The sequence below is a fragment of the Vibrio sp. D431a genome (assembly GCF_030248655.1).
GTDB lineage: Bacteria > Pseudomonadota > Gammaproteobacteria > Enterobacterales > Vibrionaceae > Vibrio > Vibrio alginolyticus.
On the sequence record NZ_JAHGAP010000025.1, the window covers coordinates 1 to 53,854 of the forward strand.

Genomic DNA, 53,854 nt, shown 5'->3' on the forward strand with positions numbered 1-53,854 from the left:
CTGACGGCTAACCACCGTGATTAGCGGAGCTTCTATTGAGGCTCCGCTTTTTTTCGTTTAGGAATGGCAATTGAAAAATAATCTAATCACTGAGAACTTTAAAGATGAACTGGCTCTCGCGATAAATTCGAACATAGAAAAGTCCGGACTAAGCCTAAGAGAACTTTCAAATTCCATCAAAAACACAACTCCATCCTTATTGAGCCGAGTGAGAAATTACAAGTTAGATGGAATCTCGACAGATCGACTATTAAAACTCTTCAATCAAACCGAGACAGTAGCTGGCAGGCAGATTGGCGAGATTGAGGTCATAATTATCGACGAAGATCGACAACAAGTTGTGAACCTTTAAGGTCTTCACCAAATTGCTCCTTCACCTTGCTTGCTAAAGCGCACACCGCCAATTCATAAGTTGGCGCATACACGTCCAATTCAACATTATGATAACTGTCTAATTCGCCATCCTCATTGAGAAAAACTTCTCCACATTCCAGTGCAATCACAGGCGTAATCCCATCGACATCTTCCATAACCACAACGGAAAGCACTTTGTCTGGAAAATGACTGACGCGTGAACTTAAGAAATCAACACCTAAACCTTTAGTTTTTAAGCATTCTTGGAGTAATTGGGATTTTGGAATTTCAGTCTTAAACTGAACATTGAAAATTTTATGGCTACTCAAAAAGTGCCAAGCGTCTAGGAATTTCAATTATCAACACCTCATTTGAACATTTGTGTCAAAACAATAGATCATTTTCATGAGTGTTATCAGATTTTGTATAAATTCAGAGAAATAAACTTATGTTGGCATTGCAACGCCAGTCGATGATGGTAATATGCACCAATACGAACGAAAGGTGGTCTTTCGTTTGGGTTTGACACAGGAAAAGGTTGCATTATGACTAAAGTACGCATGGAAATTTATGGTAAACACCTGACAGGGTTATTTTATGCCACTGGGATGATTATTACTGGACACTTTCATTCGTTAGAGGCGATCGGTTTATTTCTTTTGTGTGCATTATTTGGAGCGGTCATGCTCCACGAATACAACGCACACGAATACAACGCGCTAATGAAAAAAATTAGAGGCATGTATGGGTTCTGTATTGCTGGTTTATCAGCAGCAGCATTTGCATATTTTTATTTGAATGACCTTGTGAGCGCTGTCGGCATCGCAACATCCTTCACTATCCCGAGCATGATCCAAACCGTAATTTTGAATCAACCAACTCCTCAAGACAGTGACATTGCTTGAATATAAAAATAAGGAGCTTCGGCTCCTTTCCCACTTAAAACCATCTCTTGTGATAAACTTTCGACAAATTTCCGGTTAAATTACCGTATTCAAAATCAAGGAAAAAATGAAAGTTATCAAATTATCGCCGTTCAGTAAGTTCAGAGCTTTACCAGTTTATCCTCGACCAACAGATTCATTGAGTGACATGCTTGAAAGAAATGAAGTCGATATTCGCTCACTTGAGTCCTACCCAATAGTACACCTCGAAGGTGTTCACGAGACTCCTTTCTGCTCTAGCCTAATCAGGTTCTTAAAGAAAGGCGGCATTCAGCCAACAATCCTATTCTACGGCATGGCATATGATCTCACATTAGCTGAGCTCAAAAAGGGATTTCCAACAATTCTCAAGTATTCAAAAGCTAAACTAATATTTGATCTGCGATTTAAGCTCAATTGGGATGGTATTGAAATCTTCAATGCAGAGTGCGACACACTTGACTCAGTGCCAGAAAACCTAATTGATGAGGTTCTTAGTGTCGTTAAAGACAAAAACCCTGAGATTGAACCAGAGGAGCTTATGGCGAAGATTACGGTCAAGCTAAAGGTATTCTTGCCGATGAACTCAATTAGCTTTCAGGATAATAAGAAGGTTCGTAAAGGTGAACAACCTCTGGGCGATATACTCTTAGGATACGAGTTAGATTTTTAATTTGGTGTTGCAATGCCAAGTTGTTGTGTTAATATATCCCTCGTAGCCAAAAAGGTGGTCTTTATGGCAAATCATGAACACAGGTTAACGAACAATGACTATTCTAAATCAACACGCAGAAGATCTTACTAATGGTTGGATTGAAACAGATCCAGATTCACAGCAACGCATTCTTCCCCCAAGTGATGATGACGGTCATTGGACGATTCGACAAAAGAGCACGTTATACCCCCTTTATGCAATCGAAGCTGTAGTATGGATTTCCGATCTGTCTGAGGGAGATATTGATGAGCTGCTTGAAATGTACGGTTATGAAGACTCAATCCGAAAAGATGAAAGGTTTAATCAGATTCTTGTTGAAATGGAGTTTGAAACGACGTTAATTAATCAAAAAGAACAAGAGCTACATGAAAAGCTTCAACTAAATACCTCTATTTAACAATATCATTTCAGTGGTGTCACGAGTGGCACCTCTCATATCGAAAGAGCGCAAATCATGACAGTGACATCAACTCAGTTAGCTAATATTGCCCGTAAGTTTCCAGATTTTATTTTAGTTTCGGCTATTAACATCCGCCTTCCGTACAACAACGGAACCTATAAGCGTCGGTTAATGAGCGCAGGCATTGTCGACTTGTTTCCAGATCAGAAAATCACTGATAACGAAACTACTAACGCAAAAGAAATTACTTTCTGCTTTGATGAGCATAACGGCGCATACGATGATGTATACCCACGCATTCAAGCCTTAGAGAACTCCATGCATGAGTTCTTAGAATTGGCTGACAAGAATGGTTCAGTAAAGGACGAAGAGATTGAGTTAGCGAATAGCTTGCTCACAGCCCACCTTCCACACGAGATTGAGTGCGCGTTCTCTCCGTTATGTGAAGAACCACTGGTTAAACATGCAGATTTCCTGTCTATTTGCGAACTTGAACTTTCCGCATCCGTCGACGTTTCTCCGATGGACAGCTACGACTCATTGCGAGTATACGGGTATTCAGCCGCCTCATACTCTGTTGATGAAGAGGCAAAAACAATCACATTGGAGCACGAAACAACCACTGACAGCGGCGAGTGCTTCTCTAGACTTGTTGCTTTGGAAACACAGTTCCGCAAGCTGATTGATTCAGCCAAAAAAAGTGCGAAAAACAAACCGAATGCGACTCAAACCAAAACAGCTCGTAAACTCTTAGAGAACAAAGAGCGCCTTTTTTAACCTTAAGCTGGTGGTACTCTAAGGTGCCACCTTTAATTGCCAGATTTGTAACAATAGACATTATTGGTATTGCAATGCCAAGTGGTTGTGGTATTATAACTTCTCCTCGGGTGGTTCCCGTATCTCAAAAAAAACAGGTTAATATGATGGGCGTAAACGCATTTATTCCAAGAATGTCTGGAAAAGCATCTGTAGAAATGATTCGTGGCAGTGTTGAAGATAAAGAATTTTACCCAACAACCGATGAAATAATCGAGGTTGTTAAGAACGATATTCACTCAAAATCTAGTTATAAGGCTATCTCATTACTTGATATTGGTGCTGGTGATGGTCGTGTTCTTACTGGTGTCATGGGTGATGACATCGATGATTGTGATAGCCGAATGAAGTACGATTTGAACCACCAGAGAGGCGTTAACACGCTTTATGGTATCGAACAGTCTTCGCAGTTAACGTCCCTTTGGCATCAGAATATCATTCCTGCTGGAACTGATTTCTTTGATACAGATCTTATGTTGATTGATGCACGTTTCACATTTACAAACCCACCATTCAGCCTTATTGAACCTTGGATCTACAAAGTTATAACTGAATCTAATAGTGAGTTCTGCTACATCGTTTCTCCTTTGAGATGGCGCGAGAGCGAAACCATTAAGGATGCAATTAATAAAAGAAATGCCGAGATTGAATCTCTTGGAATTTTCTCATTCAAAAATGGTGACCGTCCCGTCAAGGAAGGAAATGACTTAGCTGAATTATTCATCGTAAAACTAGGTCATTCTGATTCTAAAAGCTTTGTTGCACCTCTTAAACTAATGCTTGAAGAAATGCTAGGTGAGGATCGACAGGAAATTCCAGATCACAAAAAGTATCCGGTTAAAACCCGTCTGCAAAAGTCAATTAAAGAGACCTCTAATCAAGATCATTCGCTAGTGAAAGCTGGCGATTATGTTGAAGCAATGGTTGAGCTCTATGAAAAAGAAAAAGCCAAAATCTATGAAGCAATTTCAAAACTCCAATCCATTGACCCAAGTGTTTTAAGCGGAATTGGTGTAAACATTTACGATGCCACACTAAATATGCGGAGAGAGCTTAATAACCTTCGAGTCAGTTACTGGAAAGAGTTGTTTCAGAATACTCGTGATTTAGGTGAGATCATTGACACTGATACTACCTACACTTTCAGCAAGCTTTTTGAGGATCAAACAAAACTAGAATTCAACAAAGCTAACATCCGTACAGTAATGCTATGGTGCCTACGAAATGTAAGGGCTTATTGTAAAATACAAACTCAGAAAAACATTGAAACCCTTTTCACAAGTGTAAACATCCGTGCTTACAAGTCGAACCAATCTCGCTTTATTGATGGGGATTGGGATTATGCTGGGCACGCACCTAGAGGCGTATCTCATTTTTGTCTTAACACCACTAAGCGACTTATTATCTCGTGGTATGTCCGTAGAGTTAGTGATGGGGCGATTAGTAGTGGAAAGCTGCACTACAACATTAGCAACGAGCTTAAAAATCTATGCGTGATTGCCAATAACATTGGGTTCCCTGTAAACAATATAAACGAAATCTCTGATCAAAACTGGGAATCAGGAAAGGTTCGTGAAATTTTCTATACAGATAAGGAAACTGGTAAGACAAAAACTCTTTTTAAAGCCAAAGTGTTCAAACAAGGCACAATTCACTTAAACATGGACAAGGATTTTATCAATTTCCTAAATGTAGAGTTTGGCCGAATGAAAGGTTGGGTTACTACACCTAAGGAAGCAGCAGAAGAAATGTACATGAGTGAAGGTGAGGCTGAACGAGCTTTTGCAGCACTAGAGAACAAAGCGAACCAAAGCATTGCACAGAATTTGTTCCAATTTGAAAAAAACGCACTACTTCTTAACTAATCAAATCAGAGCTACCTCATTCCGGTAGCTCTGGAAATTTCATGCTCAAGACAAAGGCTGAAATTACACCTATGTTAAATAAACATCTGATGCGATTGCATTTTGTGAGCTAATGCAATCGAGAACGCTTAACAAACTATTTGACCTGATCCAAGCTTTTTGACACGAGGTTGATTAGGTCATCTAAGCTAATCGTCGATTTCGGTGCTTCGCCGCAACTCCTCAACATCACGCCTTCATTGCTTTCGAAAAACACGTCCACACCATTGGTAGTTTTCCATTGAGTGCCATGAGAGTGACTAATTCCACTTATCGAAGAGTCCTTCGTTATGATAGCGCTGACGATTGTGGCTACTGCCATCTGTTTGTTGTATTGCATACTGCGATGTCTCTCTGATTCTGTACATTCACACCTACCAATCAATCTCTAATTGGTAGTTATAGTGCTACAAATTATCACAAGACATTCCGTAAGATCTACTTTTCAACCGCATATCTTTAACATGTTCGGTTATATAATTGTATTGTTGTTGCAATGCCAAGTTGTTGTGTTACAATCTTTTTTATAGTTTTTCCAATTTGGCGTTAAACAATGAGTAACCTAAAATTTTTTCTAAAAAAGAAAATCTCAATAAAAACAAACAATGATGCCGAGCTAATCGAAGCTCAAGAAATATTGTTTGATCTCGGGTTTTATTGGCTTGATGGAACCCAGAACCAAAACGCATCACCATGTATTGACGCGATTGGACTAACCATCGGCGTCACCAAGCGCATTTCTGGATTCACACTCAAAGGTGATATAGAGGATTTGGACTTACTGGAAGTCAAGTTATCGGAAGTGCGTTCTGAGGTCACTAATCTAAAAAACATTTTCGATAAAAAGTTCACTAAACCAAGTACCCCAAAGCACGAGGTATCAAAGGTGCTTTTAGATGAGTTAATGTCATCCGATTTGAGGTTGCTCAGTGAGTCTCAACACTTAGCTATAAAGGAATTGCATAAGCAGGTTTTTGGTTAATAATTATTTTGTTTTTATTAAATTAGGTTCGGTTTTAAATATGAAAAAAGATACTACCCCATGCGATAATAATCCCAAACTTGTAATAGATATGAATCGAACAAACGGGCTTTACTTCACTGAGAAAAACGTTGAATTTACGAATAAATTACTTGATTCACTTTATAGTAATGACTGGAAAGGGCATGTCCTATCAGCTAGTGCATATGAAAGTCCGACCATCTGTTTGCAAAAGAACAACTCGACCATTTTTATTTCATCTTTCTGTCAGTTTGGAAAAGGCGATTACTTTAAGAACGGAAGCATCTTAATCAACCTAGAGCTTGAGCGCTTACAAACCGGATTTGGTTGTAGTCTAACTATTTCTGACAACATTACAGCTCAAGTAGAGCGGATCAGTCAAAAAATAACTGATGTGATTAATAACCCTTTATCCCAGCCAGAATTCCAAGGTCTTGGGCTTTATTCAAAAGTTCATATTGGCGGCGAAGATCTATATGTCTCAACCGCTCTTTTTAATGATGGTCAAGTTCTACTATCAACACCTAGAGATTTCAATTCATTCAAAATTGAGCTTGATGGTGCTGTGTGCCACGGCTATAAAGATGGAAAACATCAATACCTAGGACAAGACAAATTACGAATCATGAGCATCAAGGAGCTAGAGGAGCTTACTGGGCGCATTTGGGGTAAGAAGTCTTATACAATGAAAGGTGCAGCCATAAAGTCTCTTCAAAAGTACAGAAGATGTGTTCTTGTTGAGAGCTGCCACAAGTATTTTGTCACCCCTGCTTCTCACATTGTTTCCAACAATCTTAACAGAAACTCGATCATTGCTATTGGCGAGGATGTACCTTATTAGATCGAAGACTTATCAACGCTTGAGTCTCAAATAGTATCAGAGGTGAAGTAATCACCTCTGAACACCGAAATACCATCTATCATGCCCATTTAAAAGGTTTGTACAGATAACGACTCTTGAAAGTCGTAGTGCTCGATCTTTGATGTATGCTCTTAAAAAAAGCTCTATTTCTTCAGGAGTTCTTTCTGAGAAAGACTGACCCTCATTACCCCAAACTTGTCTACAACTATCATTATAAAGGTCTGGATTTTGTTCGAACATCCTATCACTCCAATAACCATCGGTTTCTTCCATACCTGCACTGTAAATTTCGAATGGCTCGGACTTTTCCCCTAATCCAATCTTCTCCATGGTAAACGCATTGACCATTAATTTTGGATTTTCATAAGCCCTTAGTTTTGCTTGAAATTTCAGAGTCGAAAGCACTGTTGTTTTCATGTTATGTAAAGCCCTGATGCTACAAAATGATGAAGAATCATATAGAAGTCGCCCTTATGTGTCCAGACCACATTACTGATGAAAAAATTCATCTAATAATTCATTGTTGCCATTGCAATGCCAAGTGATTGTGGTATTATATATCTCGTGGTCAGGGAGGTGGTTCTCCTTGAAAAATAGCTAGTTGGTAACTAGCGTCAAGTTACAGGTTAAGGGTTCAATTCATGTCAAACATTCAGAAACCACTTCTAATTATTGGATGCTCAGATGCAAAACTAGATAAAGCGGCTAAGGCTTTTGATTTATACCAAGGCGGCATTTTTAAAATGCTACGCTCTAACCTAGAAAATCCCCTTGAGCACTTCTCAGTGCTTATTCTGAGCGCAGAACATGGTCTAATTGATGCAGATACAGTTATCGAACCTTACAACACTCGCATGTGTTCACGTAAGAAAACTAATGAAGTAGCAAAGTTCGCTGAGGAACACGGTAAAGCAGCACTGAAGAAAATTCGTTCATTTTCTGGAGCTCGCAAACTATTTGTTGCCTTGACTAACGACTACCTTGAAGCGTTCAACACAATCCTTGGTACTCGTAAAGAAACTATCCTGAACTCTTTCCAGTCAACCTACATCAGTGAAGGACATCAAGGTATCGGTGATCTAAGAGGACGTTTAGCTCGAATCATTAAAAACGTTGTTGCAGAAACTGAGTTTAACCCAGTTCTATTCCGCTCTGGCGTAGCAAACTTCTCTGAACTTGGTTATGTTGCTGCTGGCTGTGATATTGGCACATCTTTGGCACACGTTAACTCTCAGAAGGCTACAGACCTATTCTCTGTTATCCTAGATTCAGCAAAAACAAACAAAGTTTTCATTGATAACGGTATTATTACTGCTGCCAAAAACGGAAAGGATATTGACACTGATTGGGTTATGGCTGAGTTTGAGAGAATTGTTTTCTCTGTAAAGCCAAATGTTGCAAAGAACATCTCTGTTGTAATTCCTGATGATGTGTTCTGTAATGACCGCGCCGTGGCGATCGTTAAGCAGTACAAAAAACAAATCAAGAAATTAGCTCGCCGTTGCGATGTAATCTTACCCATTCACCGCTCAGAAGATATTAGAGCTCATGCACTTCGCATGATGAAGGAATTGAACTACGATTCGAATATTCGTCTTGGCGTTCCTTGTTTAAAACAAAAAGATTTAGACTTTATTCTACCGCTTAAGGATATTGACGCGATCCTATCTCTTAAGAAGCCCAAAACAGCGAAAGAAGAAGAGATGAAAATTGCTGATCAGCCATTATTTAGCAAAATTCACTTTTTCGGTCTAAGCGATGCTACTGCAAAGAAAAAGCTTGCTCCTCGCCTTCTTCTAGCAGAGTTGCATGGCGTGGATACAATGTTGGATTGCTGTCGCACTCCTGCCCTGTTTGGTAAAAATAAAAATGGGTTACGAAAGGGTTCAGAGAGAGCTGAGCAAATCAAGGATGAGTTCCTAAAGCCAAAGGTTTGCAGCCACGAAGATTACATTAATCATGACTACAAAGAGGAGCATTTAGTTCCAGATAACTCACCAGTCTTTACAACTGACATTTACGACCTAGTGAATGAAGAAGGAATCTTTGATTTCATCGCAGTGTACAACGAGATTATGTCAGGTGACTTCGCTCTTTCTATGCCACAGTTTGAGAAAGGTGAAGAATCTGAAGCGGTGGAAGTTGCTTGGAATTTGATTTCACAACCACTAGTCCGCAACAAAATCTTTGAAGGCGCAAAAGCCATTAACTGGAATAAGTTTCAAAGCGTGATTGATAAGTGTGATCATATGGAAGGCTCAGAAGCACGATTCAATGCAATTCGAGACATCTTCTTAGAGTTGAAATCTGAGACAAAAGCACAACCAGTTCAAATGCCACTTCGTTTGGCAGCATGAAATTAAATACTTATGAAAGAGGCTTCGAGCCTCTTTTTTTTTGTTCGTTTTAAAATCAAACTGTTTAAATTACAATCCAGCTTGGCATTGCAATGCAAATTTGTGGCATTATTACTTTGATTTACGAATAATATCCGTATAATAAGCCTCACATTACAGCATAAATTACAAAGAGATTTACAATGGCTACTATCATGCATTACCCGACTAAAGAAGAACCTATGGGATGGCGCGTTCAAGACAAAGTTCTTAAGGAGCAAAAGTACTTCCCTATATCTAGATTTGGATCTTTGGATAATGCTGAAGCTGAAGCCCTTAAATTCACTGAATCTCTAAACACACGACGTAAATTCAGAAAACTTAGACTTGAGCTACCATTTAACCTTCTCTTTGATGATTTGGGGCTCGTACGCGGTTTGACGCACATTACCAGAACGATAAAAGGTGTTAAACAAAACCATCTTAAAATACAGATCACAGCTAACGGCAAACAAACATCCAACACCCGACTTATGGATGGACGTAACTTTTCAACTATATATATTGAATTATTGAGTTGGGCTGCTAGCAAACACGGTTTCCACTTCAGCCCAGAGCTCGTTATTCACGCTAAAAAAGTTATGAATCTTCATCGTATGCACTAATAATTAAATTGGTGTTGCAATGCCAAGTTATTGTGGTACTATGTCTCTTGTGTTCAGGGGGGTGGTTTTCCTTGAATTGATTCTAAATATCAACAGCATAGGTTAAGATGAATTATGTCTGCAATTTTAAACACAGTTAATTTTAAAGAATATATTACAATCCCTTTTACTCTTAGCTCTTCAAAGCTCAGTGATGAAGCTCAAAATGTTTTTACAACAGATTTTGTTTATCCTGTTGCGGTCAACGAAGATTTCGTAATCCTTAGTGCTGATACTGCAATTGAGTTTCCTACCAAAGCCAACCTAAATAAGTTACTTGGTACTATCTACGCTAATGATAAAGGCGGTTATTCTTTCAATATCAACGGCGAGTACTACGTAGATATTAACCTTATTGATGATCGAATCATCTGTGAATTGCGAGACAGCAAGCAGCTAAAGATTAAAACAATCGATAGTGACTTTATCTACCTAAATGAAATCGTAAAATTGGGTAGTTACGATAAGCTTGAACAAGGAAAATCTTTAAGTATTAAAACACTTGCCTCAGAGTTCTTGGAGAGCAGCAAGTATTATGACCCACAGTATGAATTCAATACTATTTTATCTGTAGCATCGGTTGATTTTGACATTGTTATGGATGCGTCATCTATGATGATGCTAGTTGGTGGTAACGAGCGCATCTTCGGGCACGATAAGATCATCGAGCGATTAAATCGTGAAGGACTAAGCGTACTTGACGCCCTAGATTACTCTCTTAACGAGACCGTAAATAATGAGGCAGTTAAGGATTTTAATTTTGACCCTGCGCCTGAGTTCAATTTGGTCGTCCATAACAATGACATGGGTGAAGTTTTTGAGCCTTTAGATTCATCTAATCTCAACATCAATCTAGATGAGCTCTTGCAGTCTGCTTTTAAAGTTATTTCGACAGAATTGTATACAAGATAAGGACGAGTAATGATTAATAACTTACGAACTGTTACATGGACATGTCCTGATTGTGCTACAGAAAACGAAGCTAAAATTAACACTAACAACCCTAATCAAACAGAAGTAACGTGCACCACGTGCGAGCTGTATGTGAAATATCCCGATATTATTCATGTTTCAGACGATCTTGAGACTTATATGAATATGGTTGATGAACACTGCAAGAATCTTGTAGGGAAAGTTGCTTTAGACCTTCATTCGGACAAGGACAAGTGCATTGAAATTATCACTCAAGGTTTTGATGATTGCATTGAAGTTTCTGCTGTTTGTAATACTGTTTGTAACTTGATTCTAGAAAGCAAGTGCCAGCTCACCAATGTAAGCCTCGAATTGGAGCTTTATGAGATCGCGACTGGTGATTCCGTTACAAAGGAACGTTACAACGAACTTGCCTCCCTCGGACTGTTGGAACGCACTCACGAGACTCCAAAGCTCACGCCAAAAGCAGATAAACTAATCCGTCAGAAACTTGGATAATCGATCATGAATTGATGCGAGGTGAACCTAGCCGTCATCTCGCATGTTGATTTTGTATTTCTGGGTTTATGTAATAATGCCACTGATTAATGATTTTTGGGTTTAATCTCAAATAAATTACATTTGGTGTTGCAACACCAAGTGATTATGGTATTATACATTCATCGACAGGCAAGACACTTTCTTGCGAACATAATTATAAATCAGGCTAGGTTAATATGAACTCCGAAAAACAATTAAATTCAGGCATTAATCCAGAACTATACAGAAAACTTGAAGCTCGCAAAGCCAAGAAAGCTCAGGACGATCTTCAGCGACAAGAGAAAGCAGCTCTTGAACATGAGAGAAGCATCAAGAGTAGCAAAGCTTACCGTATTGAAGTAAATAAACGAAAAACAAGCACAAAGCTAATTGCCAAATATCGAGTTGTTGTCCAGTTCGCACTATGGATGGTCGGATTCTTTTTCGGGGAAGGCTTGTTGCAGATTCTATTTCAAACTGCTGACTTTAGCATGTTCAAGACGCTGTTTTTCCTATACTCATTATCTTATGCTACAGCCTCAAAAATCGCTGGAAATGATATTTGTAATATCGCTGGAAAGAAACACTCTGTAAGCTGGCGTAACATCGCACAGGTTGTGGCTTTCCTGACGATTCTTGCGTTTTGCACCACGTACTACCACACATATAACGAAAGAAATGCCGCTGATATGTTTGAAGCATTTGTTGTTGCACTAGTTGTAGGTTGTGTTTCTCCATTTATCGTAGGTCGAATCCTAGCTAAAATTGATTACTCACTTCGTACAGACCATGACGATGAAACTCAAGAATCTAAAGCAACTGGCACATTTATGTCTCTTCTGTCTGGTTATTACTTTTGGGTGCTAATTACTGAATTTGCTAGCTTACAAGCGTTCTTCAAGCCTTTCGAAAGCCTATACCACTTTATCTGGCGACCATTTGGCTACCCTAATGAAGCTAGCATTATCATGGAATCCATTATGAAATTAACTCCATCTGCATAAAAAGTAGCCTGAAAACAAACCCACCAACACGGTGGGTTTTTTTAATTCCACCATTATAATAATGTTGTTGCAATGCCAAGTGATACTGGTACAATATATGGCTTCTGGAGCTTGTTTCTCTGGATAATGGTCAATACAGCGAGGCAGCCAGAATGCGCATATCAATATCTAAGCTCCCTATTGTTAACGAGTACACACATGAGCCTTCGGAATCAAAAGTATCTCTAATAAATAACGGACAGTCTATCTCACTCGTTCTTCAATCCACTTATCAGGATTCAGTATTAATCGAGTTAGTGAACAAAGAGGCAGACAACCCCCTTCTTGACCTTCTATCCGACATTCAACAGATTCTAAATGGCGGGATAAACGAGTTCACTTACGAGAATTTCACACTTGCCATCACTCGTACAAACTATGGTTCACCTGTCCCTTACCACGAAGCTGCACACTTCGATGTTATTCGTAAGGACAAACATGGCGAGCCTCAAGAATACTTCTCAGCGGCTCTTCACGAAAATGACTTCTATTCATTCTCTAAGAACATTAAAATAGCCATAAACAAACACCAATCCAAATAAGGTGAGTCATGCAATTTAACCATATATTCGAACAGTTGGATCGCGACCTTAAGCCCCTAGTTGACGAAGCAAACCGAATTAATAGAGAGATACACTCGCTAAGGTCGAAAGCAAACCAAGATTTGATCAATGCATACAAACAATCTCCTCACACACACTTTGATGTAAAATCAATCGTCGAACTAACTGATGAAGATACTTGCATCTCTGCTTTGATTGAAGTCGTCAAATCACGACCTCTAAAGTGTGAAGAAGTCACCGCCGAACTCTTAGGTGTATTTACAGATACCGACACTTCACAAGAACTACTAGAAGATGGCTTAACACCTACTGACTTCGTATTTGCATCACTGAAGGACGACAAAGACAAATTCGCATTCTGCCTACATCACGGATACTCACATGGATTTATGCAGAACTCTAAGCTCGCAAGAGAGTTTATTGAAAAAGAGTTGGTCACGTTTTCCGACATTTCAGCGCCTTCTCGTTTCTCTTACCGCGAGGGGTGTTTTGATGCCAAATCAATGCAAATTGCATTTGTAATTCAGTTAACGAAATCTGATTACACGAACCTAGAGGATATTGCTCTGTCAATCCTCAAACTTGTGAACAATGGATACAAGAGCGATAGAATCGGTATAATGGAATACACCTTGGCCGCCAGTGGCACGGTCACCCTTGAGCTTAGTGAGGCTAAAAATGGTGTGTTCACTGTATCTAAAGGTCGTTTCAGCTCTAAAAAGTTTAGTTCTGGCACCGCGTATGAAAATGCACTATCAGCACTAAAGCATATTGCAGATAATTACCCGTACAACCTAGATTAGAGACTCTCATAACATACATAAAGGATTTCAATGAGCGAACACAGAATTAAACGCAGTAAGCCTTTGTCCATGTACAATGTTGCAGAGATGCGAGTGCTTTTCGAAGAAGCCAAATTAAAAGACAATGTCATGAAGCTTGTCGAAGGTCATTGGAAAACAGGCAAGTGGGAGCCTTTTGTTATTGATGCAGATATGGACTTCAAAGCCTTTTTTGACCAGCTTGTGGCACTCGTTGAGGCTCATGATCCACACTTCAAACTTAACTAAAACCCACCAGCAGAAAATCCCGTTTTATCGGGGTTTTTTCATATTTATCATCAATTTATTTTTCATTTGGTGTTGCAATGCCAAGTGGGTATGGTATTATATCTCTCGTGGTCAGAGAGGTGGTTCTCTCCGACAAAATCAAGTTAGCAACCCAATACAGGTTAAGGGAACTAGACGATGGCAAATTTATCAAAAGCTCAAGAAAAACTGCTAAACAGAATCAAAGAAGTTACTTCGAAAGAGAAGCTTAACTCAGAGGCTCGCGGTGAAGATTTTGATGGTTGGATCTCTAGCGCTGACTTAAGCTCAAAGGAGTTCGGATGGAATCGAATTAACATCCGAACTGTCATTGCTCTTGGTAAATCAGGTCTTGTGTCTGTTCGAATTTTTCGCGAAAAATCTGAATACAATGGAAAGCTATGTATTGAGATTAGCTACGAATTTAAGGTTATGGAAAACGGAACGATTGAACATTGGTCTGACATGTATTCCGCCGCAAGAAACACATCTTCCGTAAACTATATCCGAAGTGAAATTTGCTTCGGCAAACGATTCTCAGTTTATCGACACTCAATCTAATTTCAGAGAGTTACCTTGCCATTTACGGCAAGTAACGCTCACTACTTCACTTAATGGCTAGAACTAACTAGCCAGAATTGGGTTGGTAACCCATCAAACACAGGTTAAGGAATCTCTGATGCCAGCACTTAAGCTTCTTAAAAAAGGCGACACAATTTTATTAACACAAGAGCACACGGTTTACACCAAAATTCCCGAAAGCCAAGCTTACACCAACAGCAAAAGCAAGAGACTTGTTTCGGTTTGCGTGGAGCTAAAGGACGAGGAATTTGAACACCTACAGGGACTTTACGAGGTGGTTCGCACAGAGAACTCTGGAGGTGGTCGTGGACATGGCAAACATGATACTTACCCTTCTGGTCATCGTGTTTTTTGCAAGAAAGTTGATAGCAACTGTAAGGTCGATTTTTACCAAACAGGCTGTTTCACAGCGATGATTACAGACATCAAACCTATCAAAGGAAACAAAGATGGTTAAACAGAAAATTTTCGAGAAAGTTAAAGCTTTCTTCAAAGAAAAGTATGATTATGCGATCCCATTTGATTGCTTAGATAATGACGAGATCGACAGCCTTTATATCTCGGACATGGGCGCACCAGATGCATTCTCATTTGTCTTTGAGATCGCAGAGCATTTTGGTGTCGACGAATGTGTTGATGGCGATGAGATCACAGATAACGCCACTTTAACTGAAGTTGTGTGTATGCTGGATGCCGCGATCGCACAGAAGACCTTCACGATTTAACGATTTTTCTCTATTTTTTAAAAAGAAGCTGGAAGGCTTCTTTTTTTTGCCTTTCTTTCAGACGATAAAACCTTAAAAATAAATAACTTGATTAACATTCAATTACAGATCGTAGTTTTGTAAACTTATAGAAAAATGCAATCTACTCAGGTTATCTCCAAGTTTGTTACTAAAAAAATTGATGAACTTAAAGAGCGTGGCGAGCCAACCGCCGTACAAGAACATGTCTTAAATATCATTTCGATGGTAGATGTTGAACCTCGGCATTTTGAAAACCAAGACTTTGAAGCAACCTTGTTCTTTAGCCCTAAAAGCTACAAAGAGACGCATAACGATGAGGTCACTTTGTTTGGTCAACCTAGCTACATCATTCGCACCAAATCAAACAACCACGTCATTTCAGGATACATTAATGACATTGGCATAGATAAACCAAAGAACTCGTTCTCACGAAACTTTGAAGAGCGAAACATGCCCTTGGATGAGTTTAACACCATAGATCTTGATAACTTACTTAAAAGGATGTCCAAAGACACTTTATTAAGTGAATTCTCAAAAGGGGTTGCTATTGACCGTTACGACCTTGAAGGCAGTTTCCATCGTAGCATAACGACAAACCATGACTATAATGACATACACAAACCGTATGCCTATAGATCAGGTTTGGAGAATAAGGAAAGCGACTATGTTGGCACCAAAGTCTCGCAACTTAGACATTTCCTTGAGTACAACCACAATTACCCTGACTCTAAGAGGTCTATATTTTTAGATTCTGTTTCTCTCCTAAACAGTCCTGCTTGGATGAAGTTACAGGGGTTTATAAGAGACGAAGATCTAGAGGAGCTCACACAAGAACTGAGGACATCAATTGACGGGTACATTGACCACATAACAAAGGATGTTTACCTCCATTACATGAGTGATGGATTACCAGACACCATTTCTGAAGATGACCTTGTTGACGGTAAGTACAATCAGTCAGAACTTAATTTTATAAGACATCGTTCAGATGACCCTCATGAAGATAGTCCGAAATATCGTCACCAGTACATCGATACGATGCGTTCGAACTTTGATATCGTCGTAAGACAACAGTTCACGGATGCCCATCGTTACACTTTCCACCGCGCAGGACTAAATATCCCTAGCGACCAACTTCCATCAGATTGGTACATACACACCATGCTGATGAGCGACCCGTCCTCAGAAACATTCAAAATCTCACCTGATGCGGTCAATTTGGTCAACAACGGTAGGATTCCAACGCAAGAGTTTGTTGATAAGCTGAATGTTTCTGGGACGAACAGAAAAAGCTTTGATAAGTTCATGAAATTAATGAAGGCTAGAACAATCAACGCCGAAGGCGATGCGTCAAACATTATGTCATTGACCACTCTGCCTAAGGAGATACTAGACCCAGATGTTATTCTAGAGCGCCATAACAACTCTACTGACGACCATGAATTTAAGTCTATGTTAAATACGCTGTCTCCTTACTTGGTGAACTACTCCCGTGAGATCACAAAAGCGAAGGAAGAGTACCTAAACAACCCATCTGCCGAAGCAAAGGTCAGAGTTAAAGAGCTGTCAGCAAAATACAATTGGTTAACTCAAGGCGCAAAACAGAGGAACAACAAAAGGAAATCTCTTGTTAGTACCATAGAGAACTTAAAGCGAGACTTTGATTTGGCAAAAGAAGCTGAAAAACCGAACTCAGAAGTAACCTACGAAGGGGCAAAAAGTTCTGCACTTAGGGTACAGATAAGGAAAGCAAATAAAGAACTTAACGAGTTTGACGCTAGCAATCTGAATATCGACAACTTCCTTTCTCTAAAGGAGAAGTTGAAGGGCGACACTCTGCGAGATTACGGAAACATCATGGGGCAATACCTAGAGGCTATTAAAAACCGTATTGCCAGCGAGTTAAGTGATGACCTCGACAATCTGTTCACAATCAATTTAGAGCATGGTTCTCTAGATGTTGTTTCGTTTGAAGCTGATGATTTATTCGAACACGCCACCAAAACTCTCGAAGAGGAATATAAAGAGTCGGATATCCAGCACTATGCTTACAACACGCTAATGAATACGTTTGTTGAGGAGTGTGGGTTATCAGAGGAAGTTATGTTTGAGGGGTTAGACCACGTTAGCACTGACAATTTGGTTGATCTAACGAGCTACAGAAACGACTCACATAAAATACTCACCAATCTAGAATCGCACTATCCGGATGAGGAGTGGATATCTAACAAAATGGAGGCTGTTCTGCTAGATGTTCAAGAGTACGAATCTTACTATGAAATTTCCGACAGAATTGAAAAGCCTTCTGAAATAGATGGTAGGGATCTTTTTAAGTTCATTGCAAGCGGCTCTAGTGATTACAAGAGGGTTCTTGAGCTAAACGAAATGGCTCACACGGTACAATCTAAGTATCAAAAGGAGTTAAGTGAATACGGTAAAGACAAGGATTTCTCTTGGACAGCTTTGTTTGAAGATAAAATTGATATTGGTGACGGTCTTAAGATTGAAAATATCAGCAGCAAAAACCGTTTACTTGACGAGGCAATTACACAACAACACTGTGTATTTAGCTACCTTCAGAGAGCTATGCACGGTGAGTCTATTATCTTATCAGTGACAAATGAAAACGACGAAAGAGTTGCGACTGTTGAGTTAACTCATGATGTTTTTGAGGACTTTGATATTGAGCAATGTTACGGTCGTAATAATGATTCTGTTTCGTCTAGCATTAGTGGCGCTGTAGAGTTGTTCGTGGACAAACTGAACAATGACCCTGAAGAAGAATTAGGAATCGAAATGCCTGATGAGATCACAGCTGAAATCGACATTGACGATGCTGAAGAAAGACCATCTAAATATGCAAGTATGCTTTCACAAATCCCATTTGAGACAGATGCTGCGCATAAAGCTTATTTTATCCTTGATGAACTGACGCCAGATGAATTTGATTTAGAAAGCTTCCTATGCGAGAACTCTTGGCAAGAGCTTTATTACAACACTAAATTCGCTCAAGAGATAAATGACATCAAGAGTATCGTTTCTGAGTACAAACAGCATGAGGTAACCCCCTTCGATGTCATTAGCATTAAAACTGAACTAGGTAACGTGTACGACGGAGAAAGCATAAGAGCAAAATTGGAAACTCGATTCAACAGACAAATGTCTTTCGAGGAGAAACTAAGCAAATCCATTGAGACTGCTCAACAACCCTCTGTTCCTAAACAACACCAAGAGGCTCGACAACAGCCTACCATGAGACTTTAGCGACAATTGCCAAGTTAGATGACCTAAGCCCCGAATTAAGCTGCATAGCCTAGTCTGGGGCTTTTTTGTTGGGCTATGATATGTGATCCGCTCAATTCAATATGTAGCACTATAACTCTAGATTGCACTGGCTTACTCGAACCTGATACCATTCAACAACTCCTACAATTGGCTAGGTGTAGTGAGTAAGCATAAAGGACATTACTTTGTGTTTGTATATGTAAAACGGATAATAAACATGAACATTAATGCTACATTTTCACCCAAGGTTTTTACAAGTGAAGAGATTGAGTTAACCTACTTGTCTGATTGGCGATTGGTGTATGACCACACTCTCGTATTCAGTATCCCTTTGGCAAAACAGCTCATTGAAAGGTTCGGGGCAACACCAAATTATTTTGAGCACAAAAGCGGCTTCGAACCCGAGGACATCCGTCACATGATTGACCAAGACGAAGCGAGCTCAGTCATCCTTCTGAATGGCTCGCTAGGGACTCTTATTGAGTACGAGATAGCTTGGGGTAATACTAATTACCCTAATGTTGCCTCTGACTTTAAGGATACGTCAGATGCCTCCGTAGGGCTCTTGATTGATTTGCAAGACAAGCACAGAGCAAAGCTACCACTTACCTCTTTCTTTATCTCAGAGCGCGTGTCAGACGAAATGGCAAGCTTGCACTTGTGTGCGTTCACTCCTTTTGAATTCGATGGTCAAAAATGCACATCCCCTTACTCAATAGAATTGGTGACAAATCTTCACGATTATGTTCATAAGCTATTTAACGAAACAAACTTGAGCGACAGAAAGAAGATTGATGAAATCTGGTGTCAGATCTTTAATGAGAATCCGCATTAAAATTTAAATTGGTGTTGCAATGCCAAGTTGATTGGTTATAATCCCCTTACTGTCAGAGAGATGGTCTCTCTGACTTAAGCGTAAGGTATTACCATGAAGTTTGTTTGCCGCGATAAGAAACAAGAGTACAGGAAAGACTTAACCTTAAAATGTGCTGAGTTCATTTGCAGCGAACTTGGAATTAAACCTAATCAGGTAAAAGGTTTGCCGATTTCACTTCAAAGCATCCCTTCCGCTGAAAGCGGGAAGCTGATCATCAAAAAGCCTTCCTCCCCTAATGCTAAACCTAGCATCCGCATTGCCCTCGATAAGGGCACTTCGTTGGTGTACAGCATTAAGACTTTATGTCATGAACTTGTACATCTAAAACAGTACCTAGACGGTCGCCTAATCCCTATCGATGACGATTGTATTGAATGGGTGTCTGAATCTGGAAATATCACTCGACATACGCTTATAGACACCCCTTTATCAAATTCAGATGAAGTTTTTGAGGAATACAAAGCTCAACCATGGGAAGCTGAAGCCTATCAACTACAGGAAGTTTTAATGACTCAAGTAAAAGAAAGGTTCAAAGACTACGAGATTGAATTGTCTATTGGGGTAAGCGTCCCAGTATTTTAGCTTTAAACCATCCGTTTGCGGTCGAAAAAAAATAATTCAAATTACTTTTGTTTTGGTGTTGCAATGCCAAGTGGTTGTGGTAATATATCTCTCGTGGTTTAGGAGGTGGTCTCCTAGACTGAGTTGGGTTGGTAACTCAACATTCCACAGGTTAAGGAGTTTAAGTATGTCAGTTAACGATTTTCTTTTAGACGGCGAAGTTGTTGTCGGTATTGACGAAAAGTACAACAGCAATGACGGAGCGTACTCTATTGCTTACGTTTGGTCAGGCAAAGAGGTTCGCGTCGTTAATTACGCTAACGGTTACAACAATCGTTCATGGCGAGATGCGGAAGTTAATGCAACTCCTGAGCAGATTAAAGCAGCTGGCGATTGGTGCGAACTAGACACTGATAGCCGTATCACATCACTTCTTGGGTGCACAGTTGTTCTTGGTGGGTCACGAAAAGCCCCTAACAAAGTACCATTAAAAGTATTTGATTTTCAGGATGGCTACTTCGACGAACAGTATCGTCACCATGTTGCAGCTAAGGTGCTGGTGGAGACTGAAAATGGTCGTGTATGGGTAGGCGAATCCTGCGTGAAGGAAGTTGTTAAACACCCTCGCCCTTTCTGGGCTAAATAAAATAGCGACAAAGCCTCGTACTCGACGAGGCTTTTAACAACCAAAAAATAATTTGAATTACAGTTAAATTATAATTAGAACGAGAATTTGATAATGAAACAACATACTTACACTTCAAAAGCTGGTGAGAAAACTATTCTAATTGAGGCTGAAACTCCACATCGTGATTGTAAAGGTTGTTTTTATTCTATTGGAGCTCGATTCCTTGATTGTCCTGAAAAATGCACTCTATCTACAGTAAATAACGCTCCTATTATTTACAAACGCAAGATTGATTGAGCATAAATCACTTAACGAAAGGCGCTCAGAATGAACGCCTTTTTCTTTTCTGGCTGTAGCTCCGAGCTTAACCAAGCTTCTTATGAAGAAATAAATTTAATTAGCAAATTGCTGTTGCAATGCCAAGTGGTTGTGGTATTATATCTCTCGTGGTCAGGGAGGCGGTCTCCCAGACTAAATCGGGTTGGTAACCCAATAAAACAGGTTAAGGATAGGTTATGTCAATTGTAGAAATCACTTCAAAAATCTCTAATAAACCGCTAGTAAAAGTAACTCGCGAACTTAAGGCTGAAGACCTAGTAATCTCATTTAAAGAGCCAAGTAAATCTGTAGAATACGTGTTCGGTAGCTCGGCATACACTGTTCATGGCTCAATTAAGACTGAAGTCTTAGCGAAAATTTTTGATGTGGTTGAACCTCTAGCATACGCTAACGGAGCACTAACTAGTGACTGTCCGTTCAATCTTATCGCTAAGTCTGCGGGTAACTCTCCTGAAGCAAAGATGTTCCAGCATGATTACATCACTATTGAACTGTGCAAACGCGGTCTGAACAAAGAAAAGCAACAGGTCAAGTATGACAAGAAGCTGAAAGAAGCTCATTGCAAAGCCTCTGAGCAAGAAACAAAGGATAATGCAGTTGCATCTCTTGTGGCTAAAATCAACAAAGCACTAGCTCGTGCTATCGACGAGAAAAACAAAGCATTCAGTCGCACCGTGCACATGGTTGTAGTTGACCAGAACGTTAGCCAAGAGTGGTTCAAGAGCAATATGTCTGAAACAGCCTATGCAGAATTAAATGCAAAATCAGATGAAGTTGATACTATCCAAGCTCAAATTGACGCCCTGATGAAGCAACGCGACGAAGCAAACAAAAACGTCTACAACATCAAACGAGCGTTCGTTACTGAAAAACTAAACGACTTGTTCTGTGAAGAAGGGCAACGCATCGTGAAAGAAATGGAAGATAAGGAGAAGGCTCCAGAATTCCAACCATTCTTTAACTAGACAATCCTCATATTAAAAGCGGTCAACCTGACCGCTTTTAACACAAAACTCTAACATACAGGGGGCTTGTCGTTGCTACGCCAATCAGCTTCTGTATAATCCTAAACAACCAATCAGGACTGAAGGACTTCAAATGAATATCTTTGCAGAACCAACTCTCTCAAGCGGTAAAGCATTGACCATATCCCTTTTCACCGAGGGTCTTGAACCAATGTTGCACCTTCACGCTGACTTTTTATCTAGTCAACGCCCAATTAGAGACACAAGTTACCGTGTTGGTGGTTGTGATCTGTTTATCTGCACAGCTTACTCATTTACATCAATGAAGTTCACGTTCCAAGATGAAGCAAACTGTAAACTCGCAGCTGAAGCGCTTGAGCGCATGGGTATTGAAGATTGCAACAAAGAAGCTCATATCGACTTCTCTGAACCAACGCTATCAAAACTAATGCACCTTAAAGGTACTGGCGAGATCACCTTAGCGCACATAGATGAGTACGTAGGCATGTACCGCGCCCCGTCTTTTGAATATGTGATGCTATTGGATGCAGCTTCACCTCAGTCGTTCCCTCCATACAACGAAATTATCCAATTTGGAGTTACTTCGCGTTCGAGGCTAGAGCAAACCCATGCGACTCTGTTTGTTGATGCAGAATGCAATGATGAACTCGTCTCTTTCTGGAAAGACCTTCGCTTTCCGATGCATGGTTCAAAATTAATGAATTAGGACAAAGAACAATATGTTTGATAATGATGCAGATCTAACGCTATACAACAAGGTAAAAGAATTTCTAGGCAAGACATCTCTTGCGACCGTGCGTCCGTTAAAGAACTACCCAAGAAACGGAAAGCATCTTGAAATCGTCATTGTCGGGACAGGGCTAACCATCAAGTATGGACTCGACACCTTTTGGTTTGAGGATTACACCGACCACACAAAACAAAATTATTGGTACGTGGACTACAACAAAACCATGTACATTGAAAAACACTTCTCTTGCTTCTCTAAGGCTATCGAGGAGGCGTTAGAAAAGCGCAAGTTTGAAATCGATCAAGAACGTAACCACATCCAGAATGTCTCTGAGGCATTCGTCAAATAAAACTCATTTAATTATTAACTTGTTGTTGCAATGCCAAGTGATTGTGGTATTATATCTCTCGTGGTCAGGGAGGTGGTCTCCCTGATTGTTAGAGCTGGTGGCTCTAACTTCAAATAAAGGTTAGGTATTACCATGAACAAGCAAATAGATTCACTTCAAGATAACATTTTAAAACTCAACACCCACATGAATGCCCGTGCTGAACGCAGCTTCGAAGTTACATGTGCACTTGGGACAAAAGGCGTTACTGCCCTGAACGCGTTGTTCATGACTTCATGTGATTTTAACTCCGGCAAGGTTGGTGCTGAGGCACTTACAGCCAAGGCAAAAAAATTCGCTGAGTTCATCACACAAAACCCAGCTAAAAAAGTAGGTGTAGAAAAAAGCCTAACAAAGACTGGTATTACCTACCTGAATCGAATTGTCAGACTTTCTTCAGAGCTTTCTTAGTTCAGGCAACCGATACTTTTGTATAACTAAAACGAGGCAACTCCCTCTTAAGTTGCTGATTAAATAGCTTTATCAAACTGGTGGTAAAAATGGCATATAAGTGTGAATGTGGCAAAGATCTAATTGATTATTCTGGTGAGGGCGAGAGCAGCTCTCAGTTCATCGATACTGTTCACAACTCGTTCATCTGTGAAGATGGTGATTGCGGTAAGAGATATAGCATTGAATTTCATTCTATTTGCGAAAGCAAATGTGAATGTGGTTGTGAGTTGGAACTGGATGACGACAACACTGATGGAAATATTGCTTCTGACTGCGTTAATTTGCCTGCCATCTGTCATGATTGTGGTAATGAAGAGAACATCGAATACCACCCTATTTCAATCAACAGAGAAGACGACAACTAAGGTAAAGCAACCTTAACACTAAACAATGCAGGGACACTGCGCGAACTTACACAGGTGATACAATGAATAAAGATAACAGCTTAATTTTAGTAGATGAAAGTGCAGTCCCTTCGGCGATGGGCGATGAATCCTTGTTTCTGAACGGTAATAAAATCGCAAGCTACTCATCTGTAGGAGAAGAAATCTACAAAATCAAAGAAAGCCTAGCGCAAAGTTGTGATTGTGAACCTGTTGAGTTCATTGTAGACCTAAAAGAGTTTTCAGGCTTCCTTGCAGCCAAAAATAATCTAACAGATGCTCACCAGAAGATTTTAGAAGAGCATTCTGATAGCGATAAACTAAAAGATCTGCTAGATGAGTTTTGCCACGGCTACACAAACTCGGATTTATTGGACTTTGTTAACAAGGTGCCGCACAAACCGTTAGTTATCGGTATCAATGTTGAGGAAGGTCATCATGGGTGGGAGTGCGTGAACTGCAAATACGAATGGAGTTCCGTTCTCGGTGATGACCAAGTGCCAGAAGTTTGTCCGCACTGCTTTCCTGAATGGAGCGCTCTAAGCGTCACAGTTAAATTTTCTCAAGAGAACGCGCACATTCATAGCTTTCAAACAACAATGGACTCTATCGGGCTTCAGGAGCTTGTAGATGCTGCCTTATCAAGTGAATTCTTGGTTGAACACGTGAAACTTGATTACACCATTTACATTAACACAAATAATGGAAGCGAACTTATTGCTTGCAATGGTTCAATTCACCCAGCTATGTTCAGCAGCCACTTTTGTTAATGCCTTAGCAGCGCTCACAAAACAAGGACAGCCTCAGTGCTGTCCTTTTTTATTGTTTTGTGTAAATTCTGAGCGAACAAATAATAACTGCAAGTTTGGTGTTGCAATGCCAAGTGTTTGTGGTATTATATCTCTCGTGGTCAGGGAGGTGGTCTCCCAGACTAAATCGGGTTGGTAACCCACCATTTACAGGTTAAGGAACAAAATTATGTATCTAGTTGAGCTAACACTTATTGAAGAAGATTTTGATAACAACGCTGAACTTTCACTTCCAGTAATGTTGACTGACGATCAAGAAAAAGCCATTAAAATGGCAAACAAAAAATTCGAGGAACAAAAGGTCAAGCCTGAGTCATTTGACACTAAAGGCTTTCGTCTACCAGACGAGATTCATATCAGCGTCCATAAAATCACCCCTGATGTAGATGTACACGAGAACAAAGAACACCATGAACTCGCTTACGAACTGAAATGGGATGTAGTACGTAAAGCGATGATTACTGACTAATAGATCACCTTATTTCAGAGGAGGAAAGTCTCCTCTCCTTTTTGCAACGAATCTTATAAGGATTTGATATGAAGTGCCTTGAACTTGACCATTATCAACTAGCTCAACTTATCAATGCTGGCAAAACAGCGCTAGCTAACAAACTAAAGTATCTCGCAGCCATCGAGTTTTTGTCTGCAAATCTGTCCGCAGAACAAAGCGAATATGTCTTTGAGAAGTCACCTATTGTTTTTGATAAGAAGCTCTCTTCAGAGCTGCCTATGGCAAACGATCTACTCCAATCTCTCAATGAACAAAACATCAATCCGGACAGCTTGATTATCATCGACATCGAGCTTAACAAGCTGATGTCTAAAAGAGCCTCCGAATCGCTCCCTGATGAGGTTTATCGTGAGTTTATTTCGAGCCACCAGCTAGAACTCATGTTGCTTAAGTGTGAAGACGCCAAAGACTGCGAGACTCCTTTTATGAGCAGCCTTGAGCTTGATGACTACCAGTTAGTTCAATTAATCAACTCTGGCAAGACAGCGCTTGTAGATAAGCTACAGTACCTTGCGGCCATCGAGTTTTTGTCTGCAAATATCTCTGTAGAACAGCGTAAAAATGTCTTTGAGAAGTCACCTATTGTTTTTGATAAGAAGATCGCCTCAGAACTACCCGTAGCTACCGACTTACTCCAAGCTCTCAATGAGCAAAACATTAATCCGGATGGCTTGATTATCATCGATACCGAGCTTAACAAGCAGATGTCTAAAAGAGCCTCTGAATCCCTCCCTGATGATGTTTATCGTGAGTTTATTTCGAGTCACCAGCTAAACCTGATGCCATTGTAGTTTTAATGAAGGCGCGACAAGCTAGTTATTAATCAAGCATGTAGCGCTTATCGAAGAAAAATAACTGCTATTGGTGTTGCATTGCCAAGTTATTGTGGTATTATGCCTCTTGTCGACAGAGAGGTGGTTCTCTCTGTTGCAGAGTCTGGTTGGTAACCTCTCTGTTAATTTTACAGGTATAGGAATAAAAGCAATGGCAAATGAAATTAACTCTCTATTCTCACTTCTAATTAATGTTGAAGAGCACATCAAAGAACGCCCATCTTCAAGCTTCAATGGCGTTCCTGATCAGAGCTTTTTGAGAAATATTAAATTGGTCAAAGCTGGCTTCCTTCACTTCCATGAAAAATTAACTTTCTCTAATGTTGAGACTAAAGCGTTAAATGACTTCAAACTAGTTGAGTTGCTAAATTCCTGCGTCAGAAGTGCAGATTACGCTTTCAATACAGCACAAGAAGTTGAGAGAGCACAGAACAAACTTGACAACACTAACCCTCAGAACAAAGAAGAGTATGATGAAGCGTACAAGTTGTACAACAAGGTTGATGATGAAAAATCCATCGCATTAAATCTTTTTGAAGAATCATTCGATAAGCTAAAATCTACTCTCGACAGCATGATCGTCCATCTTCGGGGCAATCAGACAATGGATTGTGAAAAGGACAACCAACCAACCACTATTGCTTCCACAGAAAAGGAAGCCTCTGATTATGTCATCGGTGTTTTTATTGTCATGCTTTTAAACAACGGTGAGTTAGTGAATAAATTCGATAAAGTCCTTCAAGGTGACCTAGAACGTGTTGCTGTTGGGGAATGTGTTTTGAGCAACGCACGGTGGGTGAATGTTTTAAACCTTAAAGGTGAGGTACTACACCACCACATTGCGGAATGCTAATTCCAATTACAAACAATCCTAACTGAGAGCTCAAAACGGGCTCTCGAATTCAGAACTTTTGGAGCAAAACATGTCTTACTTTCTAGTAACAGCACCATTGAACCTACGTACTATTGTTAATGGTCTTCCAAGCAACAAAGAAGTGGTGTTCGACCCTAATTCAATTCCAGATCGTAAAGTAATGATCACCATTCGAGAGAATTGCGAGTATAACAATCGCAAAGATGAGCATGGCGAAACTTGCTACATGCAGAAATTAAACTTGTCGGCTAATCCTTTTTACTCGAATAGCTATTATTGGGTTTCACAAAGTGAGCTTGATTCTAATGAAGGCTTACTAGAATTCCCTCAAATTGACCATACAAAGCAATACAAGGTGCTTAAAGACGTCAAAGGTCGCGATAACTGCTATAACCGACCTTCTGGCGTTAAAATCAAGAAAGGTGACGTTATTCAGCTTTCTAGTGAGTTTTGCACAAGCCGTGGTGATCACTTTTTTACCATTGTGGGCAATGAGCTAAACGAAAAAATTGCTAGTCGAGAACTAATGTACTCTCCAGCTCCAAACAGCAAATCTTACTACAATCCTCTGTTGCTTCAGCCTATTGACTAAAACACGGAGGAACCAATGAAGAGTGTTAGTCTAGAAAGAAATACGATCCCAGCAAACAAAACAGCCTTAAAAGTTATCCAACGAAGTTCGATAGACGATCGGTTTGACACAAAAAAGTCTGAAGGTGCGTCCAGAGAGCTTTATTGGGAACACCCTAAGCCACATGTAAGCTTAGCTTGCAACGAAACCTGTCTTACAGGCACTAAATTTGGTCGGTTTACTGTGGTTGGCAAGTTGGTCAACAAAAGATGGCAAGTCAGATGCTCATGTGGAAACTACTCCGCAAGAAAGTCAAAGGCGATTCGAAATCCTAGCAATAACAACGACTGCTGTGAGGTTTGTCGTGAGTTGTTATACCTGAGGCGTAATGAAGCCCATAGAAGGGGTCACTTGGATGTGACTTGGAATGACCTTTAAGAAAAGATAGCCAAAAAAATGATAATTTATCCACTTGGTATTGCAATGCCAAGTGGTTGTGGTATTATATCTCTCGACTTAAGAAGATAGGCTTCTTAAGCATAGGGGTGGTTCCCCAAAATTATCACAGGTTAAGTAAATGAACACACATACTTTATCAAAGACTGATGCTCAAAACCTTATTGACCAAGGACGCGTCGCTATCGTTATTGCAAAAGAGTTCAATTCCGCTCTTGAGCACATCAAGGTAAGACTTGAAGATCATCAATTCCCTACCGTAGACCCTGTCATCACTTCAGAAACTCTAAAGGAGTTGGTCTTTGGTATTGAAGCTGTTTTGAGTTTAAAAGCCAAGATTGGTTCCCATGTAGAACTACTCCTAATCGACAAGTTGCTTCACGAAGAATTCGTTAAGCTTGTTAAGTGCGAAATGTACGACTTCGAATACGAGTATTTAGAAAAAAACTATTCATACAAACTTGTCCCACTAAAGCCTTTCTGTAATGGTCTGAAACAAGTTCATAAAAAGCTTGAAGGCTTAAAAATCAGAGAGAGCTTCTTTATTAACCCACTGGCTGACGGTAAAGCATTTCTTGAAGAGAAGCATAAGCAAAAACTCTATGAGTTTGAGGTTGGCTCTATCAAATACTTTGCCATGGAACACCAAGGAACTTTCAGCTGTGAAACGGTTCAACGCACATTTACCTTCTTTGTAAAAGATGGAAACACTATCCACAGTGCCGAGCTAATGCTTTACTTATGGGAATGGCAGTTCATCGTTTTTGGTGCTGATGCTGTCAACAAACATGGCTACTTTGCACTCAAAGGTTTCAACGACCGCCGTAAATTCCTTTACGTTACTAGTGAAACCATGGCTGAATACTTGGAACCCGTTGAAGACGAACTCAAAGAAGACATCGCAGAAGGCTTGCTCTTGAATTCTAACTTTAGTTATCAAGAGGAACTTAAGAAGCGACAAGATGCAGTCGAGAAAGAGTTCATCGAGGTCACAATCAATCATAGCGGTGTGTGGAGCAACGCAGTCGACACCGACTAAGTCCAACCTACTTAAAGAGCTCAGGGAGCGTCCTGAGCTCAACCCTCACCCAACATCAGAAAAGAAAAGAATGAAACCAGTTAATCTATCCGGCACAAAATTCCTGAACCTTGTCGACTCAGGAAAGCTAGTTGTTGTGAACGAGCAGTCATACGATCGCTACGTTCAAGAATTGATAAGAGACTTTCCTTCGCTTAACGGCTTTTCCGCCTTAAATCTTCCTACAACATATACATCTGACTTTATCTTTACCATGCGAGATGAATCACGTCTATTTACTCTACTGGCAAAACTACCAATCCCCTTTGAGGATATGTTGTTCATCAACTCTGAAGAGTTGAGCCGCCTTAATGAGAGCGTCACCGATCTTTATGGACTCACAAGTAAATCAGCTGAACAGTTAATACATTACTTTATCAAACCATTCTCTTACGACTTGAGTCCAGTACATGCAGCTCTCTCGCTTCTTAAGATTAAAGGCTCATATCATATTCATCCGAGAGTTGAAGCAGAGGTATTATTTGCATCTCATTTCTCACAGGAACTACATCTACTTGAGGTTGATGATGTTAACTACCTATTTGTAACTCCTGAGAACTTCGCACCTCACGACTCAAAGACAGCTATCAAGGTACTCGTCAACGACCACAATATCTGGCACCTTTCATTGGTAAACCTTTATGAATGGGAGTGGTTGTTCTTAATTCATGGTGCAGATGCAGTGAACAAAAAAAGCTACTACGAGTACTCTTCAGGGGCAGATGACGAGGAGCGAATGTTCTTTACTGAAGAGACAAAGGCACTCCACATTGAGTATACCAGAAGTAAGTTTAGTGACCCGATTGCCTATGACCCTGACTTCTTTGATGAAGAAGATGTCAAAGTGGCAGTTGCACAAGAGGAAGCAAAATTTAAGCCTGCAAAAATCAACCATAGTGGCTTTTGGATTGTTGCCCAAAGTTAGCACGCAAGACCCAGTTTTTACTGGGTCTTATTCTTTGGGTCGGAAGGCGTAGGGACAATACGAACGCTCACAAAACAAAGGAAGCCTAAGCGCCTTACTTTATTATGTTGTGTGAATTCTAACCAAATGAATTTTATTTACAGGGTTGGCGTTGCAATGCCAAGTGGTTGTGGTATTATATATCTCGTGGTTAGGGAGGCGGTCTCACAGACCAAATCGGGTTGCTAACCTCATCATTTACAGGTTAGGGGATAAAATATAATTACGGTGAGTTCGTAGCTCACGGTCACTATAAAGGGAAATTTAGAATGACCCATCACAAGAAACCAAACCTGAAGCAACGAACCACGGACTTAGAACGGAAAAGTGAAGTAACTATGAATCATCCAAAAACGTGCTTTGGAGTTAGCCGCCACAATGTGATTATTCCACTCAAACTAACCAATGTTAAAGACTTCAAAGATGGTTGTTTTGAGTACACATTTGAAATAAATCATCCAAAGCCATCTGAGTACATGAAAGCTCACCACCGAGCTGATTTTGAAACACAGTTCATCAGTGAAGATCGACCGTTGTGTGATAAATACACGAAATTCAGACTAACACTTGAAGAAGCCAAGCAATTAGCGACTAATTCGCTTAGAGAAGATAGAGCATCAGCGATGCGAGAAGTTAACCGAATTGATAAGCAGCTTGCTGAAATCGACTCTTCTATCGCAGAGCTTGAAGCGGCTATCAATCTAGAAAACCACTAACGTAAAGAAAGCAATGAAGGAAAGTCAGCATGTCTACTAGCGCAACAATCAGATTACCACACACTCAACAGGTACTTGTTCAAACAGACGGAATGCCAACGCACATTCTTCCAGTGCTGGCAAAAATCTATAAGGATGGAAATGTTAGTGCTGATGGCTTTATTCAGGAATATCTAAATACCTACTCCGACCAAGTTCGTGATGGTGTGAGAGAACGTATTACCACAGATATTCATTCATACCTCGATCATGGTGGTGATTGGGAGTATGACATTGATCTTTCAGGTCAACTGACAGTGAGTTGTTATGAGTTATGGGTCGATAGATGTGAAGGTGTATCACCTTACATCTACATCGATAGACTCATGGATGAATACAAACAAGAGAACAAGGAAATAATCTCTCTCAGCATTCAACAACTGTCCAATAGTGGTGTCACATTGGTTTTTGAGTCTAACCGCTAATCTAACGGAAAGATTAACTACGGTTAAGACATGGCATCACTAATTCCAAAATTTCAGATAATGGGATGAATTTTAAGCAAGTAGTAAAAATATAACCACTTGGTGTTGCAATGCCAAGTGGTTATGGTATTATATCTCTCGTGGTCAGGGAGGTGGTCTTCTTGACAAGTCTGGGATGGTAACCCAGTGAATCCAAACAGGTTAAGGAAAAATTTTATGTTCCATACAGTATTCAAACGCGAGAACGGTGACCAAGTAAGAGTAACCATTAGCATTTCAGGCATAACCGCATCACACTACTTAGAGTTAAAGCCAAAAGGTGCTCGTGAATGGCGTAAATTGTTCTCCACAAACGACTCTGAACTTCGTGAGCTAAAAATGCCAGACCGATTTGTACTTGCTGAGAAGCGCACAATGGAGCTCATCACAGAAGATGAACTAAACCTAGCACGCAAGAACGCTGCGGACGCGATGGCTAAAGCTGTAATTGCACATAGCACTTGCACTTTCATCTAAAGGCATTGCCGCCTACAATGGCGGCATTACCCCAAAGGCATATTTCCAACATCCACCAGCATCAAAGATACAGACGATGAACTTTATCCCAATAGAAACAAAGAGCGTACACAATCCAAAAGGCGGAGAAGCGCAACCACCATTTGTCTCTGTAGCCCTTCATACTTTTACACTGAACAATAACGCTATAATTGAGCTAAGTAAGGTGTGGGGAGGAATGGATTTCTCACTTCAGATCTTTGTATCAGAGTGCGGTGATTATGTAGCCTTTGGCGCTCGAAAACCAAAGCGACCGATTACTGGCTTCCCGAAATCAATATCATCCAAGGAAGCAAAAACGCGTTTAAATTTCAATTCAGTTGGGCGCTCAAGAGTTAACCTTGAACTCAAAGATGGTATGTTAGTTGGTAAGGTGAACTAACCCATATCACTAAGCTTACCGCTATTAGAAACAACCCGACTGATCAGCTAGGTACATCCCATGGCATTAAAGACTCAACTATTTGAAATAAACAACACCAAAGAGATTCAAAAGAGAGCAAAGCTAAACATTTCATTCTCTATCACTCGCAAAGACGTATTCGAAATCATTGGTAAGGACGTCATTCTTGACTCCGATCCGGACATTGATGAATCTAACGGTTACGACCATGCCATTGAAAACATCGAGCGATACTGGAACACCAAGAAAGCTGTAGAGACATCTATTCGTAAAGCACTCTGGTGGAACGGAATGAACCACTCGGTGGATGAGGACACTCTTACCGAAGAACAAATCCGTACTCATCGCCCAATGACTACCAAACTAATCGATGATTGTATTAATAAATACCTTCCAGAACTGAATGTCACAGAAAAAGATGAAGAGATTTACCAGAAGTGGCTATCAAAGAAGTAACGCCATTTAAGCAAAAGCCCCCTACACGCGAACAGGGGGCTTTTTGTATGTCAGTCTAAGGGAAAGCTCAAGCTAAGCCTTAACTCCCCTCTATGTCTTCTTGAGGTAGGTCTATGTGGATGACCTTATCCTTTAAAGAAGTCTCGTTTGATGATAGGTCTTTACCCTGCATATCCAGAGTGTCAGTTTTAGTCTCACCTGTTTCAACTGGTAGTGAAAATGCATACTTCAATTCGAAGTTTAAGGAGCGTTGTCCTGTCATTCCTAATTTCCTTCTTCTAATTACTGCTTAAAGATAAAAGTAACCCAGTTGCTCAATATGACGTTGTGCATCACTAATACACTCAATACGCTGAGTCTTACCTCTAAACGTCATAGCGTAACTACCATCAAAGTTCTTACCTAACATTAGATTAGGCATTCCTGCATCTAAGAACATAGGGTCTTCTAGAATCCCATCAAGAGTCTTTTCACAATTATCGAGCACATCAACAGAGACCTCCCCTTTCCTACCGTGAGCGGCTACTACAACTCCATCAAAGAACGGTTCCTTGTGAGTCTCAGACTCATTAATCATCAAAGCAAACTCAACCACTTCCTCTTCTGTAAATGGCACTGCAAGCTGAGATGCGTCAACTCTAGGCGTAGGAGTACCAAAGTAACCTTCTTGGTGAAGCTCATAAAACCTTTTCTGGTTTGGTCTTACTTTAAGGCGTCTCCTTAGCCCTGCGTTTAAGGAATCGAAACTAGGAACCAAATGACTCCCTTTCAAAAACTCAGCCATCTCAGAGAAGTCAGCAAAGCCCTTCTTATAGGCATTAACATCCATCCCCAAGCGATCTAAGACTTTGTAAAAGTCGAACTCAATGTAGTTCCGAGCAATACCGTAATTCTCTACATCAGTTTTAAAGTAAAGCCCATCTTCACCAAGGACTAACCCAGACGCTTTTGCATAGAAGCCAAGTATGTTACCCAAGTCGTTGAAGCTAAAATACTCCTTCGCAAAATGAGCGTACTTCGAGTTAACGAAATTGAAATCCACTTGGAGCTCACCAAACAACGCAGAAATGATGCAACCTGAGTCTACGAACAATAGTTCTTTAATCTTTAGAATTGACCGCAACTTCTCACGAACACCATTGTCATCGACAACAATGATATCTAGATCACCATGCGTTTCTTTATTGGTCAGGTCTTTAGGAAATAAAAACTTCAACTGAGCGAACATCGGGTCAGATAGGATTGATTCTTTTGCTGCCTCGACTTCACTAGTGGTGTGGCGACGAGCGCCTTGTTTTTCGAATAAGGAACCACCCATAATTGGCTAAACCTGTGTAAGTAATTGTTTTGTTGATAATACCACAGCTTGACGCTCCTTCCGTGGGGGACAGCAAGATATTTGGTGCTGGTGGATGTTTTCATGGTGGCTCCAAGAACCACCACTGAGGCACTAGTTTGCTCTTACCGATGTACCATAATCAAAAGTCCCTGCTTTTAATGCCTTCCGATTATTCTCGCCGAAGTCTTCAGGGATCTCGCTAACGTAATACAAATTAGCGCAACATAGGCAGATGGGATTGTTTGTTTCAATGTGCCAAAGATTTGTTTTGCTTGTACAAAAGACGCACTCCTCAACGGCATAAACACCTGCTAATGCCATTTCATCGCGTTCTTTTTTACACTCTGTCCATAGCGGGATTGGCTTCTTCTTTGCCTTTGCCATCAACACATCGATCTCTTCAATACGATTGTTAATTCGCTCGATTTCGGGACAAAGAAGCTTCTCAATCAAACTCTTTGAAGTAAACCCAGACAATTGTACACCGTCTGTTTCACCGCCTTTATGCTTGATTGACAGATTTAACGATGCTTTTCCATTCTTGATGCCATCAACTTGCTTAGAAAGGTGCGTAAGCTCCTTTGCAAGCTCAATCCGTTCGTCTCTTGCTTTGATCCAATCTTTCTTATTCATTTCACACCTCAAGACAAAAACATAGGATGAACTTTAGTGAAGTTAGACGGGTCAATGGGGATACGTTCTGCCATCTTTGCGTGCCCCTTTCTGCATAGATTCTTGCAGAAATAACCGTAAGAGTTCACCTCGTACACGTACATATTTACAGAACGCGAACTAGCTAAATCTTCAACCATGGTGACGCCGTCATCTGCCAAAGCCTCGCAAGGAAATGCCAATAGAAACATAGAAGATAAATTGTCCCACGCCTCGTCAATAGAGGAAAACTCCCCCTCAAAGCCGCCACGGAGCAAATTACCCATGGAATATCTTTTCATCTCCATTATGAGCTTGCCTTAGTTGGAATTGAACATAATGCCTTAATCGCTGATTGTTGTCCGTCAGCAATAGCATCAAAAAAGGCAAAGCCCTTTGTGGCAACTGCGGATTCACGTTTAATGCCATTCTCTACCACAGAAAAACTAAAGCTGATCTTGTTGTTTTCAATATCGAGATCATACAAAAAGACATCAACTACACAATCATTAGAGAAAACACCTTGAAGTGTTTTAGTGACATACTTTGAAATCTCTTGGGCAGCTTGTTTTATGTGTGTTTCAATAACGGTTGACATATTAACTCCTTAACCTGTGTTAGGCGGCAATTATACCTAAGCTAATGGCTCAATCAAATGTTTCCAGAAACATCCAAGAAAGAGTCCTTATTGGCAGATAAAGGCGTAAAACGTAATTTCAATTACCGTTTGCACGATTGAGACTAGATCTTATCGCTCTCGAACCTTACCCGTTCCCTTACACCACGAACAAGCATGACCGCAGTAGTAGCGTCCACCGCTGCAAGACGGGCACTGTTTTAATTTATTTCCGTGAACATATTTGAAATAGAACTCCGTCCTTGCCTTTTTTCGCTCTCGAAACCCTAAGGCGTGATCCCCATAATGCACCGGAACCTGAAATAAAGATAAATCATCGTGATAAAAGCCGTTTTCAGTCATTCTATTTATCCAAGTTAACCTATGTGTTGCATACATTATCGGACACATCTAATAACGTCAATGTTGTTTTTTAAAACAATTGATTGGTAGATTGGCTGCAACTCATGATACAATGAGCCTTTGTGTTCTACACCGAGAATAACCATGTACAAAACACCCCCTAGTCATCTTGGTATACTTAAATTTATTACCGTCACCAATAAGAGTGACGATAGATTTATGTTGATCTTTAATTCTCTTTACCAACATAAAGCAATTTCAGAATTGCTACCGAATTGCACAGTTATTGCGGCAGGGAGAATTGACATTGAAGATGATGGAACGCTTTACCCAACAGGTTATTCGACAACGTTAAGGATTGGCTCTAAAGGCTCATACGAGGTCAAAAGCGCTAACAACACTCACTCAGGTGTATTTGCAACACAAGGGAACTTGGCATTCCTCACTGACAACCCAAAAGCCCTTACTGAGGCTCTTGAGTCCAAAGTTAGCGAGTGCTCAATCGAAATCCCAGATAAGTTCACGGTATCGGTATCTGCCCATGAGCAGGATTTAGCGGAATCCATTTTGTATTCACTGAACCGCCTTTTCTAAGAGCGTAAACATAACTCAAAACCTACTTCTAAGGAGTCACATCATGGCAGCTATTAAAATGCTTGAAAAAAAAGTTCACGAAGGAACGGAGATTTATATTCAAGGCAAAGACAACGCCCGTAATCGAGGTGGCATAACACCATTGCGAAAAATCTTTGTCAAAAAAGTGAACCCTAAAACAGTAATTCTTGTTGATAATGAGGGCAAAGAATTAAAGCTTAGCCACACAGGTCAAGGCGGTGCTAACTTCAACTACGCGATGTACGCTTCACTTGAGGACTTCAAGGCTCATCTCTGTCGTAAGTTAATTCAAGACAAGTTTGATTTCTACAACCGTGACAAAGTATCTACTGAAACTGTTTTGAAAATCGCAGAGCTACTAGAGATTGACTTAAACATCACAGAGTACGTCAAGGACATTTAAGCCAAACATATCGAAAGGATGGTGCCAACGCCATCCTTTCAACATCACTCCCACAGCTTACCCTCCCACCTACCCTTTTAAAATTAAAGTGGTTTATTGTTTTTAAAAACACTTGACTTGCATTTTGTGGCATTTATACTACACGTAACTTCTGGCTGACAACGCTTAGTTCGTTGATTGGTTGGTCGCCAAGGTGAATGTGAGCCTTGTTTTGTCTCACACTACTTATTTCTGTAGTGCGGCGAAATCACTTAATAAACACAACATCAATCAAATATTAGTCTCTTTAACAGTGACTAGATTGAAGTGGAACGAGACAGACACAAACAAAGATAATCTAGTTACTGCACATATAGGATTAATATTAATGTCTAAGCTAACCCTTAATATCTCTAAAGCTGAATTCGAAAACCGCCTTGTTAACGTTCTAGAAAAAGCTGTTGGCTCAACGCTTACAAAGAAGCGCAGCAGCATTCTAAATGACGCGATGGTAACGCTTCTACACGGTAAACGTGAAGACGGCAAACACGAACACAACCTTGATCAGTTCTGGTCTAACGAACAAACCCAATCAACCTCTGCTAACACTTGGGTAGTTACCGAGAATTACTTCCACGAAGATGGTTATGACAACGACAGCTCAACATTCACCGCTGAAAGCGAAGAGGCTGCTAAACGCCAACTTTTCAGTACCGTGTGTAGCTATATTGCCGAGAACATTCCTTACGTTGTCGAAATGGCAATCCTACTTGAGCAGTTAAGTGAATCTGGCTCTGACTATGGTTTGCGCTTCCTTGAAGAAACCGATATGACAGCCGCTGAATGCGCAGAAAGTGATGTAGCAGAGTTTCTTTTGTACGCCTGCAATGAAGATCTTGAAACGCATGAAGTTGTGTTTGATTACCTTGTAAATCTGATCTGCATCGAAGGTAGCCACACAATCACTGAAATCGAAGCGCCAGTCGAGGTTAAATCAGAACCTGTAACTCAAGAGCCATCTTTCATTACGATTCATACCATCATCGAAACCCACAAGGCTGAGAGCGAAGATGGGGACAGTGACGATGTTTCTGTTAGTTCAACAATCAACGAAAAGAAGCACGACAGTGAATTGCTATGCCTTTTCCGTAAACACGTTGACGAAGAATCCGCCTTGTCTTTTGATGATTTAATCGACAATAACATCACGCAAGAGGTTATTGCCGATATGGACGCTGACGAAGACGAGATCCGCAAAAAGTCATATGATGATGTGGTCGAATGGTTGTGCGAAAACGGACGCCCTAACATGTTGATTGAAATCATCCCTGATGCAACCTATGGGATGGTTAGCATTGAGGTTCGTTACGAACAAGAAGCCCTATAAAAGCAAGCTAAACATGACCACCATCGATTATCGCTGGTGGTTTTTTTTAAATAATTCACAATTGGTGTTGCAATACCAAGTGGGTGTGGTATTATATCTCTCGTGGTCAGGGAGGTGTTCTCCCGACTAAATCGGGTTGGTTACCCATCATTCTACAGGTTAAGGAGATTCACCATGAAAACTGAACATCTAGGTAACATTAAAAGCTTTACAGACTACGCATGTGGGACTGTTGGTTGCTCCTACCCTCTACCAATTGTGGCTAACTCTATTATTGAATTGGCGGCTTTTGAAGCATCTGATAATGGTGCGGAGTTTGTGAGTTTACACCTAGGCAATAAATACCACAGCGGCGCTGCTCCTGAGAACATGAAGTACATCCCTGCTTCAATTGGAGAGCTTTTAGAAGATGGCTTTTCGACTACAACAGGTCAAATGAACCGCTCTCAGGTTACCACAGGTGAAGTTCGTTTTTCTGCTACAAAAAGCTGTAGTTATACGAAAATTTTCGAAGAGTCAGCTCCTACAGTCACAGAGCTTATTCTCAAACTTGTTGCTCGTGATGTTAAAGGCACACTAAGCATCAACTTCCACAACTACCCTAATGGTCTTCGCTGTCACAGCGAATCGGTTCGCAAATTCGATATTTGTCTTTAATTTTGAAATTTAGGCTGCCTCACCGCAGCCTAAAACTTTTTTGCAGAGTTTCGTTAGCCAAGGAGATTAACGTGTCCAGTGTTCAATCATTCACAGTAGACGGTGAAACAGTAAGTGTAGGTGACGTTCTCTACGCGCCGTATGTTATTTCTCGAAGAGTTATCGCAATCAAGATTGATTCAATAAGAGCTGTGAGCAATGAAGAAGCCATTGCAGGGATTTCATTAGCGAACGCGAACCCAACGCCTTCTGACATCGCTATGTTTAAGCTCAAGAAGGGTCAATCTCTTGTGTTAAACAAAAATAAACCACTCAAAAACAGTTCGCTTTATTTGAACTACGAAGATGCTAAGCAAATGCACCTCGATGAAATGGTTGCTCGACACAAAACTGTCTTGGATATAAAAGCTGAATTAGAAGTTGAGATCCGTAACTTAACTAACAACGTGCCTCCAGACTCTTGGTGCATCACGCTTAATTGTGGCTCTATCGTCCCTCTAGTCGTGATTGAAGAAGAAACCTTAAGTGAAATGGAGTCGAAGCGTTCAGACTTGGAATCAAGCAACCTGATCGCCTACTGCACACCAAACAGCCCACTCGTATTCATTAAGAATAAGCTGAGTAAGAAAATCACTTTTCTTGTTCGAGATAAACTAACCGACTGCCTTTTGTTATGTGAGACGGCTAATGAGATTGCTGAGATCCTAAACAAGTTTATGTTGCCAAGCGCATGGGATCTGATTGTAAATGCCTTTGGCGATGAAGCTGACGAAGTATTCTTGTCAGATAATAAAATTTCTTTGGCTGAAGTTGCTAAAATGTACAACTCGATTTAAGTGTTAACGGAGCCCCTGTATGAGCGAGCAATTAGAGTTTGATTTTCAGAAAATTAACTCAATAACCTCTGAATTAAATGCAAAGCTAATCAGATTGAACAGCCACCAGCCTCAAATCCTGAAGTTATTCTGCGCGGATCGCACTCTAGCTACAGTTAATGTTGAAACAAGCGGTGTCGATGAGCTTCCAGAGTACACAGTAACAGCAGAAGACATAACGCAGTTCTGGTCTGAAATTTACACAAGCATTTGTGTTGTTCGTCACCTAATAGGCAAGTTCAAGATGGAAGAGGACGACGTTCTAGAGTCAACAAAAATCAAGAGCGTTGTTAAAACCACCTTGTTAGGAACATCAATCGTATACGCAAGGCGTATTGTAGATTCGAATGAACCTTTAGAGATCTCATTTAACAATTCTATCTTGAGCTTTGACAAAGAGGTTCAGAGCGCCATCCGCAAGATTTAGTTTAAAAATTCATGGATATACTAGGGCTGCCACGTGCAGCCCTTTTCTTTATCTAGCTTCATCAAACTGTAATTGCAATTAGACATATGCAAGTTATTTTGTGGTATTATAGCTAATGGTTATGGGCAGTAATCGCCTATGTCTACACATTAATTAGAATAACAAGGAAATCTCTTTATGAGCCATTATGATGTAAACAAACGCATCGAAGAGTCTATCACTCGAAACAAGAAAACTTGCTGGACTGTCATCATCCCTATTGCAAGTGTATTTAGTGCCATTTATCTGAAAGCTTCGCTGTCGGTCATTATTGCACCTGCGTTCATTGTGTTTTCAATCCTGTTTGTCGCGTACTCCAATCACCAGAACATGAAAAAAGCACTTTCAGTTCCTGATCTAGAAGGTCGCGCTGAAATGATGAACAAGTACACACGACTGTCCCACACGAACCTAATGACGCACGTTTTGCTATCAAGCCTATCTCTAGGCTATGTGATAACGTCTAACTCATTAGTTGAGTTCAACAAAGTAGATTTTCTAGTAGCTACAAGCATGTGTATCTTGTTCCTAGCAACACAGGTCTACCTAAGCAAGATTAACTATGTCTTCAAGAAGGCTCATGACTACACATCAAAATAGTGCAGCCCTCGAACATGATGTTGATTTAAGGCTTGCTCACGCAAAGATCAATATCGAGAGAATACGCCCTCTACTGAGTGTACCTTTAGCATCAATGGTTTTCTGGCTTTGCATTGGTACATCTTGGAGCGTTGTGGTTGCGATATCTCTAACATTCGCAGCCATGTCGACGTTGTATTTTGGTAATAAGCACCTAATTAAGCTCACACGTGAACGAGAAACGCTTCAGGAGCGCCTAGAAGATGTTGTTGTGTCTATCGATGATAATCGCACGCTCAATGTGTTAAGCGCCCTCCTAGGCTTTCTCAGCTTGTCTGTGGTTTACATGAGCCATGTCGTTTACCAAAGCGTTACGCCTATGGATTGGCTTGGGTTTGTTCTCATGTTGATCTGTACCTATGGTGTTCAAGCTCATCTCTTTTTAACTGATTTCATTTTCAACAATGCTACCGACTACCTACCTAACAAGGTTACAAATAAATGAATTACGATATTGATAGACGCCTACAGGATGCCCGTAAAAATAACGCATCTCTGCAAGGTCTTTTAATAATCCCAATCACAACTCAAGTGATTCACTTCTTTTGGGGTCAGTCTGCTGCGGTAGGAACCATCTCTTTTCTGTTTACCCTGTTCATTCTTTTTCATAACAGAGGGATAAATAAAGTTATTGAAGGCGCTATTCGAGCTAAAGACTTTAAAGAGAAGAATGACGATCTTGAGTTTATGAAGGGTAACCTACCATTAATAGCCGCTCCATTTGGTCTTCTTGCCGCTGCTTCATTTGAGGTTTTAAATGTCACAAGCGAACGCTATCAGAGCGTTACTGAGATAGATTGGATTCTCGGAATGAGTATACCGCTTACGGTTGGGATCGCAGGGGCAATCTTAGTTAAGATTGACTATGTGTTCGGAAAAAAAAGCGATTACGAAATCACGACCAGTGGCGAGTAAAGCTTAAAGACACAAAAAAGCCTTCACGAACGAAGGCTTTTATTTTTCTGTTATGCACTCATCCTAATCATTTCTACAGCGCACTTGAATCCAAGGTTTCTTTCTTTAATCCAGCTTCCATACTTCTTTGTTCCATAGCCACTTCTCTTAAGATTTTTGTTTTTTCTGTGTCTACGAAACGCTCCAAGACTTTCTTAATAAGTGGCTGTGGCTGAGAACCCATTCCATTAAGTTTTGCTATATTTGTCAAATCTTCAATTAAACTTTCCTGCAAAGTGATTGAAATCATCTGTAAGCCTAACTTATCGTCAAGGTTTTCACCGTCATTGTTTGACTTCCTTGCAAACTCTTCGTCTCTACCAAGCTTGCCAGATTCCCATGCTTCTGTTTCAGCTGTATCTTTTAAACTCATAGCGGGACTCCTCATTTTATCCAATTTTTGATTTTACCATTATGTGCATCTTGTTCCTAGCAACATAGGTCTACCTAAGCAAGGTGAATCATATACAGCTTACAATCGGGATCGCGGGGGCAATCATAATTAAGATTGACCATGCGTTCGGGAAAAAGCTATTACGAAATCACGACCGAAGGTTTTTATTTTCCCGTTATGCACTCATCCTAATCATTTCTACAGCGTGTTTAATAGCTCTTTGCGGTGAGTCTGTGTAACAGAGTTTGTAACTCTTGTTGATTTCAGGCGTCCCAGAATAAATACCTTCCTTCCTAAATGTGTCGACATAAACAATGTACTTAGCCTTGTACATACCATCGGGTAGAAGGTTTCGGTACGCATCGAACAAGCGTTCCTTGATTACATTGGATGATAAAATGTAGACCATACATTCATCCGCTTTGCCAATCATACAGAAGCCTTCGTATATGCCATCATTTGCGACCTCAACATAATCTAGCGAACCTTTTGTGCCAAAGTAATGATCGAAATATCGAGACGCTACTGGATTGTCAAAAACATCATTGAACTGATCAAGTTCAAAGTATAGGTCAGAGACGAATTCTGCCTTCTCGTATGGTGATTCTGAAGTCCCCTGTTTGCGGATGTAATCATCAAAGGTTTGCATTGACTGGAAGCCAGCACGTTTACGCAAAACATTCGTTACGAGCTCCTGACGAATCTTACCCTTAGCTCTCTCTCTCGAAACCTCAATAATATCTTGGGCAATTTCAGAGAATTTCAGTGGGGAGATCCCGTATTTGCGCTTGCTGAAAAACTCGGGGTTGTTCTTTTTCAAATAAAGATAGATACCTTGATGAATTACATCAAAACAACCCTTCAAATCATCTGCGCTATACCAAGAGCCGAGGTTTAAATCCAAACCTTTCTGGGTGAAACACACTAGATATTCACCATCCATATCGGGGATTGAGTCGGCAACGCCGTCAGGGATTAGTTCGCTCTTTCTGAATGCATGGATATCACAAGCAAGAGCCTCGCTACCTTCTAAGGTGATATAATCTTCATCATGATAAGCCAACGACTTCAGACAGTTATCTAAATCAAAAAGGTAATCAAGGTAGAATGATTTGGCAGCCTTCCCGTTGTAAAAAAGCTCTTCCAATCTCTCGCTCAAGGAGTCGAAATCTTTGAATTCATGGACAGGCAAAGAAAGCTCTTTTGAACAACCGATACAGAATGATTTGTATTCGTCTAGATTGTAAAAGTTTGCTTGCTTGGACAGTAGCATTTCAATTGTATCAAGCATCGATGCTTGATTCTTTACCCCCTTGCATTTCTCAACAATCAAGGAGGCTGTTTGGCGGAAGTTTTCTGGCAATAGAATATGTCTGGACATGCTGATAGACCCTTTTAGATTTGTTTTAAAGGCGTTCCCTAGTTGCACCTCAAACTGGAAGGTATGACCAAACTTTATGAGATATGCTGTGACAGTTGCCTACAAGTTAGGGATGGCGAGATGACGCTCACGAAACGCATTTATGACTTACATTCGATAAAACGGAGGTTAGCATGCATACCATGAAAGTCAATATCTAAAATATTGATTTTAAAGGGCTTGTTGATTGTTTTGACAGTGGGTTAGCAGCTGGTATTATGAATCTTAACTAACTCTATAACGATGTGTGGATTATGAAGAAATTAGCTGACATCAAAATTTATGGCAAACAAGCAACAGAATTAACCTACGAATCACGTGACGGTCGCATTGTCGTACATGCTTGGGGTGTTTACCCGAAGAGTAGTGTATTAGCGGGGCAGGCGTGCAAGTCCTTTCAAGACATGTTCGATACAGTCGAGGAGGCTGTAGCTGCTTACCCAGAGGCTGTCAGCAGCCACCCCATGGCACAACCAAAGAACACTTTCGGTCACCTTCCAGATGAGCAGGACAACGACTTCTTCTGCCGATGAGCCTTTTGCTAAAGGGAGGCTCCCCTCCCTCTCAAATGATTAACTTGAAGCGGCTGATAGCTTAAGGATTGTCACAGGATTATCCTTGGTATACACCTCACCAACTAAAGCAATCGCATCATCAAACTCAGTAAAAACGTGTGCCAACGAAACATCCTCATCCCAATGCTTGATAGCACCCGCTCCTGACGTGCGCGTAAAATACACCTCACGTTCATCTAGGAGCTTAGCGCTACCGTCTTCATTTTTTATCACATCGCCATCTTTATTGTGCTGAATCTTACCTTCAAGACGCTTAACGACATATAGCATTCCCTTAAAAGGAACGGGCTTTAAGTTGCACATGTGCTTATCCTTTCTGCAATTAATATTGGAATGGTACAGTCAATAAAACTCTTGTTCAATTTGTTTTTAAAAACAATTAAAGTGTGCAAATAATTAAGGTTTGCGTTGCAATGCCAAGTCTGTTCTGTATAATAAAGCCAACAAATAACACAGGTGAGTTGGTTAATATTATGGTTTCTGTGAAAGTTTCAACACTATCAGGTGCATGTCTAGACTGGGCGGTTGCCCATTGCGAAGGTTTTCCAATTTTACATGACCCAATGGGTTTTTCGAACAACTCCCCTAGTTCTACTGCATCAGGATATTGGGTTTGGGATGAAACGTGGTATGGTCGTAAATGGTTGATCGGCAGTGACGATTACAGCCCTTCAAGAACATGGAAAACCGCAGGCGTTATCATTGATCGAGAAGACATTAGCTTACTATCTCCAAGCGAAACAGATAACGAACAAGGACTTTGGACTGCAAAGCAAAAAGGAGCTCAATTCATTCAGAATGGACGCACAGCTCTTGAGTCAGCTATGCGCGTTTATGTTATGAGTGTCGTTGGCGAATCTATTGAACTACCAGAAAAACTGATCTCCGCTTAACTCACTCAAAAGTAACTCAGTGTAGGCGCTTTCCCCCACGCGCCTACAATCCCCATCTCTCTTGCTTTTACGAGAACATTTTCAATTTCATAGCTATCAAAATAGCCTGACCACTTACCATCAATGTAAATACAAATCTCCTGTACTACTCGATGGTAAGAAAATTCTACCTTTCGATTTTCAAGACTGTTAACCGCGATGTAAAGAGGGATGTAATCTTCAAACTCTTTAATCACTTCATCTTCATTTACATGCCACCAGCTAAGCATAGGGTTTGTGACACATATGTATCTACTATTTTTCCCCACCCCACGCGTACTATCAGGCAGCTCAGAAAACGTATTTAGTCTCGCTTCTTCAAACTCTTTGCTTTGAAGGTTTATCATCAAATAGAAAGCCTCTCTGTTGTTTCTTATTAAATACAATATTAATGACATTCCTTGCCACTTGGTATTGCAATGCCAAGTGGTTGTGGTATTATATCTCTCGTGGTCAAGGGGTGGTTTCCCATATGACCTTTTGAGTTGAAGTTGGTAACTTTGACTATTCGATTATCAGGTTAAGAGGCTATTATGAGCAATAACACTCCAAAAGAACTAGTTAGCGTAGAAGAGCACAGCATTGAAACCCCAAATGATTGCGGTGAGCTTGCGATGGAAACTCTAGCGCTTATGTCTCAATACTACATTTGTGTTCGCCGAATCCCTCTAAAAGTAGTAAGCAAATGGCGCATCTCCAACGATCGTCAATGGGAAGCTCCTCTTAAAGAAAACTGCGAGCGTATTGAAGAGGACGGCCAACGCTACCTTCTTGAAACAAAGTACCCTAAAAATGGCGGCATGTGGATGGCTAAACAGGAAACTGGCTCTGGTAGCATGATGTCATGGAGCACCCGACACGACAACCTTTCAGACACAGTTCACGAAGCCGTAGCAAAAGCGGTCGCGGCGTCCACTCTTTAAATCATTGCGGGGTTCATACCCCGCTTAACCCAACGGGAATAAAATATGGCTTTAATGCATATTATCTGTACTTGTGGGCGTGATGAACACGTATCTGAAAGCGAAGCTGAAAAACTGGATTGGCAAGAAGACGGCTCATTGCGATGCAAATGCCGCCGCACGATCCCTTACAAAGGTCATCGCCCTTTGCGTTCTTGTGGGGTTAGTTGGGTTGAATCGAAAGAAATTGAGCAACAGGATTAGTTTAATATGGAACGTCCGACACCCAAGCGCTTTTTTGACTCACTCACTCTCAACTGCTTTAGTGGCTTGATTAACATACCGATGCTATTCGGGGTCTTATTCCTTGCAGGCTACGGCTCAGATTTCGCCTCGTTGTTAACGACCTCTGTTCTAACAGCTCTGAGCATTTCAAGCTTCGTAATGAATGAAATCCTACACCGTGCAATGCTTAGAGAAAGCACAGAGGATACAGAAGAGTCATTGTTAATCGCCCTCTACATGTATGATGTTGAAACATTTTTGTTCATCATTGCTGTTTTCGTAGGAATTATTGCAATTAGCCTGACAGATTCTTTCTGTAACGACCTATCTAACTTAGACCTCGGAGTTACGTCCGGAGTGGTTGCGCTAGGCTTTTTATCTCAGGTCTTTGCCAGACAAAAAAGCAACACGCTCACGCCCTAGAAACCTTTTAGTCGCTGGTGGTTGTTACGGACATCCACCAGCATCAAAAACAATTAAATTCGCGCCCTTTGGTGTTGCAATGCCAAGTGTTTGTGGTATTATGACTTCACGTTGAGAGGTGGTTACCTCTCTATTTGGTTATAAAACACAGGTTAAGAAAATGAGTTCCACTAAAGTACCACATTACCCTCTTGATATGGCATCGTTTGAAAGCATCATTGCCACTGCCCTAATTGATGAGCTAAAAACTATCTCTATGTCTCATGCTAATAGCTCAGTGATGTTTACAATCAATACAGATGAAAAAATCATCTATGCTTCAGTAAAGCATTCCTCTGGTCTTGATCGCTTCCAAGACTGCAACTCTGCCCAAGATTTTTTAGCGTCCCTTAGTGATGCGTACGCAAATGAGAAGCAAGCTCTAATCTCTTTAGAGGAATCTTTTGGCTCTGTTGCTTCAACGTACTCGTTTAGTGACTTTAATAACAACGCCAACTTCACTATCAAAGCCGTACTAGAAGCAAGCAAAGCTAAGAGCACCAATATTTCTATCAATGGTAAGGCTGTAACAGCACAAGAAGAAATGAACATTCTTGCTAGCCTACGCATTCTTCAAGACATGATTGAGACTGGAGAACTAAGCTCATACCGTAATCTTCCACACTTCGATGATCATGAGCCGCTTTCTGCTGAGCAAATTGATGAGCTTTGCGAAAAATGCACCTGCACAACCCCAGAACAAACACTTACTAAGGAAGCTTAAAATGAACAAGCCTTCAAAAAGCCAAGTAGAAGACAATACCAAGCAAGCCGCATCTTACCCTGAGTGTGAAAAGCTAAGTAAAAACCGTGACAATGTTGATGATCTTATGGACTTCCTTCTCTTCCTACGCAAGAAAGGCTTACACCTTGGTGTAATCAAAGAGAATATGCATGGTTACCTTGAGCCTGCAATGGTTGAGCGTGGAGGAGAAGTGCTAGCCGCCGAGTTTCTTGGGATTGACATGAAGAAGGTCGATAAAGAGCGTCGAGAACTAGAGCAGAGCATCTTAAAAGACTAATTTAAATTATTGTTAATGCTTGTGACGGACTCTTAACGGAGTTCGTCTCTTTCAAAGGTAAAACAACTATGGCAACCCAAACTCATTCAATACAAGACACCCCCTCAGTACCACTCTCAGACAGCCCAACCCACGCCCTATATGTTGTAGATAATTGGGATGGCGAAGGAGATCGAATGTGGATACTTGCCTATGCTAAAGATGGTGAGTTCTTTCATTTCGAAAACGGCAAACCTGTCATTCACTACAAAGGCGATGAAATCCTTAAAACCTTCATCCTTGATTCCAAGGAAGCAGAACGCAGCGAGGAACTGCTAAGTGCGTTCGGTGATGGGTGGTATGACGGCTTTCTCAAAGCTAAAAAGATGAGTGATAACGGAGAAGACTTGGATGAGTTTGACATCCTGCGATTGTCAGAGGATTCGGAGAACATCGCAAAATTAGGCTCTCTTGAAACGGCTCTCCTAGAAAAAATCAAAGTATTAGAGCAAAAGTTGGAGTTCTCTCACAAAGAGACTGAGCACTATAAATCGAAAGTTGAAGAGCTTGAGAAGGTCGTTGATTCGGTTGAAAGCTGAGAGACAATCTCGCCTCCAAAGGGCTGGTTTTGAAATTGAATTACTGAAGAATTAGTTTAAAAAGTTCTTTAAATACAATAATTTACTGTGTTAAAATTGACTACGTAGCGCATGGTGCGCTGCGCTTCGCACCTCATGAACACGAGGGGCGGCAACCCCTCGGCTCTTGAGATTTCACTCACCATAGTGGTGTGCTGCAATCATCAACGACATGGTTATTGTAGCGCAACCACCATCAAAGAGGCAATTAGTCAATGACGAACAGTGTTGACGCATTCTTAGTTGCGTTACTTGGGGAGCTAGTTGATTCAGGAGATTTTACCCTGATGATGATTGGCATCCTAGTTGGTGTAATTGTTGGTATGGGTCTGGGTATCTTTTTAACGATACACATTGCCAAATCAATTAAGTAACCATCTAATACCCCAAACGTGCCCATCCTTTTTTGGGTGGGCACAACTCTAATTTGTTCATCTTGAGACCTCTTCTATTTGGACTTAAGATAGAGCGTGATTTATCAGGAGACGATTAACATGATTGAAATTATAACAAACCCAATTTTCATCATCTCAGTTCTTGCGTCCATCATTGTTGGCACTTTCATTGGTGCGAGTATTGGCATCAAGCTAATCCAAAAGAACTCGGGCAAGCTGTAAACACACACTAAACAAGCGCGACTCTTAACAGGTAGGAGCATCATGGCAAACAAGCTAATTAAATGCCCAAAGTGTAGAAAATCAAAGCTGATCATTTCAGAAGAAGTATTGGTGAACTACTCGAACGTATACGACGGCGGTGTGTTTGTCGGCGAGTTCTCGGAAAAACCAATGAATACAATCCGTCAGATTGCAACCTGCCTCAACCCCGATTGTAAGCATGAATGGACTTTCAGAAAGCAAGTCGAACTAAGTGATATTCCAACCAAGGAAGCAGAACAAAAGCCTGTTGAGTTCACATGCACCCATTGCAAGAAACCCAGAAAGCAAATGGTTCAACCTCTCTCAAAGTTTGACCCGAGCAAAGACAAGTGCAATGAATGCATAATTGGAATTAGCGACGAGCACTAAGAAAAGCACTTATCGCTATCATCAAACTTACTACCTCTCTCACATCTGATACCACCGCCACAACTATCAATCATACTTAATTTGTGTGGTTGATATATTTGCGGGGTCTATTTAACATGCGCTCACAAATCAATCAGTTAGGCTAGTTAAATATGCTCCCACAGTACCTACAAGACAACCTAGACCGTATTCAAAAATCAGAACAAGAAAAATTTAAGATCACTCAGAGCTTCAGGAAGTTCGAAAAACCAGTCATACAGAACATAATCAAAGACCACCTTGACGGAAATGAAAGCTACATCGGGCGCGAAGATGTACTAGAGTACTTCAAACGTAATGATGACTATACGGGATTCTTTGCGGTCATGGTATGGGGTGGGATATCAACGGGTGGAATGACAGGAGACAACCTAACATCGCTGCTTAGACTTCATTCATCAGTGATCGAGAATATTGTCAAAGACCTCAGAGAGCAACTTTCTGACGACAAGGTGGGTGAGGCTTTTCAATACATGGACAGTGGGAAAGGTAAGTTAAAAGGTCTGGGAGAGTCGTATTTCACCAAGCTATTCTTTTTCATTGCCGCCGCCGAAGGTGCAACAACTATCCCCCCAATATTCGACAAATGGACAAAGTTCGCGTTCTGCGCCCTTCTGATAGACCTAGGAGAGTGCAATAAAGCCAAAAGATACATCTCTAGCATCACCGACTTTCTCCCTCATATCAGGACAGCACACAAAGTGGAAGCCTATAAGGATTTCGTAGAACTCATGAACCAATGGGCTCGGGAATGCGGCACTAGTGTAGATAAGCTAGAAACCTTTATCTTTGGTAAACACCGAGGCAAATACCGCACAACGGAAAACTCACGAAACTACTTCGACGAGTACATTAATACTCATTGCAAAACCGCTCTTGGGTTTTCACACAATAAGATAAAGACAAACACAAACACAGGCTGTTAGGCTCTCTAATGTCGGGCAGTTAAGGCTAATTCAATTTATTTGGCCGCGCCCATCACAACAGCCACCAGCATCACCAGACTTATAGAGAAAAAGACGAGCATTTGCTCGCCTTTTCTTCTAAGCCTGTGGTCTCAACATTAAAGCACGAGCTTAGAACCTGAAGCTTTAAGCTTATTCTCGTACATCGACTCAACGCTTGGATAACGCTCTGGCTTGTTCTCGACGTTCATCTCTGACCAAACCTCTTTCAAGTTCGCTGCGCCGCCCCACAAGCCCTCAGGGACGTATGTGTACTCATTGCCGTCTGTAACCATAACCATACCGTTATCGCCGGACTCAGCTGATATAACATGGCTCTTCTCTCCGTTACCTTCCAAACCTCTCATGTGGTCTATGGCGTACGACTCATCAACCGCTACCCAGTCCCCTGCTTCAATCTCGGTCACATTCAAAGGTACAGCTCTATACATAGTGCCTGAACACAGATCATCTTCAGTGTGGTTATCTTTCAAACCAAGAGTTGCCCTACCTAATCGAGTTAGATGCCTATCCCTAAGATTGTGAGTATTTGTCCCCGCCACCAGAGCATTAAACTCTTCAAAGTTATCGGTGTACCTATATAAGGTTTCCAAGTCGTCCCAGAAATCACCAGAGAGCTCAGGGTAATCTTCTAAGCGCCTATCTCGCAGATTCTGAACATCATGCTCAAACATCTTGAAGTTTTGGGCAAGCTCGCGACGCTCTGCATCTCCCGACCTTACTGCTGCTTCATAAAACTTAGAGACCGTACTAGATAGAGAGCTCGAACCGTAGAGATCATCCCCTTCAATAACACGATTGAACTGCTTACCCTTTTCCCTGAACATCATCATCTGTTCAACCTTGGACTTGGAGACGCAGGAAACAACCAATATCTTCTCATCGGCTAAATCAACGCATATGGCTCGCGGCTTTGTTACAAATCCATTTACCGCATCAAGAATAACCTGACGCTCTTTCTCTTTTATCCCATCAAACCCATGAGAACTTCTCAACATTGAATCAATCGTCTCTGGACTAGCAGTGCCCTCAGGACAAACCAATATCTCATCTGATGGAATCCCATCTAGAACTTTAAAGTCCTCGTCCTGAATGACATCAAGAATCGCTCGCTGAATATCGTAGTAGTTCCACTCATGCTTTATGAGTCTGATGCTCTCTCTAAGCTTCTTTGCGAAATCGCTCATTTTCTAATAATTATACTAATCAAGGTGGACAAAAAACAAACATGGATAGATGAGGGTGACAAGGGTGTTGTGAATAACTTTTTTTACTTCCCCCGAGAAATTTTAGACCTTTGCCGGATTTTGTTAGTAACTCGGTGTATAAGTTGAGGTTATCCACAATTTCATGAAATTGACGATAAAGGATGGCTTGCTGATGTATGAGCCCCACCAACAAGCCGAAAATGGATGGTTGTATGAGATCTATTGAGCCTGACCTGTGTGCCTCAAGTAAGCAGCCAAGTGTTTGACTTCACTTTCTGTGTAACCAAACTTGCTCCTGATTTCCTCCATCTTGTCCAAGATGAAGGCATGAACTACAACGCCATCATCACTCTTCCCATAAGGCAATAACTCATGGGCATAATCAGAGCGGTAGTACTTCTCAAATGACTCTCTAAGAACTTTGCTTGAGGAAATCTTACGAACCGCGACCCATCCCGAAGGACGCATATCATTGAATCCTCGCTTGTGCCACTCAATCAACTGCTCAACTGCATCCAAGTCACTCTCAAAACAATAACGCTCACTGAACCCGCTTATTGGGTCTAAAGAAATATCGTGTGCAATAGCTCTAGTGAATAGCAAAGGGATGATGCCGCTCAGAGTGTCAGACTCAGGGCAGTACAAAGGGAACGTAAGCTCTAAAGACTTAATAGAGTCCTTGAAGCGCTCAAGTACCTCAGCTGGTGGCTTGTTTGACTCGTAGTAATGGTACAAGTCTTTAATCCTCTGCTGAGTCTCTGGGAGTTGATTGTAATCCATGGTGCTTTGTCAGGGTTAATGAGAAACACCCGTATTATGCCCACTAACGAAAGCTAAATAAACACAAAGCTAAAAGCAGTTGCCAAAGCATCGGCAATAAACCTTTGCTTTGGTGTTGCAATGCCAAGTGATTGTGATATTATACCTCTCGTAGTCAGGGAGGTGGTTCTCCCAAACTCAATAGGGTTGGTAACCCGCTCAATAAATCACAGGTAAGAAGAAATGTTTAAAATTGAAAAGCTAATCGCGATCAATGCCCTAAATGATGCTAGCGCTGACGTTTGTATCCAACCGAACGACGAAAAAAACCTGTCTTTGACAGTGAACGGGGTTTTCATCAACAATTTCCAATCATACACTGAGGCTTGTGAAGAGCTAATGGGTCTGGTTAACAATGGCCTACGAGATACCGAAGAGCTCGCTCTAGAAGCAAGTGAGCTAATCCCAGATGCTGATTTCGGTGAATGCCAGTGTTGCGGTGAAGTCTTCATGCGAGACAAAACAACATCTATCACCAACCACATTACAACTGACTGTGGAATCGACCACGATAAAGATGCGGATCACACCCCTTACTAACTCAGGACAGAAAACATGAACAAACGAGAAGTAGAAAACAGTTACAGAAATTGTATGGCAGCCAAGATCCGTGAATCAATCCACCAACAAGATTTACACCTTGATGCAGGGGAGCTATTTGCCAAGCTATGTAAAGTACACGCAAATCAGATCCAGTACACGCACGAGCACCATAATGAAATCGTCTGTAATGACGGCTCTACGCTAAAAGTCATCTATACAGACCAAAGCTACAAAGAAGGCAAGCACCCTACACCGACGAGCCTGAGTGTTTGGGATGGCACGCTCAAATAACCACCAGCGATAGTAAAATCCGAGTTCCTAGTCGATCACCCCACCCCCGAACTCAGTAAGCATAATAAGCCCAGTGTTGAACTGGGCTTTTTTATAAGCCTAAAACAAATATGAAAAACATCACGATTTGGTGTTGCAATGCCAAGTGAGTGTGGTACTATATCTCTCGTGGTCAGGGAGGTGGTTCTCTCAGACTGAAATCGGGTTGGTAACCCATCACACACACAGGTTAAGAGAGTTTCCCATGTCAAATAAAGCTTCAGCAGGTTTTTCACTACGTAACGCAGCATCTTACATTTTCCGTCAGTTTTCCGAAGATTTTAAAGTTATCAATTCTAGATACAAAGATGATCCTGAAGGCTACCTAGGTGAAATCAAGGTCTACTCTAAGGACGGTAATGAAGAGCTAATGAACGTGAGTGCTCGAATCAAATTCGTTCCTAGTAAAACTAAAGGTAAGGAATCATTTTACAAGTGCGTCTTCACGGTTAAGTGTGATAACTACAAGATCAAAAGAGAACTTTTCGTTACTCGCACATTAACAATCGAGGACAATACTCTTGAAAGTAAAATCCGAGTAGTTAACCAACTTAATAC

Annotated in this window: 77 protein-coding genes (1 of these 77 cut by a window edge); 64 read left to right on the top strand and 13 right to left on the bottom strand. The window is 40.9% G+C overall.

Features of this window, described 5'->3' with window-relative positions:
* Positions 1-70 precede the first annotated feature (70 nt).
* Positions 71-352, top strand: a complete 282-nt coding sequence (locus tag KJB35_RS28450) for an XRE family transcriptional regulator (RefSeq protein WP_373417430.1) — start codon at positions 71-73, stop codon at positions 350-352.
* Here KJB35_RS28450 and KJB35_RS20145 read toward each other — a convergent pair.
* Positions 315-710 carry a hypothetical protein gene (locus KJB35_RS20145; protein WP_285469590.1) on the bottom strand — a complete coding sequence of 132 codons (396 nt, stop codon included), beginning with the start codon at positions 708-710 and terminating at the stop codon, positions 315-317. The genes KJB35_RS28450 and KJB35_RS20145 overlap by 38 nt on opposite strands.
* 189 nt (positions 711-899) lie before the next feature.
* Here KJB35_RS20145 and KJB35_RS20150 point away from each other — a divergent pair, with 189 nt between their 5' ends.
* The 7 genes from KJB35_RS20150 to KJB35_RS20180 all read left to right on the top strand — a co-directional run bounded on the left by KJB35_RS20150 (position 900) and on the right by KJB35_RS20180 (position 6,956).
* A complete protein-coding gene (locus tag KJB35_RS20150) occupies positions 900-1,259 on the top strand; it encodes a hypothetical protein (protein ID WP_285469592.1) in 360 nt (119 codons plus the stop codon).
* Positions 1,260-1,365: 106 nt separating this feature from the next.
* Positions 1,366-1,950, top strand: a complete 585-nt coding sequence (locus KJB35_RS20155; protein ID WP_285469593.1) for a hypothetical protein — start codon at positions 1,366-1,368, stop codon at positions 1,948-1,950.
* A 94-nt stretch (positions 1,951-2,044) separates the two neighbouring features.
* Positions 2,045-2,389, top strand: coding sequence for a hypothetical protein (locus KJB35_RS20160; RefSeq protein ID WP_285469594.1), 345 nt, complete (start codon positions 2,045-2,047; stop codon positions 2,387-2,389).
* Between the two features lie 57 nt (positions 2,390-2,446).
* A complete protein-coding gene (locus KJB35_RS20165) occupies positions 2,447-3,169 on the top strand; it encodes a hypothetical protein (RefSeq protein ID WP_285469595.1) in 723 nt (240 codons plus the stop codon).
* A 143-nt stretch (positions 3,170-3,312) separates the two neighbouring features.
* Positions 3,313-5,073, top strand: coding sequence for a DUF4942 domain-containing protein (locus KJB35_RS20170; protein WP_285469596.1), 1,761 nt, complete (start codon positions 3,313-3,315; stop codon positions 5,071-5,073).
* A gap of 592 nt (positions 5,074-5,665) precedes the next feature.
* Positions 5,666-6,094: a hypothetical protein gene (locus KJB35_RS20175; RefSeq protein WP_285469598.1), complete on the top strand. Its 429-nt coding sequence runs from the start codon at positions 5,666-5,668 to the stop codon at positions 6,092-6,094.
* Positions 6,095-6,134: 40 nt separating this feature from the next.
* On the top strand, positions 6,135-6,956 hold the full coding sequence (locus KJB35_RS20180; protein WP_285469599.1) for a hypothetical protein: 822 nt from the start codon (positions 6,135-6,137) through the stop codon (positions 6,954-6,956).
* 51 nt (positions 6,957-7,007) lie between these two features.
* Here KJB35_RS20180 and KJB35_RS20185 read toward each other — a convergent pair whose 3' ends face one another.
* Entirely contained in the window at positions 7,008-7,394 is a 387-nt protein-coding gene (locus KJB35_RS20185; protein WP_285469600.1) for a hypothetical protein, read from the bottom strand.
* 224 nt (positions 7,395-7,618) lie between these two features.
* Here KJB35_RS20185 and KJB35_RS20190 point away from each other — a divergent pair, with 224 nt between their 5' ends.
* The 32 genes from KJB35_RS20190 to KJB35_RS20345 all read left to right on the top strand — a co-directional run bounded on the left by KJB35_RS20190 (position 7,619) and on the right by KJB35_RS20345 (position 32,811).
* Positions 7,619-9,334 (top strand): DUF6884 domain-containing protein, encoded by a 1,716-nt coding sequence (locus KJB35_RS20190; RefSeq protein WP_285469602.1) that lies wholly within the window; start codon positions 7,619-7,621, stop codon positions 9,332-9,334.
* Between the two features lie 182 nt (positions 9,335-9,516).
* Positions 9,517-9,978, top strand: coding sequence for a hypothetical protein (locus KJB35_RS20195; RefSeq protein ID WP_285469603.1), 462 nt, complete (start codon positions 9,517-9,519; stop codon positions 9,976-9,978).
* A gap of 114 nt (positions 9,979-10,092) precedes the next feature.
* On the top strand, positions 10,093-10,929 hold the full coding sequence (locus KJB35_RS20200) for a hypothetical protein (RefSeq protein ID WP_285469604.1): 837 nt from the start codon (positions 10,093-10,095) through the stop codon (positions 10,927-10,929).
* 9 nt (positions 10,930-10,938) lie between these two features.
* On the top strand, positions 10,939-11,448 hold the full coding sequence (locus KJB35_RS20205) for a hypothetical protein (RefSeq protein ID WP_285469605.1): 510 nt from the start codon (positions 10,939-10,941) through the stop codon (positions 11,446-11,448).
* A gap of 218 nt (positions 11,449-11,666) precedes the next feature.
* On the top strand, positions 11,667-12,473 hold the full coding sequence (locus KJB35_RS20210; RefSeq protein ID WP_285469606.1) for a hypothetical protein: 807 nt from the start codon (positions 11,667-11,669) through the stop codon (positions 12,471-12,473).
* Between the two features lie 152 nt (positions 12,474-12,625).
* Positions 12,626-13,054 carry a hypothetical protein gene (locus tag KJB35_RS20215; RefSeq protein WP_285469607.1) on the top strand — a complete coding sequence of 143 codons (429 nt, stop codon included), beginning with the start codon at positions 12,626-12,628 and terminating at the stop codon, positions 13,052-13,054.
* 8 nt (positions 13,055-13,062) lie between these two features.
* Complete coding sequence (locus tag KJB35_RS20220) at positions 13,063-13,878, top strand: hypothetical protein (protein WP_285469608.1); 816 nt, start codon at positions 13,063-13,065, stop codon at positions 13,876-13,878.
* A 30-nt stretch (positions 13,879-13,908) separates the two neighbouring features.
* Positions 13,909-14,145, top strand: coding sequence for a hypothetical protein (locus KJB35_RS20225; RefSeq protein ID WP_285469609.1), 237 nt, complete (start codon positions 13,909-13,911; stop codon positions 14,143-14,145).
* A gap of 177 nt (positions 14,146-14,322) precedes the next feature.
* Entirely contained in the window at positions 14,323-14,724 is a 402-nt protein-coding gene (locus KJB35_RS20230; protein WP_285469610.1) for a hypothetical protein, read from the top strand.
* A gap of 118 nt (positions 14,725-14,842) precedes the next feature.
* A complete protein-coding gene (locus KJB35_RS20235) occupies positions 14,843-15,202 on the top strand; it encodes a hypothetical protein (protein ID WP_285469611.1) in 360 nt (119 codons plus the stop codon).
* Entirely contained in the window at positions 15,195-15,470 is a 276-nt protein-coding gene (locus tag KJB35_RS20240; protein ID WP_285469612.1) for a hypothetical protein, read from the top strand. Before KJB35_RS20235 ends, KJB35_RS20240 begins: the two co-directional genes overlap by 8 nt.
* Positions 15,471-15,605: 135 nt before the next feature.
* Positions 15,606-18,755 carry a PcfJ domain-containing protein gene (locus tag KJB35_RS20245; protein ID WP_285469613.1) on the top strand — a complete coding sequence of 1,050 codons (3,150 nt, stop codon included), beginning with the start codon at positions 15,606-15,608 and terminating at the stop codon, positions 18,753-18,755.
* 238 nt (positions 18,756-18,993) lie between these two features.
* Positions 18,994-19,611 carry a hypothetical protein gene (locus tag KJB35_RS20250; protein ID WP_285469614.1) on the top strand — a complete coding sequence of 206 codons (618 nt, stop codon included), beginning with the start codon at positions 18,994-18,996 and terminating at the stop codon, positions 19,609-19,611.
* 93 nt (positions 19,612-19,704) lie between these two features.
* Positions 19,705-20,235 carry a hypothetical protein gene (locus tag KJB35_RS20255; RefSeq protein ID WP_285469615.1) on the top strand — a complete coding sequence of 177 codons (531 nt, stop codon included), beginning with the start codon at positions 19,705-19,707 and terminating at the stop codon, positions 20,233-20,235.
* 166 nt (positions 20,236-20,401) lie between these two features.
* Positions 20,402-20,860 (top strand): hypothetical protein, encoded by a 459-nt coding sequence (locus tag KJB35_RS20260; protein ID WP_285469616.1) that lies wholly within the window; start codon positions 20,402-20,404, stop codon positions 20,858-20,860.
* Positions 20,861-21,357: 497 nt separating this feature from the next.
* Positions 21,358-22,146 carry a hypothetical protein gene (locus KJB35_RS20265; RefSeq protein ID WP_285469617.1) on the top strand — a complete coding sequence of 263 codons (789 nt, stop codon included), beginning with the start codon at positions 21,358-21,360 and terminating at the stop codon, positions 22,144-22,146.
* 133 nt (positions 22,147-22,279) lie between these two features.
* Complete coding sequence (locus tag KJB35_RS20270) at positions 22,280-22,873, top strand: hypothetical protein (RefSeq protein ID WP_285469618.1); 594 nt, start codon at positions 22,280-22,282, stop codon at positions 22,871-22,873.
* 13 nt (positions 22,874-22,886) lie between these two features.
* The gene (locus tag KJB35_RS20275; protein ID WP_285469619.1) at positions 22,887-23,246 is read left to right on the top strand and encodes a hypothetical protein; all 360 of its coding nucleotides are present in this window, start codon (positions 22,887-22,889) and stop codon (positions 23,244-23,246) included.
* A gap of 132 nt (positions 23,247-23,378) precedes the next feature.
* The gene (locus tag KJB35_RS20280; protein ID WP_285469620.1) at positions 23,379-23,696 is read left to right on the top strand and encodes a hypothetical protein; all 318 of its coding nucleotides are present in this window, start codon (positions 23,379-23,381) and stop codon (positions 23,694-23,696) included.
* Positions 23,697-23,785: 89 nt separating this feature from the next.
* On the top strand, positions 23,786-24,103 hold the full coding sequence (locus tag KJB35_RS20285; RefSeq protein ID WP_285469621.1) for a hypothetical protein: 318 nt from the start codon (positions 23,786-23,788) through the stop codon (positions 24,101-24,103).
* A 62-nt stretch (positions 24,104-24,165) separates the two neighbouring features.
* On the top strand, positions 24,166-24,891 hold the full coding sequence (locus KJB35_RS20290) for a hypothetical protein (RefSeq protein ID WP_285469622.1): 726 nt from the start codon (positions 24,166-24,168) through the stop codon (positions 24,889-24,891).
* Between the two features lie 208 nt (positions 24,892-25,099).
* On the top strand, positions 25,100-25,399 hold the full coding sequence (locus KJB35_RS20295; RefSeq protein ID WP_285469623.1) for a hypothetical protein: 300 nt from the start codon (positions 25,100-25,102) through the stop codon (positions 25,397-25,399).
* 68 nt (positions 25,400-25,467) lie between these two features.
* On the top strand, positions 25,468-26,232 hold the full coding sequence (locus tag KJB35_RS20300; protein ID WP_285469624.1) for a hypothetical protein: 765 nt from the start codon (positions 25,468-25,470) through the stop codon (positions 26,230-26,232).
* A 193-nt stretch (positions 26,233-26,425) separates the two neighbouring features.
* A complete protein-coding gene (locus KJB35_RS20305) occupies positions 26,426-27,127 on the top strand; it encodes a hypothetical protein (RefSeq protein WP_285469625.1) in 702 nt (233 codons plus the stop codon).
* A gap of 70 nt (positions 27,128-27,197) precedes the next feature.
* Positions 27,198-27,740: a hypothetical protein gene (locus tag KJB35_RS20310; protein WP_285469626.1), complete on the top strand. Its 543-nt coding sequence runs from the start codon at positions 27,198-27,200 to the stop codon at positions 27,738-27,740.
* Between the two features lie 556 nt (positions 27,741-28,296).
* Positions 28,297-29,214 (top strand): hypothetical protein, encoded by a 918-nt coding sequence (locus tag KJB35_RS20315; RefSeq protein ID WP_285469627.1) that lies wholly within the window; start codon positions 28,297-28,299, stop codon positions 29,212-29,214.
* Positions 29,138-30,178, top strand: coding sequence for a hypothetical protein (locus tag KJB35_RS20320; protein ID WP_285469628.1), 1,041 nt, complete (start codon positions 29,138-29,140; stop codon positions 30,176-30,178). Before KJB35_RS20315 ends, KJB35_RS20320 begins: the two co-directional genes overlap by 77 nt.
* Before the next feature lie 308 nt (positions 30,179-30,486).
* On the top strand, positions 30,487-30,933 hold the full coding sequence (locus KJB35_RS20325; RefSeq protein ID WP_285469629.1) for a hypothetical protein: 447 nt from the start codon (positions 30,487-30,489) through the stop codon (positions 30,931-30,933).
* 29 nt (positions 30,934-30,962) lie between these two features.
* Positions 30,963-31,397 (top strand): hypothetical protein, encoded by a 435-nt coding sequence (locus KJB35_RS20330; RefSeq protein ID WP_285469630.1) that lies wholly within the window; start codon positions 30,963-30,965, stop codon positions 31,395-31,397.
* 216 nt (positions 31,398-31,613) lie between these two features.
* Positions 31,614-31,913 carry a hypothetical protein gene (locus KJB35_RS20335; RefSeq protein ID WP_285469631.1) on the top strand — a complete coding sequence of 100 codons (300 nt, stop codon included), beginning with the start codon at positions 31,614-31,616 and terminating at the stop codon, positions 31,911-31,913.
* Positions 31,885-32,334 carry a hypothetical protein gene (locus KJB35_RS20340; RefSeq protein ID WP_285469632.1) on the top strand — a complete coding sequence of 150 codons (450 nt, stop codon included), beginning with the start codon at positions 31,885-31,887 and terminating at the stop codon, positions 32,332-32,334. Before KJB35_RS20335 ends, KJB35_RS20340 begins: the two co-directional genes overlap by 29 nt.
* Positions 32,335-32,394: 60 nt before the next feature.
* Positions 32,395-32,811, top strand: a complete 417-nt coding sequence (locus tag KJB35_RS20345) for a hypothetical protein (protein ID WP_285469633.1) — start codon at positions 32,395-32,397, stop codon at positions 32,809-32,811.
* Between the two features lie 79 nt (positions 32,812-32,890).
* On the opposite strand, the gene KJB35_RS20350 is transcribed toward KJB35_RS20345, so the two are convergent.
* The 5 genes from KJB35_RS20350 to KJB35_RS20370 form a co-directional block, all read right to left on the bottom strand.
* On the bottom strand, positions 32,891-33,073 hold the full coding sequence (locus KJB35_RS20350; protein ID WP_285469634.1) for a hypothetical protein: 183 nt from the start codon (positions 33,071-33,073) through the stop codon (positions 32,891-32,893).
* 27 nt (positions 33,074-33,100) lie between these two features.
* Positions 33,101-34,129 carry a hypothetical protein gene (locus tag KJB35_RS20355; protein WP_285469635.1) on the bottom strand — a complete coding sequence of 343 codons (1,029 nt, stop codon included), beginning with the start codon at positions 34,127-34,129 and terminating at the stop codon, positions 33,101-33,103.
* A 132-nt stretch (positions 34,130-34,261) separates the two neighbouring features.
* Positions 34,262-34,783 (bottom strand): hypothetical protein, encoded by a 522-nt coding sequence (locus KJB35_RS20360; protein WP_285469636.1) that lies wholly within the window; start codon positions 34,781-34,783, stop codon positions 34,262-34,264.
* 8 nt (positions 34,784-34,791) lie between these two features.
* Complete coding sequence (locus KJB35_RS20365; RefSeq protein ID WP_285469637.1) at positions 34,792-35,088, bottom strand: hypothetical protein; 297 nt, start codon at positions 35,086-35,088, stop codon at positions 34,792-34,794.
* A gap of 20 nt (positions 35,089-35,108) precedes the next feature.
* A complete protein-coding gene (locus KJB35_RS20370; RefSeq protein ID WP_285469638.1) occupies positions 35,109-35,399 on the bottom strand; it encodes a hypothetical protein in 291 nt (96 codons plus the stop codon).
* Positions 35,400-35,999: 600 nt separating this feature from the next.
* Between KJB35_RS20370 and KJB35_RS20375 the strand changes: the two genes are divergently transcribed.
* The 9 genes from KJB35_RS20375 to KJB35_RS20415 all read left to right on the top strand — a co-directional run bounded on the left by KJB35_RS20375 (position 36,000) and on the right by KJB35_RS20415 (position 41,716).
* On the top strand, positions 36,000-36,374 hold the full coding sequence (locus KJB35_RS20375; protein WP_285469639.1) for a hypothetical protein: 375 nt from the start codon (positions 36,000-36,002) through the stop codon (positions 36,372-36,374).
* A gap of 43 nt (positions 36,375-36,417) precedes the next feature.
* Positions 36,418-36,798: a hypothetical protein gene (locus KJB35_RS20380; protein ID WP_285469640.1), complete on the top strand. Its 381-nt coding sequence runs from the start codon at positions 36,418-36,420 to the stop codon at positions 36,796-36,798.
* A gap of 367 nt (positions 36,799-37,165) precedes the next feature.
* The gene (locus tag KJB35_RS20385) at positions 37,166-38,164 is read left to right on the top strand and encodes a hypothetical protein (protein WP_285469641.1); all 999 of its coding nucleotides are present in this window, start codon (positions 37,166-37,168) and stop codon (positions 38,162-38,164) included.
* Between the two features lie 174 nt (positions 38,165-38,338).
* Positions 38,339-38,821, top strand: a complete 483-nt coding sequence (locus tag KJB35_RS20390; RefSeq protein WP_285469642.1) for a hypothetical protein — start codon at positions 38,339-38,341, stop codon at positions 38,819-38,821.
* Positions 38,822-38,892: 71 nt separating this feature from the next.
* Complete coding sequence (locus KJB35_RS20395; RefSeq protein ID WP_285469643.1) at positions 38,893-39,657, top strand: hypothetical protein; 765 nt, start codon at positions 38,893-38,895, stop codon at positions 39,655-39,657.
* 19 nt (positions 39,658-39,676) lie between these two features.
* Positions 39,677-40,123 (top strand): hypothetical protein, encoded by a 447-nt coding sequence (locus KJB35_RS20400; RefSeq protein WP_285469644.1) that lies wholly within the window; start codon positions 39,677-39,679, stop codon positions 40,121-40,123.
* A 177-nt stretch (positions 40,124-40,300) separates the two neighbouring features.
* On the top strand, positions 40,301-40,762 hold the full coding sequence (locus KJB35_RS20405; RefSeq protein WP_285469645.1) for a hypothetical protein: 462 nt from the start codon (positions 40,301-40,303) through the stop codon (positions 40,760-40,762).
* Positions 40,743-41,246, top strand: a complete 504-nt coding sequence (locus KJB35_RS20410; protein ID WP_285469646.1) for a hypothetical protein — start codon at positions 40,743-40,745, stop codon at positions 41,244-41,246. The genes KJB35_RS20405 and KJB35_RS20410 overlap by 20 nt, the downstream gene beginning before the upstream one ends.
* A complete protein-coding gene (locus tag KJB35_RS20415) occupies positions 41,243-41,716 on the top strand; it encodes a hypothetical protein (protein ID WP_285469647.1) in 474 nt (157 codons plus the stop codon). The genes KJB35_RS20410 and KJB35_RS20415 overlap by 4 nt, the downstream gene beginning before the upstream one ends.
* 73 nt (positions 41,717-41,789) lie before the next feature.
* Here the strand turns inward: KJB35_RS20415 and KJB35_RS20420 are convergent, their stop codons facing one another.
* Both KJB35_RS20420 and KJB35_RS20425 read right to left on the bottom strand, forming a co-directional pair.
* Positions 41,790-42,128, bottom strand: coding sequence for a hypothetical protein (locus KJB35_RS20420; protein WP_285469648.1), 339 nt, complete (start codon positions 42,126-42,128; stop codon positions 41,790-41,792).
* A gap of 196 nt (positions 42,129-42,324) precedes the next feature.
* Positions 42,325-43,530: a hypothetical protein gene (locus KJB35_RS20425; RefSeq protein ID WP_285469649.1), complete on the bottom strand. Its 1,206-nt coding sequence runs from the start codon at positions 43,528-43,530 to the stop codon at positions 42,325-42,327.
* Between the two features lie 293 nt (positions 43,531-43,823).
* On the opposite strand from KJB35_RS20425, the gene KJB35_RS20430 reads away from it, so the two are divergent.
* Entirely contained in the window at positions 43,824-44,102 is a 279-nt protein-coding gene (locus tag KJB35_RS20430; protein ID WP_285469650.1) for a hypothetical protein, read from the top strand.
* Between the two features lie 39 nt (positions 44,103-44,141).
* Here the strand turns inward: KJB35_RS20430 and KJB35_RS20435 are convergent, their stop codons facing one another.
* The gene (locus tag KJB35_RS20435; RefSeq protein ID WP_285469651.1) at positions 44,142-44,447 is read right to left on the bottom strand and encodes a hypothetical protein; all 306 of its coding nucleotides are present in this window, start codon (positions 44,445-44,447) and stop codon (positions 44,142-44,144) included.
* Positions 44,448-44,617: 170 nt separating this feature from the next.
* Here KJB35_RS20435 and KJB35_RS20440 point away from each other — a divergent pair, with 170 nt between their 5' ends.
* Positions 44,618-45,037 carry a phage protein NinX family protein gene (locus tag KJB35_RS20440; protein ID WP_285469652.1) on the top strand — a complete coding sequence of 140 codons (420 nt, stop codon included), beginning with the start codon at positions 44,618-44,620 and terminating at the stop codon, positions 45,035-45,037.
* A gap of 5 nt (positions 45,038-45,042) precedes the next feature.
* Here the strand turns inward: KJB35_RS20440 and KJB35_RS20445 are convergent, their stop codons facing one another.
* Positions 45,043-45,423 carry a hypothetical protein gene (locus KJB35_RS20445; RefSeq protein ID WP_285469653.1) on the bottom strand — a complete coding sequence of 127 codons (381 nt, stop codon included), beginning with the start codon at positions 45,421-45,423 and terminating at the stop codon, positions 45,043-45,045.
* A 186-nt stretch (positions 45,424-45,609) separates the two neighbouring features.
* Here KJB35_RS20445 and KJB35_RS20450 point away from each other — a divergent pair, with 186 nt between their 5' ends.
* The 10 genes from KJB35_RS20450 to KJB35_RS20495 all read left to right on the top strand — a co-directional run bounded on the left by KJB35_RS20450 (position 45,610) and on the right by KJB35_RS20495 (position 50,357).
* The gene (locus KJB35_RS20450) at positions 45,610-45,999 is read left to right on the top strand and encodes a hypothetical protein (protein WP_285469654.1); all 390 of its coding nucleotides are present in this window, start codon (positions 45,610-45,612) and stop codon (positions 45,997-45,999) included.
* Positions 46,000-46,044: 45 nt separating this feature from the next.
* A complete protein-coding gene (locus KJB35_RS20455) occupies positions 46,045-46,242 on the top strand; it encodes a hypothetical protein (RefSeq protein ID WP_285469655.1) in 198 nt (65 codons plus the stop codon).
* Positions 46,243-46,248: 6 nt separating this feature from the next.
* Positions 46,249-46,686 (top strand): hypothetical protein, encoded by a 438-nt coding sequence (locus tag KJB35_RS20460; protein WP_285469656.1) that lies wholly within the window; start codon positions 46,249-46,251, stop codon positions 46,684-46,686.
* A 160-nt stretch (positions 46,687-46,846) separates the two neighbouring features.
* A complete protein-coding gene (locus KJB35_RS20465) occupies positions 46,847-47,449 on the top strand; it encodes a hypothetical protein (RefSeq protein ID WP_285469657.1) in 603 nt (200 codons plus the stop codon).
* A 1-nt stretch (position 47,450) separates the two neighbouring features.
* Positions 47,451-47,747, top strand: a complete 297-nt coding sequence (locus KJB35_RS20470) for a hypothetical protein (RefSeq protein WP_285469658.1) — start codon at positions 47,451-47,453, stop codon at positions 47,745-47,747.
* A gap of 68 nt (positions 47,748-47,815) precedes the next feature.
* The gene (locus tag KJB35_RS20475) at positions 47,816-48,325 is read left to right on the top strand and encodes a hypothetical protein (RefSeq protein ID WP_285469659.1); all 510 of its coding nucleotides are present in this window, start codon (positions 47,816-47,818) and stop codon (positions 48,323-48,325) included.
* 254 nt (positions 48,326-48,579) lie between these two features.
* Positions 48,580-48,738, top strand: a complete 159-nt coding sequence (locus KJB35_RS20480; RefSeq protein ID WP_285469660.1) for a hypothetical protein — start codon at positions 48,580-48,582, stop codon at positions 48,736-48,738.
* Positions 48,739-48,858: 120 nt separating this feature from the next.
* On the top strand, positions 48,859-48,981 hold the full coding sequence (locus KJB35_RS20485; RefSeq protein ID WP_285469661.1) for a hypothetical protein: 123 nt from the start codon (positions 48,859-48,861) through the stop codon (positions 48,979-48,981).
* Positions 48,982-49,023: 42 nt separating this feature from the next.
* On the top strand, positions 49,024-49,392 hold the full coding sequence (locus KJB35_RS20490; protein WP_285469662.1) for a hypothetical protein: 369 nt from the start codon (positions 49,024-49,026) through the stop codon (positions 49,390-49,392).
* 152 nt (positions 49,393-49,544) lie between these two features.
* Positions 49,545-50,357: a hypothetical protein gene (locus tag KJB35_RS20495; RefSeq protein WP_285469663.1), complete on the top strand. Its 813-nt coding sequence runs from the start codon at positions 49,545-49,547 to the stop codon at positions 50,355-50,357.
* Positions 50,358-50,494: 137 nt separating this feature from the next.
* Here the strand turns inward: KJB35_RS20495 and KJB35_RS20500 are convergent, their stop codons facing one another.
* Together KJB35_RS20500 and KJB35_RS20505 are read right to left on the bottom strand one after the other, a co-directional pair.
* Positions 50,495-51,583, bottom strand: a complete 1,089-nt coding sequence (locus KJB35_RS20500; protein WP_285469664.1) for a hypothetical protein — start codon at positions 51,581-51,583, stop codon at positions 50,495-50,497.
* 240 nt (positions 51,584-51,823) lie between these two features.
* A complete protein-coding gene (locus tag KJB35_RS20505; protein WP_285469665.1) occupies positions 51,824-52,384 on the bottom strand; it encodes a hypothetical protein in 561 nt (186 codons plus the stop codon).
* A 222-nt stretch (positions 52,385-52,606) separates the two neighbouring features.
* On the opposite strand from KJB35_RS20505, the gene KJB35_RS20510 reads away from it, so the two are divergent.
* The 3 genes from KJB35_RS20510 to KJB35_RS20520 form a co-directional block, all read left to right on the top strand.
* A complete protein-coding gene (locus KJB35_RS20510) occupies positions 52,607-52,963 on the top strand; it encodes a hypothetical protein (protein ID WP_285469666.1) in 357 nt (118 codons plus the stop codon).
* Positions 52,964-52,978: 15 nt separating this feature from the next.
* Complete coding sequence (locus tag KJB35_RS20515; protein WP_285469667.1) at positions 52,979-53,257, top strand: hypothetical protein; 279 nt, start codon at positions 52,979-52,981, stop codon at positions 53,255-53,257.
* Positions 53,258-53,501: 244 nt separating this feature from the next.
* Positions 53,502-53,854, top strand: partial view of a hypothetical protein gene (locus KJB35_RS20520; protein WP_285469668.1) — the 5' portion only. It continues 319 nt past the right edge of the window; only the first 353 of its 672 coding nucleotides appear in the window; the start codon lies at positions 53,502-53,504; its stop codon lies off the right edge, out of view.

Bases quoted from the DNA above. Each gene is read 5' to 3' on its own strand.
- KJB35_RS20150 (WP_285469592.1), top strand. From the start codon at position 900: ATGACTAAAGTACGCATGGAAATTTATGGTAAACACCTGACAGGGTTA.
- KJB35_RS20155 (WP_285469593.1), top strand. From the start codon at position 1,366: ATGAAAGTTATCAAATTATCGCCGTTCAGTAAGTTCAGAGCTTTACCA.
- KJB35_RS20160 (WP_285469594.1), top strand. From the start codon at position 2,045: ATGACTATTCTAAATCAACACGCAGAAGATCTTACTAATGGTTGGATT.
- KJB35_RS20165 (WP_285469595.1), top strand. From the start codon at position 2,447: ATGACAGTGACATCAACTCAGTTAGCTAATATTGCCCGTAAGTTTCCA.
- KJB35_RS20170 (WP_285469596.1), top strand. From the start codon at position 3,313: ATGATGGGCGTAAACGCATTTATTCCAAGAATGTCTGGAAAAGCATCT.
- KJB35_RS20175 (WP_285469598.1), top strand. From the start codon at position 5,666: ATGAGTAACCTAAAATTTTTTCTAAAAAAGAAAATCTCAATAAAAACA.
- KJB35_RS20180 (WP_285469599.1), top strand. From the start codon at position 6,135: ATGAAAAAAGATACTACCCCATGCGATAATAATCCCAAACTTGTAATA.
- KJB35_RS20185 (WP_285469600.1), bottom strand. From the start codon at position 7,394: ATGAAAACAACAGTGCTTTCGACTCTGAAATTTCAAGCAAAACTAAGG.
- KJB35_RS20190 (WP_285469602.1), top strand. From the start codon at position 7,619: ATGTCAAACATTCAGAAACCACTTCTAATTATTGGATGCTCAGATGCA.
- KJB35_RS20195 (WP_285469603.1), top strand. From the start codon at position 9,517: ATGGCTACTATCATGCATTACCCGACTAAAGAAGAACCTATGGGATGG.
- KJB35_RS20200 (WP_285469604.1), top strand. From the start codon at position 10,093: ATGTCTGCAATTTTAAACACAGTTAATTTTAAAGAATATATTACAATC.
- KJB35_RS20205 (WP_285469605.1), top strand. From the start codon at position 10,939: ATGATTAATAACTTACGAACTGTTACATGGACATGTCCTGATTGTGCT.
- KJB35_RS20210 (WP_285469606.1), top strand. From the start codon at position 11,667: ATGAACTCCGAAAAACAATTAAATTCAGGCATTAATCCAGAACTATAC.
- KJB35_RS20215 (WP_285469607.1), top strand. From the start codon at position 12,626: ATGCGCATATCAATATCTAAGCTCCCTATTGTTAACGAGTACACACAT.
- KJB35_RS20220 (WP_285469608.1), top strand. From the start codon at position 13,063: ATGCAATTTAACCATATATTCGAACAGTTGGATCGCGACCTTAAGCCC.
- KJB35_RS20225 (WP_285469609.1), top strand. From the start codon at position 13,909: ATGAGCGAACACAGAATTAAACGCAGTAAGCCTTTGTCCATGTACAAT.
- KJB35_RS20230 (WP_285469610.1), top strand. From the start codon at position 14,323: ATGGCAAATTTATCAAAAGCTCAAGAAAAACTGCTAAACAGAATCAAA.
- KJB35_RS20235 (WP_285469611.1), top strand. From the start codon at position 14,843: ATGCCAGCACTTAAGCTTCTTAAAAAAGGCGACACAATTTTATTAACA.
- KJB35_RS20240 (WP_285469612.1), top strand. From the start codon at position 15,195: ATGGTTAAACAGAAAATTTTCGAGAAAGTTAAAGCTTTCTTCAAAGAA.
- KJB35_RS20245 (WP_285469613.1), top strand. From the start codon at position 15,606: ATGCAATCTACTCAGGTTATCTCCAAGTTTGTTACTAAAAAAATTGAT.
- KJB35_RS20250 (WP_285469614.1), top strand. From the start codon at position 18,994: ATGAACATTAATGCTACATTTTCACCCAAGGTTTTTACAAGTGAAGAG.
- KJB35_RS20255 (WP_285469615.1), top strand. From the start codon at position 19,705: ATGAAGTTTGTTTGCCGCGATAAGAAACAAGAGTACAGGAAAGACTTA.
- KJB35_RS20260 (WP_285469616.1), top strand. From the start codon at position 20,402: ATGTCAGTTAACGATTTTCTTTTAGACGGCGAAGTTGTTGTCGGTATT.
- KJB35_RS20265 (WP_285469617.1), top strand. From the start codon at position 21,358: ATGTCAATTGTAGAAATCACTTCAAAAATCTCTAATAAACCGCTAGTA.
- KJB35_RS20270 (WP_285469618.1), top strand. From the start codon at position 22,280: ATGAATATCTTTGCAGAACCAACTCTCTCAAGCGGTAAAGCATTGACC.
- KJB35_RS20275 (WP_285469619.1), top strand. From the start codon at position 22,887: ATGTTTGATAATGATGCAGATCTAACGCTATACAACAAGGTAAAAGAA.
- KJB35_RS20280 (WP_285469620.1), top strand. From the start codon at position 23,379: ATGAACAAGCAAATAGATTCACTTCAAGATAACATTTTAAAACTCAAC.
- KJB35_RS20285 (WP_285469621.1), top strand. From the start codon at position 23,786: ATGGCATATAAGTGTGAATGTGGCAAAGATCTAATTGATTATTCTGGT.
- KJB35_RS20290 (WP_285469622.1), top strand. From the start codon at position 24,166: ATGAATAAAGATAACAGCTTAATTTTAGTAGATGAAAGTGCAGTCCCT.
- KJB35_RS20295 (WP_285469623.1), top strand. From the start codon at position 25,100: ATGTATCTAGTTGAGCTAACACTTATTGAAGAAGATTTTGATAACAAC.
- KJB35_RS20300 (WP_285469624.1), top strand. From the start codon at position 25,468: ATGAAGTGCCTTGAACTTGACCATTATCAACTAGCTCAACTTATCAAT.
- KJB35_RS20305 (WP_285469625.1), top strand. From the start codon at position 26,426: ATGGCAAATGAAATTAACTCTCTATTCTCACTTCTAATTAATGTTGAA.
- KJB35_RS20310 (WP_285469626.1), top strand. From the start codon at position 27,198: ATGTCTTACTTTCTAGTAACAGCACCATTGAACCTACGTACTATTGTT.
- KJB35_RS20315 (WP_285469627.1), top strand. From the start codon at position 28,297: ATGAACACACATACTTTATCAAAGACTGATGCTCAAAACCTTATTGAC.
- KJB35_RS20320 (WP_285469628.1), top strand. From the start codon at position 29,138: ATGCAGTCGAGAAAGAGTTCATCGAGGTCACAATCAATCATAGCGGTG.
- KJB35_RS20325 (WP_285469629.1), top strand. From the start codon at position 30,487: ATGACCCATCACAAGAAACCAAACCTGAAGCAACGAACCACGGACTTA.
- KJB35_RS20330 (WP_285469630.1), top strand. From the start codon at position 30,963: ATGTCTACTAGCGCAACAATCAGATTACCACACACTCAACAGGTACTT.
- KJB35_RS20335 (WP_285469631.1), top strand. From the start codon at position 31,614: ATGTTCCATACAGTATTCAAACGCGAGAACGGTGACCAAGTAAGAGTA.
- KJB35_RS20345 (WP_285469633.1), top strand. From the start codon at position 32,395: ATGGCATTAAAGACTCAACTATTTGAAATAAACAACACCAAAGAGATT.
- KJB35_RS20350 (WP_285469634.1), bottom strand. From the start codon at position 33,073: ATGACAGGACAACGCTCCTTAAACTTCGAATTGAAGTATGCATTTTCA.
- KJB35_RS20355 (WP_285469635.1), bottom strand. From the start codon at position 34,129: ATGGGTGGTTCCTTATTCGAAAAACAAGGCGCTCGTCGCCACACCACT.
- KJB35_RS20360 (WP_285469636.1), bottom strand. From the start codon at position 34,783: ATGAATAAGAAAGATTGGATCAAAGCAAGAGACGAACGGATTGAGCTT.
- KJB35_RS20365 (WP_285469637.1), bottom strand. From the start codon at position 35,088: ATGGGTAATTTGCTCCGTGGCGGCTTTGAGGGGGAGTTTTCCTCTATT.
- KJB35_RS20370 (WP_285469638.1), bottom strand. From the start codon at position 35,399: ATGTCAACCGTTATTGAAACACACATAAAACAAGCTGCCCAAGAGATT.
- KJB35_RS20375 (WP_285469639.1), top strand. From the start codon at position 36,000: ATGTTGATCTTTAATTCTCTTTACCAACATAAAGCAATTTCAGAATTG.
- KJB35_RS20380 (WP_285469640.1), top strand. From the start codon at position 36,418: ATGGCAGCTATTAAAATGCTTGAAAAAAAAGTTCACGAAGGAACGGAG.
- KJB35_RS20385 (WP_285469641.1), top strand. From the start codon at position 37,166: ATGTCTAAGCTAACCCTTAATATCTCTAAAGCTGAATTCGAAAACCGC.
- KJB35_RS20390 (WP_285469642.1), top strand. From the start codon at position 38,339: ATGAAAACTGAACATCTAGGTAACATTAAAAGCTTTACAGACTACGCA.
- KJB35_RS20400 (WP_285469644.1), top strand. From the start codon at position 39,677: ATGAGCGAGCAATTAGAGTTTGATTTTCAGAAAATTAACTCAATAACC.
- KJB35_RS20405 (WP_285469645.1), top strand. From the start codon at position 40,301: ATGAGCCATTATGATGTAAACAAACGCATCGAAGAGTCTATCACTCGA.
- KJB35_RS20410 (WP_285469646.1), top strand. From the start codon at position 40,743: ATGACTACACATCAAAATAGTGCAGCCCTCGAACATGATGTTGATTTA.
- KJB35_RS20415 (WP_285469647.1), top strand. From the start codon at position 41,243: ATGAATTACGATATTGATAGACGCCTACAGGATGCCCGTAAAAATAAC.
- KJB35_RS20420 (WP_285469648.1), bottom strand. From the start codon at position 42,128: ATGAGTTTAAAAGATACAGCTGAAACAGAAGCATGGGAATCTGGCAAG.
- KJB35_RS20425 (WP_285469649.1), bottom strand. From the start codon at position 43,530: ATGTCCAGACATATTCTATTGCCAGAAAACTTCCGCCAAACAGCCTCC.
- KJB35_RS20430 (WP_285469650.1), top strand. From the start codon at position 43,824: ATGAAGAAATTAGCTGACATCAAAATTTATGGCAAACAAGCAACAGAA.
- KJB35_RS20435 (WP_285469651.1), bottom strand. From the start codon at position 44,447: ATGTGCAACTTAAAGCCCGTTCCTTTTAAGGGAATGCTATATGTCGTT.
- KJB35_RS20440 (WP_285469652.1), top strand. From the start codon at position 44,618: ATGGTTTCTGTGAAAGTTTCAACACTATCAGGTGCATGTCTAGACTGG.
- KJB35_RS20445 (WP_285469653.1), bottom strand. From the start codon at position 45,423: ATGATAAACCTTCAAAGCAAAGAGTTTGAAGAAGCGAGACTAAATACG.
- KJB35_RS20450 (WP_285469654.1), top strand. From the start codon at position 45,610: ATGAGCAATAACACTCCAAAAGAACTAGTTAGCGTAGAAGAGCACAGC.
- KJB35_RS20455 (WP_285469655.1), top strand. From the start codon at position 46,045: ATGGCTTTAATGCATATTATCTGTACTTGTGGGCGTGATGAACACGTA.
- KJB35_RS20460 (WP_285469656.1), top strand. From the start codon at position 46,249: ATGGAACGTCCGACACCCAAGCGCTTTTTTGACTCACTCACTCTCAAC.
- KJB35_RS20465 (WP_285469657.1), top strand. From the start codon at position 46,847: ATGAGTTCCACTAAAGTACCACATTACCCTCTTGATATGGCATCGTTT.
- KJB35_RS20470 (WP_285469658.1), top strand. From the start codon at position 47,451: ATGAACAAGCCTTCAAAAAGCCAAGTAGAAGACAATACCAAGCAAGCC.
- KJB35_RS20475 (WP_285469659.1), top strand. From the start codon at position 47,816: ATGGCAACCCAAACTCATTCAATACAAGACACCCCCTCAGTACCACTC.
- KJB35_RS20480 (WP_285469660.1), top strand. From the start codon at position 48,580: ATGACGAACAGTGTTGACGCATTCTTAGTTGCGTTACTTGGGGAGCTA.
- KJB35_RS20485 (WP_285469661.1), top strand. From the start codon at position 48,859: ATGATTGAAATTATAACAAACCCAATTTTCATCATCTCAGTTCTTGCG.
- KJB35_RS20490 (WP_285469662.1), top strand. From the start codon at position 49,024: ATGGCAAACAAGCTAATTAAATGCCCAAAGTGTAGAAAATCAAAGCTG.
- KJB35_RS20495 (WP_285469663.1), top strand. From the start codon at position 49,545: ATGCTCCCACAGTACCTACAAGACAACCTAGACCGTATTCAAAAATCA.
- KJB35_RS20500 (WP_285469664.1), bottom strand. From the start codon at position 51,583: ATGAGCGATTTCGCAAAGAAGCTTAGAGAGAGCATCAGACTCATAAAG.
- KJB35_RS20505 (WP_285469665.1), bottom strand. From the start codon at position 52,384: ATGGATTACAATCAACTCCCAGAGACTCAGCAGAGGATTAAAGACTTG.
- KJB35_RS20510 (WP_285469666.1), top strand. From the start codon at position 52,607: ATGTTTAAAATTGAAAAGCTAATCGCGATCAATGCCCTAAATGATGCT.
- KJB35_RS20515 (WP_285469667.1), top strand. From the start codon at position 52,979: ATGAACAAACGAGAAGTAGAAAACAGTTACAGAAATTGTATGGCAGCC.